At 69.9% G+C, this 51,665-nt stretch carries 71 protein-coding genes and 1 pseudogene (2 of these 72 cut by a window edge); 12 read left to right on the top strand and 60 right to left on the bottom strand.

Annotated features, from left to right (window positions below):
- The 3 genes from ACFVKT_RS31470 to ACFVKT_RS31460 all read right to left on the bottom strand — a co-directional run.
- Positions 1–1,167: the 5' portion of an ABC transporter ATP-binding protein gene (locus ACFVKT_RS31470; protein WP_385737888.1), read on the bottom strand. Its footprint begins 696 nt before the window's first position; 1,167 of the gene's 1,863 nt are visible here — the first part of the coding sequence; its start codon is at positions 1,165–1,167; the stop codon falls past the left edge of the window.
- Between the two features lie 321 nt (positions 1,168–1,488).
- Positions 1,489–1,941 (bottom strand): hypothetical protein, encoded by a 453-nt coding sequence (locus ACFVKT_RS31465; protein WP_385737842.1) that lies wholly within the window; start codon positions 1,939–1,941, stop codon positions 1,489–1,491.
- Positions 1,938–2,582 (bottom strand): ATP-binding protein, encoded by a 645-nt coding sequence (locus tag ACFVKT_RS31460; protein WP_385737840.1) that lies wholly within the window; start codon positions 2,580–2,582, stop codon positions 1,938–1,940. Before ACFVKT_RS31460 ends, ACFVKT_RS31465 begins: the two co-directional genes overlap by 4 nt.
- Positions 2,583–2,785: 203 nt before the next feature.
- On the opposite strand from ACFVKT_RS31460, the gene ACFVKT_RS31455 reads away from it, so the two are divergent.
- From ACFVKT_RS31455 to ACFVKT_RS31445, 3 genes are all read left to right on the top strand, one after another.
- On the top strand, positions 2,786–3,646 hold the full coding sequence (locus ACFVKT_RS31455) for a helix-turn-helix transcriptional regulator (protein WP_385737838.1): 861 nt from the start codon (positions 2,786–2,788) through the stop codon (positions 3,644–3,646).
- Entirely contained in the window at positions 3,647–3,910 is a 264-nt protein-coding gene (locus tag ACFVKT_RS31450; protein ID WP_385737836.1) for a DUF397 domain-containing protein, read from the top strand. It abuts the gene before it with no gap.
- Between the two features lie 137 nt (positions 3,911–4,047).
- Positions 4,048–4,851 (top strand): SAM-dependent methyltransferase, encoded by an 804-nt coding sequence (locus ACFVKT_RS31445; protein WP_385737834.1) that lies wholly within the window; start codon positions 4,048–4,050, stop codon positions 4,849–4,851.
- 127 nt (positions 4,852–4,978) lie between these two features.
- Here ACFVKT_RS31445 and ACFVKT_RS31440 read toward each other — a convergent pair whose 3' ends face one another.
- Positions 4,979–6,394 (bottom strand): PLP-dependent aminotransferase family protein, encoded by a 1,416-nt coding sequence (locus ACFVKT_RS31440; protein ID WP_385737832.1) that lies wholly within the window; start codon positions 6,392–6,394, stop codon positions 4,979–4,981.
- Between the two features lie 47 nt (positions 6,395–6,441).
- On the opposite strand from ACFVKT_RS31440, the gene ACFVKT_RS31435 reads away from it, so the two are divergent.
- Entirely contained in the window at positions 6,442–6,942 is a 501-nt protein-coding gene (locus tag ACFVKT_RS31435) for a carboxymuconolactone decarboxylase family protein (protein WP_385737830.1), read from the top strand.
- 44 nt (positions 6,943–6,986) lie between these two features.
- Here the strand turns inward: ACFVKT_RS31435 and ACFVKT_RS31430 are convergent, their stop codons facing one another.
- From ACFVKT_RS31430 to ACFVKT_RS31420, 3 genes are all read right to left on the bottom strand, one after another.
- A complete protein-coding gene (locus ACFVKT_RS31430) occupies positions 6,987–8,477 on the bottom strand; it encodes a glutamate synthase subunit beta (protein WP_385737828.1) in 1,491 nt (496 codons plus the stop codon).
- 185 nt (positions 8,478–8,662) lie between these two features.
- Positions 8,663–9,142 carry a DUF1772 domain-containing protein gene (locus tag ACFVKT_RS31425; RefSeq protein ID WP_385737826.1) on the bottom strand — a complete coding sequence of 160 codons (480 nt, stop codon included), beginning with the start codon at positions 9,140–9,142 and terminating at the stop codon, positions 8,663–8,665.
- Positions 9,143–9,516: 374 nt separating this feature from the next.
- On the bottom strand, positions 9,517–10,209 hold the full coding sequence (locus tag ACFVKT_RS31420) for a DUF2293 domain-containing protein (protein ID WP_385737824.1): 693 nt from the start codon (positions 10,207–10,209) through the stop codon (positions 9,517–9,519).
- A 503-nt stretch (positions 10,210–10,712) separates the two neighbouring features.
- On the opposite strand from ACFVKT_RS31420, the gene ACFVKT_RS31415 reads away from it, so the two are divergent.
- The 3 genes from ACFVKT_RS31415 (at position 10,713) to ACFVKT_RS31405 (ending at position 12,453) form a co-directional block, all read left to right on the top strand.
- Complete coding sequence (locus ACFVKT_RS31415) at positions 10,713–11,354, top strand: uridine kinase (protein ID WP_385737822.1); 642 nt, start codon at positions 10,713–10,715, stop codon at positions 11,352–11,354.
- Between the two features lie 59 nt (positions 11,355–11,413).
- Positions 11,414–11,809 (top strand): PPOX class F420-dependent oxidoreductase, encoded by a 396-nt coding sequence (locus ACFVKT_RS31410; protein ID WP_385737820.1) that lies wholly within the window; start codon positions 11,414–11,416, stop codon positions 11,807–11,809.
- A 215-nt stretch (positions 11,810–12,024) separates the two neighbouring features.
- The gene (locus ACFVKT_RS31405) at positions 12,025–12,453 is read left to right on the top strand and encodes a CBS domain-containing protein (RefSeq protein ID WP_385737818.1); all 429 of its coding nucleotides are present in this window, start codon (positions 12,025–12,027) and stop codon (positions 12,451–12,453) included.
- A gap of 176 nt (positions 12,454–12,629) precedes the next feature.
- Here ACFVKT_RS31405 and ACFVKT_RS31400 read toward each other — a convergent pair whose 3' ends face one another.
- Complete coding sequence (locus ACFVKT_RS31400) at positions 12,630–13,757, bottom strand: magnesium and cobalt transport protein CorA (protein ID WP_385737816.1); 1,128 nt, start codon at positions 13,755–13,757, stop codon at positions 12,630–12,632.
- A gap of 191 nt (positions 13,758–13,948) precedes the next feature.
- On the opposite strand from ACFVKT_RS31400, the gene ACFVKT_RS31395 reads away from it, so the two are divergent.
- Positions 13,949–14,743 carry a class I SAM-dependent methyltransferase gene (locus ACFVKT_RS31395; RefSeq protein WP_385737814.1) on the top strand — a complete coding sequence of 265 codons (795 nt, stop codon included), beginning with the start codon at positions 13,949–13,951 and terminating at the stop codon, positions 14,741–14,743.
- A 192-nt stretch (positions 14,744–14,935) separates the two neighbouring features.
- Here ACFVKT_RS31395 and ACFVKT_RS31390 read toward each other — a convergent pair whose 3' ends face one another.
- Together ACFVKT_RS31390 and ACFVKT_RS31385 are read right to left on the bottom strand one after the other, a co-directional pair.
- On the bottom strand, positions 14,936–15,883 hold the full coding sequence (locus tag ACFVKT_RS31390; protein WP_385737812.1) for a carbohydrate kinase family protein: 948 nt from the start codon (positions 15,881–15,883) through the stop codon (positions 14,936–14,938).
- Positions 15,880–16,824, bottom strand: a complete 945-nt coding sequence (locus ACFVKT_RS31385; protein WP_385737810.1) for a pseudouridine-5'-phosphate glycosidase — start codon at positions 16,822–16,824, stop codon at positions 15,880–15,882. The genes ACFVKT_RS31390 and ACFVKT_RS31385 overlap by 4 nt, the downstream gene beginning before the upstream one ends.
- Positions 16,825–16,889: 65 nt before the next feature.
- On the opposite strand from ACFVKT_RS31385, the gene ACFVKT_RS31380 reads away from it, so the two are divergent.
- Positions 16,890–17,318, top strand: coding sequence for a VOC family protein (locus ACFVKT_RS31380; RefSeq protein WP_385737808.1), 429 nt, complete (start codon positions 16,890–16,892; stop codon positions 17,316–17,318).
- Positions 17,319–17,383: 65 nt separating this feature from the next.
- Here the strand turns inward: ACFVKT_RS31380 and fdhA are convergent.
- Together fdhA and ACFVKT_RS31370 are read right to left on the bottom strand one after the other, a co-directional pair.
- Positions 17,384–18,514: pseudogene (gene fdhA, locus ACFVKT_RS31375) on the bottom strand (formaldehyde dehydrogenase, glutathione-independent); the annotation flags it as partial.
- Positions 18,515–18,560: 46 nt separating this feature from the next.
- Entirely contained in the window at positions 18,561–18,761 is a 201-nt protein-coding gene (locus ACFVKT_RS31370; RefSeq protein WP_385737806.1) for a hypothetical protein, read from the bottom strand.
- Positions 18,762–18,980: 219 nt separating this feature from the next.
- Here ACFVKT_RS31370 and ACFVKT_RS31365 point away from each other — a divergent pair, with 219 nt between their 5' ends.
- Positions 18,981–19,214, top strand: a complete 234-nt coding sequence (locus ACFVKT_RS31365; protein WP_385737804.1) for a helix-turn-helix domain-containing protein — start codon at positions 18,981–18,983, stop codon at positions 19,212–19,214.
- Between the two features lie 86 nt (positions 19,215–19,300).
- On the opposite strand, the gene ACFVKT_RS31360 is transcribed toward ACFVKT_RS31365, so the two are convergent.
- The 4 genes from ACFVKT_RS31360 to ACFVKT_RS31345 are packed head-to-tail and all read right to left on the bottom strand — an operon-like array spanning position 19,301 to position 20,062.
- Positions 19,301–19,501: a hypothetical protein gene (locus ACFVKT_RS31360; protein ID WP_385737802.1), complete on the bottom strand. Its 201-nt coding sequence runs from the start codon at positions 19,499–19,501 to the stop codon at positions 19,301–19,303.
- Positions 19,498–19,698: a hypothetical protein gene (locus ACFVKT_RS31355; protein WP_385737800.1), complete on the bottom strand. Its 201-nt coding sequence runs from the start codon at positions 19,696–19,698 to the stop codon at positions 19,498–19,500. Before ACFVKT_RS31355 ends, ACFVKT_RS31360 begins: the two co-directional genes overlap by 4 nt.
- The gene (locus ACFVKT_RS31350; protein WP_385737798.1) at positions 19,695–19,823 is read right to left on the bottom strand and encodes a hypothetical protein; all 129 of its coding nucleotides are present in this window, start codon (positions 19,821–19,823) and stop codon (positions 19,695–19,697) included. Before ACFVKT_RS31350 ends, ACFVKT_RS31355 begins: the two co-directional genes overlap by 4 nt.
- Positions 19,820–20,062 (bottom strand): hypothetical protein, encoded by a 243-nt coding sequence (locus ACFVKT_RS31345; protein WP_385737796.1) that lies wholly within the window; start codon positions 20,060–20,062, stop codon positions 19,820–19,822. Before ACFVKT_RS31345 ends, ACFVKT_RS31350 begins: the two co-directional genes overlap by 4 nt.
- Before the next feature lie 96 nt (positions 20,063–20,158).
- Here ACFVKT_RS31345 and ACFVKT_RS31340 point away from each other — a divergent pair, with 96 nt between their 5' ends.
- On the top strand, positions 20,159–20,917 hold the full coding sequence (locus tag ACFVKT_RS31340; RefSeq protein ID WP_385737794.1) for a GntR family transcriptional regulator: 759 nt from the start codon (positions 20,159–20,161) through the stop codon (positions 20,915–20,917).
- A gap of 55 nt (positions 20,918–20,972) precedes the next feature.
- Here the strand turns inward: ACFVKT_RS31340 and ACFVKT_RS31335 are convergent, their stop codons facing one another.
- The 33 genes from ACFVKT_RS31335 to ACFVKT_RS31175 form a co-directional block, all read right to left on the bottom strand.
- Positions 20,973–21,230 carry a hypothetical protein gene (locus tag ACFVKT_RS31335; RefSeq protein ID WP_385737792.1) on the bottom strand — a complete coding sequence of 86 codons (258 nt, stop codon included), beginning with the start codon at positions 21,228–21,230 and terminating at the stop codon, positions 20,973–20,975.
- Positions 21,231–21,482, bottom strand: a complete 252-nt coding sequence (locus ACFVKT_RS31330; protein WP_385737790.1) for a hypothetical protein — start codon at positions 21,480–21,482, stop codon at positions 21,231–21,233.
- Between the two features lie 3 nt (positions 21,483–21,485).
- Positions 21,486–22,301 (bottom strand): N-acetylmuramoyl-L-alanine amidase, encoded by an 816-nt coding sequence (locus tag ACFVKT_RS31325; RefSeq protein WP_385737788.1) that lies wholly within the window; start codon positions 22,299–22,301, stop codon positions 21,486–21,488.
- Between the two features lies 1 nt (position 22,302).
- Positions 22,303–22,527 (bottom strand): hypothetical protein, encoded by a 225-nt coding sequence (locus ACFVKT_RS31320; RefSeq protein WP_385737786.1) that lies wholly within the window; start codon positions 22,525–22,527, stop codon positions 22,303–22,305.
- Between the two features lie 65 nt (positions 22,528–22,592).
- Positions 22,593–23,123, bottom strand: a complete 531-nt coding sequence (locus ACFVKT_RS31315; protein WP_385737784.1) for a hypothetical protein — start codon at positions 23,121–23,123, stop codon at positions 22,593–22,595.
- 12 nt (positions 23,124–23,135) lie between these two features.
- Positions 23,136–26,459, bottom strand: a complete 3,324-nt coding sequence (locus tag ACFVKT_RS31310) for a hypothetical protein (protein WP_385737782.1) — start codon at positions 26,457–26,459, stop codon at positions 23,136–23,138.
- A 10-nt stretch (positions 26,460–26,469) separates the two neighbouring features.
- Positions 26,470–29,661 carry a hypothetical protein gene (locus tag ACFVKT_RS31305; RefSeq protein WP_385737780.1) on the bottom strand — a complete coding sequence of 1,064 codons (3,192 nt, stop codon included), beginning with the start codon at positions 29,659–29,661 and terminating at the stop codon, positions 26,470–26,472.
- Between the two features lie 134 nt (positions 29,662–29,795).
- Complete coding sequence (locus tag ACFVKT_RS31300) at positions 29,796–30,284, bottom strand: hypothetical protein (protein ID WP_385737778.1); 489 nt, start codon at positions 30,282–30,284, stop codon at positions 29,796–29,798.
- Positions 30,281–30,730, bottom strand: a complete 450-nt coding sequence (locus ACFVKT_RS31295) for a phage tail tube protein (RefSeq protein WP_385737776.1) — start codon at positions 30,728–30,730, stop codon at positions 30,281–30,283. The genes ACFVKT_RS31300 and ACFVKT_RS31295 overlap by 4 nt, the downstream gene beginning before the upstream one ends.
- 65 nt (positions 30,731–30,795) lie before the next feature.
- Positions 30,796–31,221, bottom strand: a complete 426-nt coding sequence (locus tag ACFVKT_RS31290; RefSeq protein WP_385737774.1) for a minor capsid protein — start codon at positions 31,219–31,221, stop codon at positions 30,796–30,798.
- A complete protein-coding gene (locus ACFVKT_RS31285) occupies positions 31,214–31,564 on the bottom strand; it encodes a hypothetical protein (protein WP_385737772.1) in 351 nt (116 codons plus the stop codon). The genes ACFVKT_RS31290 and ACFVKT_RS31285 overlap by 8 nt, the downstream gene beginning before the upstream one ends.
- 9 nt (positions 31,565–31,573) lie before the next feature.
- Entirely contained in the window at positions 31,574–31,891 is a 318-nt protein-coding gene (locus ACFVKT_RS31280; RefSeq protein ID WP_385737770.1) for a hypothetical protein, read from the bottom strand.
- The gene (locus tag ACFVKT_RS31275) at positions 31,885–32,304 is read right to left on the bottom strand and encodes a hypothetical protein (RefSeq protein ID WP_385737768.1); all 420 of its coding nucleotides are present in this window, start codon (positions 32,302–32,304) and stop codon (positions 31,885–31,887) included. The genes ACFVKT_RS31280 and ACFVKT_RS31275 overlap by 7 nt, the downstream gene beginning before the upstream one ends.
- A gap of 12 nt (positions 32,305–32,316) precedes the next feature.
- The gene (locus tag ACFVKT_RS31270; protein ID WP_385737766.1) at positions 32,317–32,826 is read right to left on the bottom strand and encodes a hypothetical protein; all 510 of its coding nucleotides are present in this window, start codon (positions 32,824–32,826) and stop codon (positions 32,317–32,319) included.
- A complete protein-coding gene (locus ACFVKT_RS31265; RefSeq protein ID WP_385737764.1) occupies positions 32,826–33,128 on the bottom strand; it encodes a hypothetical protein in 303 nt (100 codons plus the stop codon). The genes ACFVKT_RS31270 and ACFVKT_RS31265 overlap by 1 nt, the downstream gene beginning before the upstream one ends.
- Before the next feature lie 2 nt (positions 33,129–33,130).
- Positions 33,131–34,330: a DUF5309 family protein gene (locus tag ACFVKT_RS31260; protein ID WP_385737762.1), complete on the bottom strand. Its 1,200-nt coding sequence runs from the start codon at positions 34,328–34,330 to the stop codon at positions 33,131–33,133.
- 14 nt (positions 34,331–34,344) lie between these two features.
- A complete protein-coding gene (locus ACFVKT_RS31255) occupies positions 34,345–35,091 on the bottom strand; it encodes a hypothetical protein (protein WP_385737760.1) in 747 nt (248 codons plus the stop codon).
- 60 nt (positions 35,092–35,151) lie between these two features.
- Positions 35,152–36,291: a phage minor capsid protein gene (locus ACFVKT_RS31250; RefSeq protein WP_385737758.1), complete on the bottom strand. Its 1,140-nt coding sequence runs from the start codon at positions 36,289–36,291 to the stop codon at positions 35,152–35,154.
- Positions 36,292–36,294: 3 nt separating this feature from the next.
- Positions 36,295–37,872: a capsid protein gene (locus ACFVKT_RS31245; protein WP_385737756.1), complete on the bottom strand. Its 1,578-nt coding sequence runs from the start codon at positions 37,870–37,872 to the stop codon at positions 36,295–36,297.
- The gene (locus ACFVKT_RS31240) at positions 37,853–38,056 is read right to left on the bottom strand and encodes a hypothetical protein (RefSeq protein ID WP_385737754.1); all 204 of its coding nucleotides are present in this window, start codon (positions 38,054–38,056) and stop codon (positions 37,853–37,855) included. The genes ACFVKT_RS31245 and ACFVKT_RS31240 overlap by 20 nt, the downstream gene beginning before the upstream one ends.
- The gene (locus tag ACFVKT_RS31235; RefSeq protein ID WP_385737752.1) at positions 38,056–39,327 is read right to left on the bottom strand and encodes a PBSX family phage terminase large subunit; all 1,272 of its coding nucleotides are present in this window, start codon (positions 39,325–39,327) and stop codon (positions 38,056–38,058) included. Before ACFVKT_RS31235 ends, ACFVKT_RS31240 begins: the two co-directional genes overlap by 1 nt.
- Positions 39,327–39,854: a helix-turn-helix domain-containing protein gene (locus tag ACFVKT_RS31230; RefSeq protein ID WP_385737750.1), complete on the bottom strand. Its 528-nt coding sequence runs from the start codon at positions 39,852–39,854 to the stop codon at positions 39,327–39,329. The genes ACFVKT_RS31235 and ACFVKT_RS31230 overlap by 1 nt, the downstream gene beginning before the upstream one ends.
- A gap of 67 nt (positions 39,855–39,921) precedes the next feature.
- A complete protein-coding gene (locus tag ACFVKT_RS31225) occupies positions 39,922–40,212 on the bottom strand; it encodes a hypothetical protein (RefSeq protein WP_385737748.1) in 291 nt (96 codons plus the stop codon).
- 274 nt (positions 40,213–40,486) lie between these two features.
- Complete coding sequence (locus ACFVKT_RS31220) at positions 40,487–40,657, bottom strand: hypothetical protein (protein WP_385737746.1); 171 nt, start codon at positions 40,655–40,657, stop codon at positions 40,487–40,489.
- A gap of 64 nt (positions 40,658–40,721) precedes the next feature.
- A complete protein-coding gene (locus tag ACFVKT_RS31215) occupies positions 40,722–40,970 on the bottom strand; it encodes a hypothetical protein (protein WP_385737744.1) in 249 nt (82 codons plus the stop codon).
- Between the two features lie 68 nt (positions 40,971–41,038).
- Positions 41,039–41,701, bottom strand: a complete 663-nt coding sequence (locus tag ACFVKT_RS31210; protein ID WP_385737743.1) for a hypothetical protein — start codon at positions 41,699–41,701, stop codon at positions 41,039–41,041.
- Entirely contained in the window at positions 41,698–42,093 is a 396-nt protein-coding gene (locus ACFVKT_RS31205; RefSeq protein ID WP_385737741.1) for a hypothetical protein, read from the bottom strand. Before ACFVKT_RS31205 ends, ACFVKT_RS31210 begins: the two co-directional genes overlap by 4 nt.
- A 9-nt stretch (positions 42,094–42,102) precedes the next feature.
- Entirely contained in the window at positions 42,103–42,711 is a 609-nt protein-coding gene (locus ACFVKT_RS31200) for a hypothetical protein (RefSeq protein WP_385737739.1), read from the bottom strand.
- On the bottom strand, positions 42,711–43,556 hold the full coding sequence (locus tag ACFVKT_RS31195) for a protein transporter Sec31 (RefSeq protein WP_385737737.1): 846 nt from the start codon (positions 43,554–43,556) through the stop codon (positions 42,711–42,713). Before ACFVKT_RS31195 ends, ACFVKT_RS31200 begins: the two co-directional genes overlap by 1 nt.
- Before the next feature lie 22 nt (positions 43,557–43,578).
- Entirely contained in the window at positions 43,579–43,977 is a 399-nt protein-coding gene (locus ACFVKT_RS31190) for a hypothetical protein (protein ID WP_385737735.1), read from the bottom strand.
- A 76-nt stretch (positions 43,978–44,053) separates the two neighbouring features.
- Positions 44,054–44,230: a hypothetical protein gene (locus tag ACFVKT_RS31185; RefSeq protein WP_385737733.1), complete on the bottom strand. Its 177-nt coding sequence runs from the start codon at positions 44,228–44,230 to the stop codon at positions 44,054–44,056.
- Entirely contained in the window at positions 44,230–44,487 is a 258-nt protein-coding gene (locus ACFVKT_RS31180; RefSeq protein ID WP_385737731.1) for a hypothetical protein, read from the bottom strand. The genes ACFVKT_RS31185 and ACFVKT_RS31180 overlap by 1 nt, the downstream gene beginning before the upstream one ends.
- Entirely contained in the window at positions 44,484–44,660 is a 177-nt protein-coding gene (locus ACFVKT_RS31175) for a hypothetical protein (RefSeq protein ID WP_385737729.1), read from the bottom strand. The genes ACFVKT_RS31180 and ACFVKT_RS31175 overlap by 4 nt, the downstream gene beginning before the upstream one ends.
- A gap of 136 nt (positions 44,661–44,796) precedes the next feature.
- On the opposite strand from ACFVKT_RS31175, the gene ACFVKT_RS31170 reads away from it, so the two are divergent.
- Entirely contained in the window at positions 44,797–45,060 is a 264-nt protein-coding gene (locus ACFVKT_RS31170) for a hypothetical protein (RefSeq protein WP_385737727.1), read from the top strand.
- A 119-nt stretch (positions 45,061–45,179) separates the two neighbouring features.
- Here ACFVKT_RS31170 and ACFVKT_RS31165 read toward each other — a convergent pair whose 3' ends face one another.
- The 11 genes from ACFVKT_RS31165 to ACFVKT_RS31115 all read right to left on the bottom strand — a co-directional run.
- A complete protein-coding gene (locus ACFVKT_RS31165) occupies positions 45,180–45,899 on the bottom strand; it encodes a hypothetical protein (protein WP_385737725.1) in 720 nt (239 codons plus the stop codon).
- A gap of 96 nt (positions 45,900–45,995) precedes the next feature.
- A complete protein-coding gene (locus ACFVKT_RS31160; protein WP_385737723.1) occupies positions 45,996–46,274 on the bottom strand; it encodes a hypothetical protein in 279 nt (92 codons plus the stop codon).
- A gap of 2 nt (positions 46,275–46,276) precedes the next feature.
- Positions 46,277–46,525: a hypothetical protein gene (locus ACFVKT_RS31155; RefSeq protein WP_385737722.1), complete on the bottom strand. Its 249-nt coding sequence runs from the start codon at positions 46,523–46,525 to the stop codon at positions 46,277–46,279.
- Between the two features lie 2 nt (positions 46,526–46,527).
- Positions 46,528–47,292 carry a hypothetical protein gene (locus ACFVKT_RS31150; protein WP_385737720.1) on the bottom strand — a complete coding sequence of 255 codons (765 nt, stop codon included), beginning with the start codon at positions 47,290–47,292 and terminating at the stop codon, positions 46,528–46,530.
- On the bottom strand, positions 47,289–47,633 hold the full coding sequence (locus ACFVKT_RS31145; RefSeq protein WP_385737718.1) for a hypothetical protein: 345 nt from the start codon (positions 47,631–47,633) through the stop codon (positions 47,289–47,291). The genes ACFVKT_RS31150 and ACFVKT_RS31145 overlap by 4 nt, the downstream gene beginning before the upstream one ends.
- The gene (locus ACFVKT_RS31140) at positions 47,633–47,785 is read right to left on the bottom strand and encodes a hypothetical protein (protein WP_385737716.1); all 153 of its coding nucleotides are present in this window, start codon (positions 47,783–47,785) and stop codon (positions 47,633–47,635) included. The genes ACFVKT_RS31145 and ACFVKT_RS31140 overlap by 1 nt, the downstream gene beginning before the upstream one ends.
- Entirely contained in the window at positions 47,782–47,949 is a 168-nt protein-coding gene (locus ACFVKT_RS31135) for a hypothetical protein (protein ID WP_385737714.1), read from the bottom strand. The genes ACFVKT_RS31140 and ACFVKT_RS31135 overlap by 4 nt, the downstream gene beginning before the upstream one ends.
- Positions 47,950–47,958: 9 nt before the next feature.
- On the bottom strand, positions 47,959–48,882 hold the full coding sequence (locus tag ACFVKT_RS31130; protein WP_385737712.1) for a hypothetical protein: 924 nt from the start codon (positions 48,880–48,882) through the stop codon (positions 47,959–47,961).
- A 50-nt stretch (positions 48,883–48,932) separates the two neighbouring features.
- Positions 48,933–50,750, bottom strand: a complete 1,818-nt coding sequence (locus tag ACFVKT_RS31125; protein WP_385737710.1) for an AAA family ATPase — start codon at positions 50,748–50,750, stop codon at positions 48,933–48,935.
- Positions 50,751–50,830: 80 nt separating this feature from the next.
- Positions 50,831–51,646, bottom strand: coding sequence for a DUF2303 family protein (locus ACFVKT_RS31120; RefSeq protein WP_385737708.1), 816 nt, complete (start codon positions 51,644–51,646; stop codon positions 50,831–50,833).
- Positions 51,643–51,665, bottom strand: partial view of a hypothetical protein gene (locus ACFVKT_RS31115; RefSeq protein WP_385737707.1) — the final stretch only. It continues 358 nt past the right edge of the window; the window shows 23 of its 381 coding nt (coding positions 359–381); its start codon lies beyond the right edge, outside the window; the stop codon is at positions 51,643–51,645. The genes ACFVKT_RS31120 and ACFVKT_RS31115 overlap by 4 nt, the downstream gene beginning before the upstream one ends.

Below are 51,665 nucleotides of genomic sequence, written 5' to 3'. Positions count from 1 at the left end.
CGGCACGCTGAGGGTCACGTCCGCCAGTGCGGGCCGGGTCGAGGAGCCCGGATAGGTGAACGTGACGTTCTCGAAGCGTATTTCGCGCGGATCGGCGGGGAGCGCAGTGCCGCCCAGGGGGATCGCGCGTTCGGCGGCCTCGACGTACAGGCGCTGCAGGTCTCCCACGAACAGGCCGTCCTCGTGCAGGGAGTTGATCTCCAGGACGAGCGTGCCGAGGCTCGCGGAGCCGGTGCGGATCGCGATGACCGCCGTACCGGCGACGGAGAGTGCCATCGCGCCGGCGAGCAGCAGTCCGCCGAGGGTCGCGTATGTCGCCACGGTGGCGAGCCCGGTCCAGGCCGCCGCGATCAGGCCGGTACGGGCGGACAGCCGGGCCAGGCGCGCCTGCTCGGCTTCCGCGCTCTCCGACATCGAACGGTAGTGGCGCAGCAGGAACGGCCCGACGCCGTGCACGCGGATCTCCGGAGCCGCGGCGGGCTCGGTGAGCAGGTTGCTGATCAGCCGCCCGGCGCGGATGTGCTGCACCCAGGTGTGGAACGACTGGTAGTGGCGCCGGGCGTTCGTCAGCGCGCTCCACGCGCTCGGCAGCGTCATCGTCACGAGCAGCGGCAGCAGCGCGGGGTGCAGCACGGTCAGGACGCCGGCCGCCGCGCACAGCGAGATCATCGCGTTCACCACCCGGGCGGCGATCGTGATCATGCGGCGGGCGGAGTGGGCGCCGTACTGCGCGGTGTCCAGCAGCTTGTGGAAGGCGTCGTCCTCGATGGCGGCCAGCTCCACGGCCGCCGCCCGCTCCAGATACAGCTCGGTCGCGACCCGCTCGACCTTCGGTTCCAGCCGCCCCGTCGCGTACGTCGACGCGGCCCGCAGCAGCGCGGCGAACAGCATCACGACGGCGACCGTGACCAGCGCCGGGAGCGCGCCGCGCAGCCGGTCCTCGACCGGGCCGCTGGTCAGCAGCCGGCCCAGCACGCTGTTGACGGCCAGCAGACTCACCGCCTGCGTCACGCCGCGGGACAGCTCGGCGGCCAGCACGATCTTGGCGGCGCGGCGGTCAGCCGTCCAGGCGAGCCGGAAACTGGACGCGAGCAGGGACGGCAGCCGCGTCATCATGGCGCGGAAGTTCAGCTCCAGGAAGGCGTCGGCGTGCTGGGACCATCCCATGTCGTAGCGGAGTGGTCCGCCGAAGAGCAGGTGCTCCGAGTCGGAGGGTGCCGGCTTGTCGTCGCCGCGCCGCTTCTTCGCCCGTATCCGCACCGTTGGCCTCCCCCGAGAGTGGACGCACGGTGCATTCCCCGGGAACGGTGCGCTCCACCCGGGGCGGCGACGGAGTTTCACGGCAACTGATGCACTTCGGTCACGTACGGAGTGCGCCGTCGTGACCCTGGCAGGATCCCAGCGGGCTGAGCCGGGCCCCTACGTACAGAGCCGCCGGGCCCCTACGTACAGAGCCGCCGGGCCCCTACGTACAGAGCCGCCGGGCTCCTACGCGCTGATCGGACGCGACCAAACGGGTGTCGCTCCCATCACCCGGCACACCGCCAGATAGAGCGGGATCGGCGGGGTGTACGGAACGGTGCCGGCGGGCTTGTGGATGAGCCCCGGGGTGTCGGGTGCGTCGGGTATGACCGCGCCCGTGGCGTAGTACGCGGGGGCCGGCCAGTCCAGGGCGACATCGGAGTCCGAGGGGACGATCCACCACCAGTTCGCCCGGTCGGCGTAGACACAGCCCACGCGGGGCAGCCGCGGCAGCAGCAGTGGTCCGAACCGGGCGGGCACGGAAACCGCGTCACAGCCCAGCGGCACGCTCATGCCCTGAGGCACCGGGAGACGTCTGGTCGGTCCGGGCACCCGCTGAGCGCGCTTGAGGCGGACCAGGGTGTCCAGGCTGAGAACCGGCGCTCCGGCTCCCGCGGACGACGTACCCCTGGCACTCATTCGGTCCCCGTTCCCCAGGACGCTTCCGTCCCGGTGCCCCGGCCGTCCGCCGGTGGCTTCTTCGCGCTCCATCCCAGGTCGAGCCGGGCCCCGGTGTCCGCGTCGAGGCGGTCGGGCGAACGGCGGTCCCCCGAGTGCTCAAGCTCCGCCCAGACCAGCAGCCCGGGGCCGGTCTCCTGAGCGCCCCAGGCCCTGCACACGGCCTCGACGAGGAGCAATCCCCTCCCGTGCTCCTCCTCGGGCCGCTGTGGCCAGGGGCGCGGCTGACCGGGAGCGCACCCCTCGTCACGTACAGCTATCCGGACCAGGTCTTCGTTGTGATGCAGCTCACAGACGACGCGCTCACCGGCGGTGTGCACGATGGCGTTGGTGACCAGCTCGGATATGACCAGGGTCGCCGTGTCACAGGTGTCCTCGCACACCGCCCAGCCGGACAGCCAGGCGTCGGTCAGCCGTCTGGCCCGGGCCACGGAGCCCGGGTGTGCGGCCAGCTCGAAGCGGAACCGACGCTCGGCGGCACGGAGGCCGGTTCGGTCCTCGGCTGCACCGGGACCAAGCCGGTCCTGGGTGGCGGCGCCGGGACCGAAGCGGTCCTCGGCGGCGTCTGTTCCTAAGGGCACGGACGGAGTCACGCTTGCCACTATCGCCCCGCCGTGAACACTTGGCAAGAGTCACTATGAAAAATGCAGAGTGCCGTGTGACTCCGTGAAGGCGCGTGGCACACTGCTCGCAACAGCACGCCGAGCGGCGCCAGTTGGGATCGTCGAAAAGGACCCCGAACGGCGCCGTCCGGGCTGTCAGGGCACTGTGGACCGGCTGTCAGACTCGTTTATGGAGGTGGGACGTGAGTGAACCGCGGTCCGCGCCGACGGTCGGCCAGGTCGTTCTGGGCCGGCGCCTGCTTGACCTGCGCGAACGTGCGGGCCTCAAGCGCGAGGAGGCCGCGCGGATCCTGCGTGTCGCACCCGCCACGGTCCGCCGCATGGAGATGGCCGAGGTCTCCCTCAAGATCCCCTACCTCCAGCTCCTCCTGAAGTCGTACGGCGTCTCGGACGAGGAGGCCGAGGGCTTCGTCGTGCTGGCCGAGGACGCGAACAAACCCGGCTGGTGGCAGCGGTTCCACGACATCCTGCCGGGCTGGTTCTCGATGTACGTCAGCCTGGAGGGCGCGGCCGCCCTCATCCGGCAGTACGAACCCCATTTCGTGCCCGGAATCATGCAGACCGAGGAGTACGCGCGTGGCGTCCTGAAGTCCGGCGCCATCGGCCAGACCAGACCCGAGGACATCGAGCGGCACGTCGCGCTGCGCATGCAACGCCAGGATCTGCTCACCCGCGCGGACGCCCCCCGGGTCTGGGCCGTGATGGACGAGACGGCCCTGCGCCGCCCCATCGGCGGCCCCGAGGTGATGGGCGCCCAGATCGACAAGCTGATCGAGGTCATGAAGCTGCCCAACGTGACGCTGCAGGTGATCCCGTTCTCCTCGGGACCGCACCCCGGCACGTACGGCCCCTTCGTGCTCTTCCGCTTCGCCGTGCCGGAACTCCCGGACATGGTCTACAGCGAGTACCTGACCGGCGCCGTCTACCTGGACGCGCGCTCCGAGGTGGCCACCCACCTCGAGGTCATGGACCGTATGGCGGCTCAGGCCGCTACTGCACATCGCACGAAGGAGATCCTTCAGGATCTCCGCAAGGAGCTGTGAATGGAACGCATCAGGCCGCGGATACGCAACGCGCGCATCTACAACGGAATGCCCGCCCGTGAACTGGGCAGCGAGGGCTGGCATAAGCCGTGGAGCGGCGGCAACGGTGGCAACTGCCTGGAGGCGATGAAGCTCGCGGACGGGCGCATCGCGGTCCGCCAGTCGGCGGACCCGGACGGGCCCGCACTCATCTATACGCCCGGCGAGATCACCGCGTTCATCCAGGGCGCCAAGGCCGGTGAGGCGGACTTCCTGCTGTCCTGATCCGCTTGCTTCTCTCTGCTCACTTCGCTTACTTCTGCCTCAACTCCCTGATTCCGGCGCCGACTTGACCACCGTCCGGGCGCCGACCTGATCGCTTGCCACGGCACGCACCACGGCATGGACCTACGGAGACCGTCATGACCGGGCAGGGCCCCATCGAGATCGACACGAGCAAACCGCATCCCGCGAGGATGTACGACTGGTTCCTCGGCGGCAAGGACAACTACCCCGTCGACGAGGAGATGGCCCAGCAGCTCCTCGCCGTCGATCCCCGGGTGCCGGTCATGGCGCAGGTCAACCGCGCGTTCATGCACCGCTCCACCCGCTGGCTGGCACAGAGCGGCATCCGGCAGTTCCTGGACATCGGCACGGGCATCCCCACCGAGCCCAACCTCCACCAGATCGCCCAGCGGGTCGCACCGGACGCGCGCGTCGTCTACTGCGACAACGATCCCATCGTGCTGGCCCACGCGGCGGCCCTGCTGCGCGGCACGGAACGGGGCGTCACCGAGTACGTCCAGGCCGATGTGCGGGATCCGGACCGGATTCTCGAACAGGCCCGGAAAGTCCTGGACTTCACCCAGCCGGTGGCCCTCTCGCTCGTCGCACTGCTGCACTTCATCCCCGACGAGGACGGTGCCTACGAACTCGTCGACCGTCTGCTGGCCGAACTCCCCTCCGGCAGCTACCTGATGCTGTCCCACGCCTCGGGCGAGTTCGACAAGGAGAAGGCGTCCCTGGCGGCCGAGATGTACCGCAGGCGCGGCCTGACCATGGCGCTGCGGAACCGCGCGGAGATCGCCCGCTTCTTCGACGGCCTCGAACTGGTCGAGCCCGGCGTGGTGTTGCTCGCCGACTGGAAGCCGGAACTGGGCGTGGTCATCGTGACGGAGGGCGACGAGCCGGTACCGGGGTACGCGGCGGTGGGGCGCAAGCCGTGACTTCGGCCTGAGTCGGCCGCGCCGGATGCGCGGCCTTGGATCCTGCGCCCCGTCTTCATGACCTTCAGATGCGGTCAATTTCTGGCGGGCGACGGCCGATGTCATTCGATCGTGGCCGATGGCAGGGTCACCCCGGCGGCAGCGCCCCGCACAACGCCTCAAGTGCCGCCCCGTAGGCATGCTCGGCAGGCGTCGCGTACCCCACGACGAGGCCGTCCGGCGCCGGCATCACGGCCTCCGGGTGCCGGAACTCGCCCAGCCCGTCGAGCGCCACGCCCTGCCAGACCGCGGCCTTGACGGCCGACTGCTCGGTCCCCGGCGGCAGTCGCAGCACCGCGTGCAGACCGGCCGCGACACCGGTGACCTCGATGTGCGGGGCCCGCTCGGCGAGCGCGGCGACGAGACGGTCACGGCGCCCCCGGTACCGCTGCCGCATGCGCCGCACATGACGGTCGTACGACCCGGAGACGATGAAGTCGGCGAGCGCGAGCTGCTCGGGCACGCCCGCCCACGCCTCCCGCTCACCCTTGACCGCGAGCACGGCGTCGACGTACCGCTCCGGAAGGACCATCCAGCCGAGCCGCAGCGCGGGCGACAGGCTCTTGCTGACCGAGCCGATATGGATGACCCGCTCCGGGTCCAGGCCCTGCACGGCACCGACCGGCTTGCGGTCGTAGCGGAACTCCCCGTCGTAGTCGTCCTCCAGGATCACGCCGCCACGCGCGCCTGCCCAGTCGATCACCGCGGCACGCCGCTCGGGGTGCAGCGGGCCGCCGGTCGGGAACTGGTGCGCGGGCGTGAGCAGTACGGCCCGTTCGCGGCCCAACTCGCCGACCTGGGCGCCGTCTTCGTCCAGGGGTAGCGGCACGGTCCGTATGGACGCGGCGGCCAGCAGCTCGTGGTGGAAGCCGAGGCCGTACGACTCGACGGCGAGTGGGCCCCGTAGAACCGCGGGAAAGAGCAGCCGCAGGGCATGCGCGAAACCGGAGCAGATCACGATCCGGTCCGGCTCCGTGCGCACGCCACGCGCGCGTGCCAGGTACTCGGCGAGCGCGTGCCGCAGTTCGACTCGGCCCGCTGGATCGCCCGGCCCGAAGGCCTCGTTGGGCGCCTGCTGGAGGGCCCGTCGGTAGGACGCGAGCCAGGCGGTACGCGGGAACGACGACGCGTCCGGGGTGCCCTGCCGCAGGTCGTGCCGTGGTCCACGCGCGCGTGGAGGTGCCTTTTTCGGTACGCGCGCGGGGGCGCCCAGCGGTTCGGCACGCGCGGCGACCCGGGTCCCCGACCCCTGCCGGGCGGTCAGCCAGCCTTCGGCGACGAGCTCCGCGTACGCGTCGGCGACCGTGTTGCGCGCGACGCCCAGGTCGGCGGCGAGCGAGCGGTACGGCGGCAGCCGGGTGCCCGGTGCGAGCCTGCCACTGCGTACGGCTTCGCGCAGGGCGCCGATCAGCGCGGCCCGGCGCCCGCCGGACCCGGCCACATCCAGATGCAGGTGCAGGTCAGCACCGATCCGCTCCGCGGAATTGACCCATGTTTCTTCCACAGAAATGCACCCTACAGCGGGTCTTTCGGCCCCGTAGATTCATGGGCATGACGACGAACACGAACACCGCCGGCGCCGCTGGAGCGGCCGTGACCGACACCGCCCGTCTCGACTTCGCGAAGTCCGCCCCGAAGGTCTTCCGGGCGCTGATCGGCTTCGACGCGGCGGCCCGCGACGGGCTCGACCCCGCCCTCGTCGAGCTCATCCAGATCCGTGCCTCGCACATCAATCACTGCGCGTACTGCCTCCACATGCACACCAACGACGCCCGCAAGGCCGGCGAGAGCGAGGACCGGCTGCACATGGTCCCGGTGTGGCGCGAGGCCCGGCACTTCTTCACCGAGAGGGAGCGCGCCGCTCTCGCCCTCACGGAGGCGGTCACCCTGGTCGCCGACGGAGGCGTCCCGGACGACGTCTACGCGCAGGCCGCGGCTGTCTTCGACGACCAGGAACTGGCCCACGTCCTGGCCCTGATCTTCACGATCAACACCTGGAACCGGGTGGCCCTGTCGACGGCGAAGGTGGCGGGCACGGACGAGCGCCGCTGACGGGTGTGACTGATGCGTCCGATGCGTGTGGCCGACGAGTGTCGCTACGCCGACATCGGGCGGTCGTACGGTCCGATCGGCGTCGGCAGTCGCGAGTCGCCGCCCGTCAGCCGGCGGTCGACCGCGGCCGCCACGGCGCGGCCCTCGGCGATGGCCCAGACGATGAGGGACTGGCCGCGGGCCGCGTCCCCGGCGGCGTACACCCCGGGGACGTTCGTCGCGAAGTCCGCGTCGCGGGTGATCGTGCCCCGCGGGTCGAGAGCCAGGCCAAGCTGGTCGATCAGTCCGTCCTGGCGGTCGGGTCCGGAGAAGCCGAGCGCGAGCAGCACCAGGTCGGCGGGAAGCGTCCGCCCGGAACCGTCGACCGGGCGGCGCCCCGCGTCCACCTCGACGAGATGCAGCGAGCGGACGTGCCCTGCCGCGTCCCCGGTGAAGCGGAGCGTGGACGCCGCGAAAAGTCGCGCGTCCGCATGCGCCGAGGGCGCCGTCTCCAGCGCGTCGGCCTCCTCGTGCGCGGCCGAGAGCCGGTAGATCTTCGGGTACGTCGGCCAGGGCTCGGAGTCGTGGTCGCGTTCCGCCTCCGGCAGCGGATAGATGTCGAGCTGGGTCACGGACGCCGCGCCCTCACGCACCGCGGTCCCCAGACAGTCGGCGCCGGTGTCGCCGCCGCCGACGATGACGACGTGCTTGCCGGCGGCGGACAGCGGCGATGTCTCCAGGTCGCCCTCACAGACCCGGTCGGCGAACGGGAGGTACTCCATCGCCTGGTGGATACCCTGCAACTCCCGCCCCGGTACGGGGAGTTCACGCCAGGCCGTCGCGCCCACGGCAAGGATGACGGCGTCGTAGCGCGCCCGTAGCTCCGCCGCTCCGATGTCCCGCCCGACCACCGTCGACGTACGGAACTTCGTTCCCTCCGCGCGCATTTGACCCAGGCGCCGGTCCAGATGCTGCTTCTCCATCTTGAACGCCGGGATCCCGTACCGCATGAGCCCGCCGATCCGGTCGGCCCGCTCGTACACGGCCACGGTGTGCCCGGCCCGCGTCAACTGCTGTGCCGCGGCGAGCCCGGTGGGTCCCGAACCGATGACGGCGACCGTCCGTCCGGAGAGCCGGTCCGGCGGGCGTGGCGGCGTGAGCCCGTCCGCCCAGGCGCGGTCGGCGATGGCGACCTCGACGTTCTTGATGGTGACCGCGGGCTGGTTGATCGCGAGCACACAGCCCGCCTCGCACGGCGCGGGGCACAACCGCCCGGTGAACTCTGGGAAGTTGTTCGTGGCGTGCAGCCGGTCGCTTGCCGCCCGCCAGTCGTCCCGGGAGACGAGGTCGTTCCACTCGGGGATCAGATTGCCCAGCGGACAGGCGTCATGGCAGAAGGGGACCCCGCAGTCCATGCAGCGGTCGGCCTGCCTGCTGATGATCGGCAGCAGTGCTCCGGGGACGTACACCTCGTTCCAGTCCCGCACCCGTTCCTCGACGGGCCGGCGCGGGTACTCCTCGCGCGGTGTCGTCATGAATCCTTTGGGATCGGCCATGGCCGTCCCCCTTGCGTACGCGACGGGCACGGGGCCGCGCCGCCGTCGGACGTCTTCGTCCCACGGCCTCCGGGCGGCACTCCTTTCCGGCCACGATACGTCGCCGGAGCGGGCCGCGCCGCTCAGCCGGCGGCCTCTGCTTCTGCTTCCCCTTCTGCTTCCGCTTCAGCTCCGGTGGCGGCGGCTCAGGCGATGGCGAGGACGTAGGAGATCGACGCGGCGGCCGCCGCGACGGTGCGGATGTGGTTCCACATCGACCACTCGCGCACATACGTGGGCCAGTACGCGGCAGCCTCCGGGCTGCCGGGGGCCATCTTCGCGAGCGCGTTGTTGCGGGGCACGTTCGCGGCGATGGTCACTCCGAAGCACCCGAACAGATACAGCGCGCTGCCCAGCAACAGCTCCACCGTCCCCTCGTCCGGCTGCAGCACGAACGTGACCACCGCGATGGCCGCGCACAGCAGCGCCGACCCGAGGAACGCCAGCATGAACGCGGGGCGCACCGCGAACACATTGATCGACTTCATCGCGGCGACCCCCTGCGCGGGAGGCAACTCGGCGATCGCCCTCATCACGAACGTCGAGAACCCGTAGAACACCCCCGCCACCAGCCCACACCCCAGCACCCCCACCAACGTCAGCACGAAGTACGGCCCATCGATCATGTCCACTCCCACGTCGACCCGAAGTCCGCTGTCACCACAAGTGAAAACCCGCACGGCGACGCCGACCATGGCTGAGGGGCGCGGAAGCATGCGGGAGCGTCCAGGAGAACCCACCTGCCGGTCCGGAGATCCTTCGGCCGGTCCGGCGTGGAGGACGAGGGGTGCCATCTTGGGGCTGAGCCCTGGTTCAGCCCGTCCGGCGTTTGAGGACGAGGTGGTGCCGTCCCGATCCCCACCCACCCGAGGGGGCGGTCTTTCAGCCCGTCCGGCGTTTGAGGACGAGCGCCTTCAGCGCGATACGGGGGTCTGGGGGCGGAGCACCCAGGAACAAGGGACGGGCAGAGGCGGAGGGGGCGAGGAAAACTGTTTCCACCTCACGGTGGCACCGGCCCCGCGCCCCACCCCCGCACGGTGGCCTCCACCACCCCAGCGATCCGCCGCCGAGCCTCATACCGAGGCACCCCGCTCATCAGCAACTGGTCGTACGGCGTGTCCGCATGCCGCACGGCCGCCCGGACCGCCGAAGCCACCGCCGCCTCGGACAGCGCACGCCCCGCCGCACTCCGCCCCACCCGCCCACTCCCACGTACCGACGCGTGCGCGGCGATGTCCCGCGCCCGATCGGCCGGACAACCCGGAAACATCCGCCGGATCTCCCGCGCGAAAGCGTCCGTGAACCGCAGATCCTCATCCTCCCGCCGCCGCGCGTCCCGGGCCCGGCGCCGCCGCCGCGCCTCCGCGTCCGCCAGGCACCGTTCCTCGGCCAGGGCCAGCGCCACCTCCTCGACGAGCACACCCTGCCGCTCGTACCGGCTCCTGCGCCGGTTGAACCGCACCACCACCGCCGACAGCGCACTCCCCTCCCGCGACCGCCGCGTCAGCGCGGTGTCGCCCCGCGGCAGGAACACCAGATGCCCGAGATCCGCGCAGTCCAGACACCGTGGCGCCCCGTCCTCCAGCACCAGCAACGCCAGCGGCCCGGACCGGCACTCGGCACACTGCCGCTTCTTGAGCGGCTGGATGACGAGAAGTCCGCTGCGGTGCGGGGGAGTTGCGATCGGTGCCATACGCGGTTCATTCCCCCGTCCGACCCTGGATCTACGTCACCGGCGAGTTGTCCCCAGCCCGACGCCTCCGTGAGCGAGCCGCAAAGCCAATCAGGGTGAGCCCTAGGTGCGACGACCCCAGCGATGCCCAACTACCTTGCCAGGCAGCGCATTTCACCGCCTGACCTGCACGGTATGCAAGAGATATCGGCTACTTCGACGAAATCGGCGCCAGCTGCGAACGATGCCCGAGCCGTCGCCCACCGAGCCGCACCCGGTCCCAGCCGCCCCGCGTACGACGAGAACCCGCCCCGCGTACGACGAGAACCCGCCCCGCGTACGACGAGAACCCGCCCCGCGTACGACGAGAACCCGCCCCGCGTCGAATACGCCCTCACCACCCACCCCCCTCGGCCGCACCCTCGTCCCCCTCCTCGACGCCGCCTGCACCTGGAGTGCCGCGGACCTTCCGCAACTCCTCGCCGCCCGCGACGCCCACGAGAACGCTTCCGGATCGCGGCATCATGGGCTGTGTGCGACTCCAAGCGATCACCTGGGAAAAGCTCGGCGACCTCCTCGCCGAGCGGCTGCTCGACATGGAACCGGACGACGGCAGCCCCTGGCCGCGCATCGCCTTCGACGGAGCGCCGGCCGCCCGCCCCGGTGAACTCGCGCACCGCGTCTCCGAGGCGCTCCGCATACGAGGCCGGGCCTCCCTCGTGGTCGGCACGGAGGGCTTCCTGCGTCCCTCGTCGGTGCGGCTCGAATACGGCCGCGAGGATGTGGACTCCTACTACGACGGTTGGTTCGACACCGGCGCCCTGTGGCGTGAGGTCTTCGGCCCCCTCGAACCCGGCGGCGACGGCCGAGTCCTGCCCGACCTCTGGGATCCGGCCACCGACCGCGCCACCCGCAGCCCGTACGTCCAACTCCCGCCAGGCTGCCCCCTGTTGCTGCACGGTCCCTTCCTCCTTCGCCACTGGTTCCCCTTCGACCTCAGCATCCACGTGTTCCTCTCGCCGGGCGCACTCCGCCGCCGCACCCCCGAGGCCGAGCACTGGACCCTCCCCGCCTTCGCGCGCTACGAGACCGAGACGGACCCCGGCACCACGGCCGACGTCCTGGTTCGTGCCGACGACCCACGGCATCCGGCGTGGAACGGCTGAGCGCAGGCGGTCACCCAAAACCCTTCTGCATGCACGTGCATATAGTTATGCTGGCGGTCATGACGCTCTCCTTCGGTGAATCGGTCCGCACGCTCCTCGACGCCAAGAACTTCGCCAGCGTCGCCACCCTCGGCCCCGGCGGCGCCCCCCAGAACTCGGTGGTCTGGATCAAACGCGAGGGCGACACCGTGCTGTTCTCCTCCACCGCCGGCCGCCAGAAGGTGCGCAACCTCCAGCGGGACCCCCGGATCAGCCTCTCGGTCTTCGACCTCGCCAACCCCTACACCTCGGTGGAGATCCGCGGCACCGCCGAGATCCTCCCCGACGACGCCAAGAGCCTCCCGTACGAGCTCTCCCACAAGTACCTCGGCATCGACCCTCCGGCGGAGAAGGACGACGAGGTCCGCGTGATCATCCGTGTCGTCCCGCAAAAGATCGTCGGCTTCTCCGCCTGACCCGGAAACGGGGCCCCTGGCTTGCAACCGGGAACCCTGACCCGTAAACGGGAACCCTGGCCTGTAGCCGGCAACGCTGACTCGAAACCAGGAACTCTGACCCGAAAACGGGAACTTCCGGGTGCGTTTCTCCGGGGGCGCGGCGAGAATGTAGGGCGCCGGGACTAGCGGTGCCTTCCGCTCCGCGCCGGCCGTCCGGCACCGGGAGGTACTTCATGACCACCGCCGGAGACATCATGCACCGTGGTGCCCAGTGGATTCCCGCTCACGAGACCCTGGACCGCGCCGCCCAGCTGATGCGCGAGCTCCACGTGGGAGCCCTGCCCATCAGTGACGAGAACGAACGGCTCTGCGGCATCCTCACGGACCGCGACATCGTCATCGGCTGTGTGGCCATGGGCCACGACCCGGCGCGGATCACCGCGGGCGAGATGGCACAGGGCACCCCGCGCTGGATCGACTCGAACGCCGATGTCGGCGAGGTGCTCCAGGAGATGAAGGGGCACCAGATCCGCCGGCTTCCCGTGATCGAGAACAAGCGCCTGGTCGGCATGATCAGCGAGGCCGACCTGGCCCAGCACCTGACGGACGAACAACTCGCCGCCTGGGTCGAGAGCGTCTACGCGAGGAGCGCGACGCGCTGACCTCGACAATCCTCCTGGTCCGGTCGATCCTCCCGGTCCAGTGGATCATCCCGCATCCCGCATCCCGCATCCCGTTGTCCGGCTGTCCGGCTGTCCTGACGGACCGGCAGTCGGACACGTGGACGGACAGCCGCACTTCGGAGAGCGGCGTCCCAGGTCGCGGCGTCCCAGGCCCCTCACAACCAGCCGCTGCGCCGGAACCCCCGATAAAGGACGAGGCAGGCGGTGGCTATCACGCCGAGGACCAGCGGGTAGCCGAACGTCCAGTGCAGTTCCGGCATATGCTCGAAGTTCATGCCGTACACCCCGCAGACCATCGTCGGTACGGCGATGAGGGCCGCCCACGCCGTGATCTTCCGCATGTCTTCGTTCTGCGACACCGTGACCTGCGCCAGGTGCGCCTGGAGGATGGAGTTGAGCAGCTCGTCGAAGGCGGCGATCTGCTCGGTGGCCCGCAGCAGGTGGTCGGAGACATCGCGGAAATAGGCCTGTATCTCCGGGTCGATCACCCGTATCGGGCGGGTGGCGAGCTCCTGGACCGGGCGGGCGAGCGGAACCACGGCCCGCTTCAGTTCCAGGAGTTCACGCTTGAGCTGGTAGATGCGGCCCGCGTCCGCGCGAGCGCCGTTCTCCGCGAAGACGTCGGCCTCGACCTGGTCGATGTCAGCCTGGACCGAGTCCGTGACATTCACGTAGTCGTCGACCACATGGTCCGCGATCGCATGCAGCACCGTGGCCGGGCCCTTGGAGAGCTGGCGGGGATCGGCCTCCAGCTCCTCGCGCAGCGGGCCCAGTGACCCGTGCCTTCCGTGCCGCACCGTGATGACGAAGTCCGCCCCGACGAAGACCATGATCTCGCCGGTGTTCACCACCTCGCTGGTCGCCGTCAGTTCCTTGTGCTCGACGTAGCAGACCGTCTTGAACACGGCGAAGAGCGTCTCGCCGTATGCCTCCAGCTTCGGGCGCTGATGGGCTTCCACCGCGTCTTCGACGGCCAGGGGGTGCAGGTCGAAGAGATCGGCGATGCCCGTGAACTCCTGGTCCGTCGGCTCATGCAGCCCGAGCCAGACGAACCCGTCGTCCTTCTTGCGGACCCGCTCCACGGTTTCGACCAGATCGCGGCCCCCGGGGACCCTGGCGCCGTCTTGGTAAGCCACGCAGTTCACCACTGCCGAGCCCAGCGGGGACCGGGCGGGGTGGCTCAGGTCGACTCGGGTGTGTCGCCGTGCCAGCCGCGCCACCTTGCGGAGGCCGCTGACCTTGTCGAGGCCCGCGACCTTCCGCAGATTCCCTGCCATGGACATTTGGATCTCCTTGCGTGGATCCCCTCGCGCCGCACTTTGCGCCTTGGCGTGTCAGTTTGCCAGGCCGGTTCGACCGCCGGAGAAGCCTGTGGGAACGGAACATTCCGCTCCGGTACATCGACCGCGGGGGAGTGTCGACAACGGGAGCGTCAGCGAATCATGACAAGGCGCTCAAATGGGATGATCTCTCTATGACGCGAACCGACGGGTATCTCCTCGACAACCGGCAGACCGAGGCGGAGCAGCGCTTCGACGCCTCCGCCACTCTCTTCGACCCCACGACGTTCCGGCACCTCGAACGCTTCGGCATCGGCTCCGGCTGGCGCTGCTGGGAGGTCGGCGCGGGCGGCACGTCCGTGGTGTCCTGGCTCGCCAAGAAGGTCGGCCCCACCGGACGGGTCATCGCGACCGACACCGACACGTCGTGGGTGAGATCCGCTGCCCGTCCGCCGATCGAGGTGCGCGTCCACGACGTGGGCGCCGAGGAGCCGCCGGGCGACGGCTTCGACCTCGTGCACGCCAGGCTCGTACTGGTCCATGTGCCGGACCGGGAGCGGGCGTTGCGGTCGATGATCAAGGCCCTGCGACCCGGCGGCCGGCTCCTCGTCGAGGATGCCGACCCCGCGTTGCAACCCCTGCTCTGCCTCGACGAGTACGGCCCCGAGCAACAACTCGCGAACCGGCTGCGCCAAGGCCTGCGCAGCCTGCTCGGGGAGCGCGGCACCGACCTCGGGTACGGCCGCAAACTCCCGCGCCTGCTCCGCCAGGCCGGGTTGCGCGGTGTCGAGGCCGACGCGTACTTCCCCGTCACCTCGCCTGCCTGCGCCGCCCTCGAATCCGCGACGATCCGTCAGATCAGGGAACAGCTCGTCACCGCGGGTCTCGCCACCCACGAGGAGATCGACCGCCACCTGGCCAATGTCGCCTCCGGGTCGATGGACCTGGCGACGGCGCCGATGATCTCGGCCTGGGGGCGCAAGGGGTAGAGGCGGGAGAGGAGTTGGCGCGCAGGCAGTAGGCATGACCAGTAGGCGCGACCAATAGCACGGCTGGTGGCCACGACCGGTGGGCATGACCGGTGGGCATGACCGGTGGACACGGCTGGTGAGCACGGCTGGTAGGTACGACCGATGGGAACGGGCTAGTAGGCGCGACCTGTAGGCCGCCACCGAGCACGGTCACCTGCCCGTCGGCGGCCTCCCCCCGACCCGCTCCACCGCCATCGCCCCCGCCCGGCACCCCCGCCCCGCGGCCTCCTCGGGCTCCGCGCCGGCGAGCAGGGCGGCGAGGAACGCTCCGGTGAAGGCATCGCCCGCGCCCGTGGTGTCGCGGGGTGTGGCGGGCGACGCCGGAACACGGGCGTGGACGGCGCCCGAGCGGGCCACCAGGGCTCCGTCGCCGCCCTGCTTGGCGACGACCAGGGGGACGTGGCGGCTCAACTTGGCCGCCGCGTCCGCCGGATCGGGCAGCCCCGTCAGGAGGAAGGCCTCGTTCCGGCTGGGCAGCATGATGTCGACGCCCTCCGCGAGTGCGAGGAAGCGGTCCACACCCAACTGCGTGAGGAACCCCGCCGACGCCGGGTCCAGGCTCACCGGTACGCCACGCGCGCGTGCCGACTCCAGCACCACCGACACCAGCGCCCGGCCCGACTCGGAGAAGAGCAGATAGCCCGACAGGTGCAGTCGCGCGACCCCGTCGAGCAGCGAGGGAGACCAGTTGCCGGGTTCGAGTTGCGGGGAGGACCCGAGGTCCGTGAGAAACGTGCGCTCGGCCGAAGCGCCCGTGTCCACCAGGCAGATGACCGTCCCCGTGGGCGCCTCCGGATCGACGACGAGGAGCGGGCGTACGCCGGATGCCGTCAGCTCACGCTCGTGCCACGCGGCCGCGTCCGCACCCACCCGGCCGAGCAGCCGTACGTCTGCACAGCCCTCGTGCGCCGCCCAGCAGGCGACGTTGGCGCCTGCCCCGCCCGGCAGCGTCCGGATCACGGCGGCCGTGTCGGTGCCCGCAGCCAGCGGACCCCGGTGCTGGGCGACGACGTCCGTGACCACGTCACCGACGACGAGCAGCGCACCCGTGGCCGCGTTTCCCTCTCGCCCGGCAGCCGCGTGATCCGTCCCGCTCACGCCGCCCCGGCCCAGGCGGCCGCGATGCCCCCCGCGAGGCGTACGTTGCCGCGCACCGCCGCGAGGTTGGCACTCAGCGAGGCGCCGTCCGTGTGCCGCACCAGATAGTCGAGCAGGAACGGAGTCACGGCCTGCCCGGACACACCCTCCGCCTCGCACGCGTGCAGCGCGTCGGCGAGCACGCGCGCGTGGAGCTCGGGATCGAGCTGCTCCGCTTCGGGGACCGGATTCGCGACGATGAGCGCCGACTCGGGACCCTCCAGCGTGTCCTGCGCGCGCATGACATCCGCCACCTGTCCGGGCGACCGCAGTGTCCACTCCACCGGATATCCCGAGTCGGACAGGTAGAAGCCGGGGAACCGCTCCGTGCCGTACCCGGCCACCGCCACGCCCAGTGTCTCCAGGCGCTGCAGTGTCGCGGGCACGTCCAGGATCGACTTGACGCCCGCGCACACCACCGTGATCCGGGTACGCGCCAGCAGACCCAGATCGGCGGACTCGTCCTGGGTCACCGTCCACTCCCGGTGCACCCCGCCGAGCCCGCCCGTCGCGAACACCCGTACGCCCGCGCGGGCGGCCAGCAGCGCCGTCGCGGACACGGTTGTCGCCCCGCTCGCCCCCGATGCCACCGCGAGGGGCAGATCACGGTGCCCCAGCTTGCGGATCCCGTCCTCGTTCGCGACCCGCTCCAACTGCTCCTTGTCCAGTCCCACAAGAGGGTGCCCGTCGAGCACGGCGATCGTCGCGGGTACGGCGCCCTCCCGCCGTACGACATCCTCCAGTTCCAGAGCGACCTGCAGATTGCGCGGGCGCGGCAGCCCGTGCGCGATGATCGTCGACTCCAGGGCCACCACCGGCCGGCGCGCGTCGAGCGCCTCCCGCACCTCTTCGGACACCACGATCACGCGCCTGCCTCCTGTCGGTCGGTCGTCTTTCCTCATCTCTGGCGAGCGGCACACCAGGTCAAACCCTTGCGACCGGCGTCACGCACCCCCAGCCTGAGGGCATGACGGACAACTCGGCACGTCTCGACCATGTCGTCCTCTGGGTGCGCGATCCGGTCGCCTCCGCCGGCTTCTACGAGGAGGCGGTCGGCCTGGAACCCCTGAGGGTCACCGAATTCGCCGCGGGAGAGGTGTCGTTCCCCTCCGTACGCCTCAATGAGGAGACCATTTTCGACCTCGCGCCGCTCGCCATGGCGCCGCACATGACGATGGTCCCCGGAGCTGCCGACAGCGCCGGTCACCCCGTCAGCCACGTGTGCCTGTCCCTCCAGGAGGACGATTTCACGGGGCTGCGCGCACGTCTGGAGGAGCGCTCCGTCCCCGTCTCGGACTTCTCGTACGACTCCTTCGGAGCCCGCGGAATGTCCAAACGCAGCTTCTACTTCCGCGACCCGGACGGAAACGTCTTCGAGGCACGGCACTACGAGTAGCGCACAGGGGTGCCCACGTGGGTGGGCACCCCTGTCAGCCGGCTGGGCGTATGCCTTGCAGCACCTCAGACGGGTCGTACGCCGTCCAGGGCCCCATGTGGATCGAGGACGTACTTGCGGCTGGCGCCCTGGTCGAACTCGGCGTAACCGCGCGGTGCGTCGTCCAGGCTGATCACCGTGGCGTTGACCGCCTTGGCGATGTGCACCCGCTCGTGCAGGATCGCCTGCATCAGCCCCCGGTGGTACCGCATCACCGGGCACTGGCCCGTGGTGAACTGGTGACTCTTCGCCCAGCCCAGGCCGAGCCGTACCTTCAGTGTCCCGGTCCGGGCGTCCTGGTCGACCCCTCCGGGGTCGTCCGTGACGTACAGCCCGGGGATGCCGAGGGCGCCGCCCGCGCGCGTGATGCCCATCAGCGAGTTGAGGACGGTCGCGGGTGCCTCCTGGGCGTTCGGGCCGTGGGCCCTGGCCTCGAAGCCGACGGCGTCGACGGCCGCGTCGACCTCGGGCTCCCCGAGGATCTGCGCGATCTGGTCCTCCACGCTGCCGCGGGACACATCGACGGTCTCGCAGCCGAAACTCCGCGCCTGGGCGAGGCGTTCGGCGTTGAGGTCCCCGACGATGACGACCGCGGCGCCGAGGAGCTGCGCGGAAGCCGCGGCGGCGAGCCCGACCGGGCCCGCCCCGGCGACGTACACCGTCGAACCGACACCGGCGCCCGCGGTGACCGCGCCGTGGAAGCCGGTCGGGAAAATGTCCGACAGCATGGTGAGGTCGAGGAGCTTCTCGCGTGCCTGGTCCCGGTCGGGGAACCGCAGCAGGTTGAAGTCCGCGTACGGGACCATGGCGTACTCGGCCTGTCCGCCGACCCAGCCGCCCATGTCGACATACCCATAAGCGGCGCCCGGCCGGGCCGGGTTGACGTTCAGACAGATGCCGGTTTTCCGCTCCTTGCAGTTACGGCACCGCCCGCAGGCGATGTTGAACGGCACCGACACGATGTCCCCGACCTCGATGAACTCGACGTCCGGGCCGCGTTCCAGTACCTCTCCGGTGATTTCGTGTCCGAGGACCAGCCCCTCGGGCGCGGTCGTACGACCCCGCACCATGTGCTGGTCACTTCCGCAGATGTTGCTGGCGAGCACCTTCAGGATGACCCCGTGCCGACACTTGCGGCCGACGTTCCCGGGAGCGAATGCCATTGAGGGACCTAGGTTACTGGGGTGCGGCGGCGGGGAGCGGCTATGGCTCCGTGATCTCCTCGACGATTTGGAGGGTGTCGTCGAGGCGCGTGAGTAGCCGCGCGATGGTCAGGATGAGGCCTGCGGGGTCCAGTTGCGCGAGGTCTGCGGCGCGGAAGTTCTCGAGGTCGCGGCGCGCGTAGTCGAGGCGCGTCTCCTGCTCCGCGGTGAGCTGGCAGGAGGGTGGATTGTGCTTGCGCATGTGGGGGTCACCTGGTGCTCGGCGTCGCGGCGTGTGCTGTTGAGTAAGTCTTTGTCGAAATGATCGAGTAAGGCGCCGATCTGAACAATGGTCAGATCCTGGCCATCGCTCGAACGCGCGCTCTATATGCGAGGTGGGTTCCGAGCGGCCAGGACTCGCAGGCGGCGATGTACCAACGATGGTACAGACAATGATCACCGCTCCCACCAGCGTGTATGCGTGCCTTCCGACCCCCTGCCCGCTTGGGTACTCGCCCGCCGACAGGCCATCGGAGATAACGTCCGCGCCGCGCGTAAGCGCAAGAAATTTACACAAGAGCAGCTCGGCGAGCGCATCGGACTGGACCGCAAAACGGTCAACCGGATCGAACAGGGCGCCTACTCGACACTCCTCGATCACCTGCTCCTCGTCGCCGACGCCCTCGATGTCCCGCTCGCAGACCTCGTCAAGTGACCCGCCGCAGCCCTCAGCAACAACAGGGGCAGGCTGCGACGGGTCACGACGGCCACCGCTCAACAGACGGAGCCGCCCTCATCCCGCTACCGGTTCGGTCGGCGCGACTGCCGGGAGTGGGGGCTCATGAAGCGGAACGACTCCGGAGCGGTCTGCCGCTCGGGACGCGCACACAGCTCCTGGTGGACGGTGACGGAATCGCCGCCCGCCGACGCGGAATCGTGGACGAAGGACTCGGCGGCCTCGCCGGGGCCGATCGGCTCATCGCAACGCGCGCAGATGCTCATCGGCTGCCACTCCCCGAGCGGGCCGCGCGCCCTGCTGCGGACCAGCGCCGGCGCAGGACACCCGCCCGGGTGCACTCCGTCTTCGGGTTCTCCCGGCACCACGTGCACGTGGTGCAGTGGGTGAGGAGGGTGTCGTACTCGGCGGGCGCGAGAGTTCGAATGGTGAGGGGGTGGCGCATGTAGGGACTGCCGGTCATGTCGCGTCGGCCTCCGTCCGGGGCTGGTCGGGTACCGGCTGGGTGATCCGTACGAGGACGGTTCCGTCGCCGAAGACGTCGGTCCATCCGGCCGGGAATGGTGTGGTGTTGTCCGTGGACGTCATGAGGTCGCCTCGTCTTGGATCTCGGCCCAAATCTCCGGGGTGCCTGAGGTGTCGGTGCTGCCGTAGTAGTCCGCGCTGCGGAGTGCGTCGAAGACAGCCCCCCACGTCGCGGCGTCGTGCGGCGGCGGTGCGGGGGCGTGGACGCGTGTGCCGCGCGAGGTGGTCAGCGCGTGCACCGGTTCGTCGAGGGCGCGCTCCAGCGCGGTCCGTAACGCCGCTGCTCGCAAGCTCAATGGCATGGCACATCCCCGCTCTCGTGCGAGAGAATCACTCTCGTACGAGAGTAGCGAGCGGGCACTACTCTGTCACGTAAGTCACATCGAAAGGAGCCCACGGTGACGACCGAGCCGCCGCTGTATCTGCGAGTCGCCGGGGAACTGCGCGCCCGCATCGAGAACGGCGAGTTCCTCCCCGGGGCGCGCCTCCCTTCCGGAGCGGAGATCTCCCGCCAGTACGGCGGCAGCAACAGCGTCGTCAGCGGCGCCTACAAAGTCCTCGTCGACGAAGGCCTCGTCATCTCCCGCCACGGCGCCGGCCACTACGTCCGCAGCCAGGACACCCCCGAACTCCTCATCCGCCAGCACCGCAAACGGTCCGAGGACAGTCCCTTCGGGCGAGGTGTCGCCGAGCAGGGCGCGGCCGGTACGTGGCGGCACGAGTCGACGACAGAGAAGGCCAGTGAGTCGGTGTCCGTACGCCTGGGCATCACGGAGGGCGCTGCGGTGATGCACACCTCGTACGTGTACCTCGCCGACGATGCTCCGGTGCAGCTCGCCGAGTCGTGGGAGCCGCTCTCGCTCACGGGCGAGTCGCTGATCGTGCTCCCGGAGGTGGGTCCGTACGCCGGGGTCGGTGTCGCCGCGCGTATGCGTGTCCTCGGCATCGATGTGGGTGAGCCGGTCGAGCGGGTGCGTGCCCGTACGGCGACGCGTGCTGAGGCGCAGGCGCTGGGCATGGTCCCGCCCGGTCCGGTGATGGCGATCGAGCGGACGTACTACGACCAGGCCACCGGGAGCCCTGTCGAGACCGCAGATGTCGTGATGCGCGGCGACCGCTGGGTCAGCGTGTACGGCGAGATCCCCTCGGGCACCTGACCCTGGGCATGACGAAAGGCCCCCACCGCCCGAAGGCGATGGGGGCCGCAGTGGTTCAGCGCATCAGGAACTGGGCGACGACCCCGGCACCCGCACCGAGGACCGCAGCGCCGCCAGCGGCACGCCACATGGTGTGCTCCAGGGCGCGGATACGGGACTCGTGGTCGGCGACGTCTTTGCCGACCTCGGTGAGGCCCTGGCCGATGGTGTCGAGCTTGGTCTCTACCCGGGTCACGCCATCGCTCAGGGATCTCAACTCCTGGTACATCTGGCCCGAGCTGATGTACACCCCGGGGTCTTGTGGCGTCGCCACCTATACGCCTCTCGCGAGGGATGCCGAGTTGGTGACGTCCTTCCAGCGGGCGACGAGGCCCTTCAGCAGCGACAGGGCCGCGCCGACCCCTCCGGCGCCCGCGGCGTACCACATGCTGCCGTCGAGGGGCTGGGTCACGACGATGCCCGCGATGCCCGCCTGGAGGAACGTCGTGAGGACGCGCTCCAGGAGGTCGCGGCCGTACGTCGCCGCGGTCTTGACGACCGTCTCGGTCGAGGGGAAGTCAGACATGGGTTACTCCTTCACGTCGAAGCCGCGGCGGGTGCCGAGCTTGGTGAGACTGCTCTTGCCGGGCAGGCCGTCGGCAGCGCTGCCGGTGAAGCCGCAGCGGCGCTGCCATGCCGCGTACGCGGTCTTCGTCGCGGTCCCGAAGTGGCCGTCCGCGAGGCTCTTCGCGAGGAGCCCCTCAGCGACGAGCGCGGTCTCCACGGTCTTCGTCCCCGTGTACGAGACGGGCGCGCCGGCCTTCGGTGGGTCGGCCTTCGCCGCGGCGAGGAGCTTCGAGAGGTCGACACTCGGCCGTACCGGTCCGGTGACCGTGCCAGCGCCCGGGCGGGGTGCGCCCTTCTGCACCCACGCGTACAGGTTGTCGCCGGGGCAGGCGGTGGCGTGGCCGTCGCGGTGGCCCTTGATCTCGGTCCCGGCGCCGTTCTTGCGGAGCAGGTCGATGCCGTCGCGGATCGCGTTAAGCAGTTCGCCGGTGGTCTCGGTCACGCCGGAGCTGCCGATGAGGCCGAGGACCGCATAGTGCGCCTGGTTCAGCGCCTGGTTGCCGTTGGCCCCGGTGCGGCGGCCGATGCCGCGGCCCTCAAGGAGGTAGCCGTGGATGCAGGCCGCGTAGTTGTAGGCGACGTCGCTGTAGTTCTCCTGCTGGTTGGCCAGGTGCGCGGCGCGGATGTCCTGCCACAACTCGATGCACAGGCTGTGGTCCTTGACGAGCTTCGTGGACACGGCCGCACCGGTGTAGTGGACCTTCACACCCTTCGTCTTGGCCTGAAGCGGGGCCGCGGACACGGGCCAGCCCAGAGCCTTACGCGTGACGAGCTGCATATCAGCTGCCCTCCTCCAGAACGAGGTCCACGGCAGCCCGTACGGCCGCGTCCTTGGACTCCAGCAGCTTGCGGAGCGCGACTTCGACCTCCAGAGCGTCGAGGCCGGCCTCCTCGACAAGCGACCACGCCAGCGCGTGGAACCTGGACGACACGCCCTGTAGCGCGGGCGGCAGGTGGCTGAACTCGAAGTACCGGAGGATGGGGCTGGGTTGGGGCGTTGCCATGAGTGCCTCCAGGGCATGAGGAAAGCCCCGGCCAGACGGCACAGGGCAGACAGAGTCGAAAGGGGCTACGCGTGGCCAGTGAAAGTGATGCTCATATGCGGCCGGGCGCTGGCCGTCGACGTATTCAGGGCGGCCCCGGAGTTCTGGCCCGGGGCCAGTTCGATGTAGTCCCCCACGCCGAGGAGTACCGGGATCGACCGGGCGTTGACCGCAGCAACGCCCGCTCCTGACGTTGCCTGTGAGCGTGCGCCGTGCCCTCCGGGAACGAGAGCGCCGGACTCGAACCAGCACGCCGCCCTCAGGCCAGTCGCGTTGAACGCGTAGGAGATCCCGCCGTTCAGGTGGTACCAGCCAGCGAGCTGGCAGGTGTAGCGCGTCGGGCTGCCTGCCGCCCATCCACCCAGGTCATCCAGGGTGATCGATTCCCAGATCATGGCGTTCGACAACACCGGATTGCCGTCCGTGCTGTTCGGCACAGACTGAGCGGTGTCCCTGGTCGCGAGGAAAACCACGCGCCCGACCAGGGCCGCGCTGTTGAGCCGGTCGGCGGTCATGACCATGCCCGGGTTCCAGCCGGGGAACGGGATGAAGGCCACGGGTCCTCCCTCCTACAGTGCGGCGCGAGCCGGATAGGCCAGGCTCAGGGGGGCGCCGATCGCGTGGGCCTTGGTGATGTTGTTGGCGCCCCGCGCGGCGGTGAACAACTGGGGAGTGGTGAGCCGGACGGCGTCGTACCTGATCTGCGGGTTGACGTTCGTGTTGGCTGCCGCGGAGATCGAGCGGACCCCCAGCAGGCTCGCCGTGGTGATGCTCGTGTCGGTCACCGACGCGTGCCACCACCCCGGCTCCGGGGTCCCCGTCGGCCAGGCCCTGGCCTGGAGCAGGCTCCCCACCGCCTTGAAGCGAACCCGCCAGTAGGTGCCGAGGACGTAGGCGGTGGGCAGCGTGACCGTGGTCAGCTGCGTCTCGACGGCCGCAACCCTCTTGCGGATGGTCAGGATCAGCGCGTTGGCCGTCGTGAACTCCAAGCGGGCCATGTACAAGTTGTCGCTGTCGAGGTAGCGGCCGGTCGGGCCTCCCATCAAACTGCCGCCGGTGGCGACCGCGGAGGTGGTGAGGTCCGCGTACATGTCGAAATCGACGAAGGGCGCCGTGACGAACGTCCGCCTGGACAGGTTGACCGTGGACAGGGTGTGCGAGCCGTAGCCGGAGCCCACCGCGAAGTCGCCGGCCACTCCGCCGCCCGTGGACCAGACTTGGCCCGAGTCCGCGGTCCCCCACCCGTTGGCGACGGTGCGGCCGAGCGCGTCCGACAGCCACGGGGCGATCGCGGTGACGGTCATCTCCTCGCCGCCGACGTTGACGTCGAACGCGGTCTCCCACACCCACACCGACCCGTCGGTGAACACGGGGAACGTGGTCGCCGAGGAGGTAACGGCGGCGGCGAGTTCGCTGCCGTCGGTGTCGACGATCCCCAGGGCGGTGTCGTCGGTGACGCCGACCGTCCACGGCCGGCCGGGGGTGCAGTTGAAGACGATGTCCCACGCGAACTCGTCGAAGGTCTCCTCGTAGCCCTGGACGATGAGTTCCACGTCGCCCGGGGCCACCCAGAGGGGCGGGTTCCGGATGACGATCTTGTCGCCGACGTCGACGGCGAGGATCTGGTCCGCCAGTCCCGGAGCCTGGTGCACCATCACGTGGACCTGCGGATAGCGGCGGCCCTCGTAGGTGCCGAGGTGCAGGCGCCAGTAGGCGATGGGCTCGGTCTGGTCGTCGGAGTGCAGGTTCAGCGGGATCGACGTGTCGTAGCCCGTCCCCACCCCGTTCGGCGGGGCCTGGATGGACAGGGCGCCTTCCTCGAGGAACGCCCGCCCCGACGATCCGTTGATCCGTTCCACGGTGACGTCGTTGACCGTCGCGTCGTCGTCCCCCGTCGGCCTCAACGGCGGTGCGAGGCCGGGCGCGTTGTAGTCCAGCACCAGAGCCGGGGTCTGGTTGTACATGCTGGCCCGGGGCCGGTAGCGCAGTGCGGGCCGGTCGCGGTCCTCGTACAGGATCCCGCCGTCGGCGTCCGCCGCCTCCTGGAGAAGGTCCAGCACCGCTTCGGGACGCTGGGGCCCCACCAGGGTCTGGTCGGCGACCACACCGCAGACGGTGACCGGGACGCTTTCCTCCGCGACGAGACGGTTCATGCGCGCGCCGGCGGTCTCCCCGGTGAACGCGATGTCGGCCGAGTTGTAGATCGTGGTGTTGGCGGTGGCGAACACGCTGATGTGGCCAAGGGCCATGCCCTCCAGGTCGCTATGGACGCCACTTGGGTTGCTGGAGAACCCGCTGATACGGCCGACGCTGCCCGCGTAAGTGGCGTTGACCGTGCCGCCCGAGCCGCCGATGGGGATCCAGGCCACGGTGACGTCGACATTGGAACCGTTCTGGACGGCGTAAATCTGCCAGCGTGTCCACGTGTTGAAGACCTGGTTGAGAGGTCCCACCAGCCACGACGTGACCACGTTGTCGTCCGCGTCGTAGCCGTAGACCTCCGAGCCGTTGGTCTTCAGCATCAGCCGCCATTTTTTGACCGTGCCGGTGCTGTTCCACAGGAGGACCGTGCGGGCGGTGGCCGGCCCACTGTTCGGCACGTTGAAGATGAACTCGGCGTGCCACTGAGTGGCGGGAGGGCCGAAGCCGCTGGGGACCGTCCCCGAGTACAGGGCACCCGCGCGGACGACAGGCAGCGGACGGGACCCGGCTAGAGAGTCCGCAGCCGCGAGATCCATGCCACTGGTGACGATCGGCCGCACCCGCAGGATCGGTGAGGCGAACTGAGTTGAGTTGGCGCCGTCCTCCATGGGCCAGTAGGCAAGCGGGCCCCCGGAGGGGATCCGGCGGCGCAGCGTGCTGTCGAGGGCGTGGTCACCGCGGCGCAGGCGACGCAGGATGCCCGCGGTGGTGGCGTCCACCCACGCGTGCTTGCCGGAGGGGTGCCACTCGGTGGGGTAGGCGGCCAGTTCATGGGACAGCCGGGTGCGCCGGTTGGTGATGGACGCCGTGCCGTTCACTGTCCACGTGCGGCCCACGCCGTCGACGAACGAGGTGACCCCGACCGCCTGCGCGGTGAAATCAGGGTTGGCGACGACCGTGCCGCCGATGCCGGAGCGGATCTCGGCCTTGTGTACGCGGCCGACGGGACGGGTGAAAACGAGATCGGTGGCGTCACCGATCTTGACCACGGTCGCGCTGTTGAAGATCGACGTGACGCCAGCCTGCACGACCGCGGCGCCGAGCTGCTTCCACGGTCCCGCGGTCCCGGACAGTGCTGTGTAGAAAGTGATCGTCCTGCCCGACGCGCCGTTGTCGACGTCCAACGTCGCCCGGATGGCCATCCGCCCCGACGCAGGCAGCGGCAGGTCCACCGTGGAACTCGCGGCCAGCGTCGCTGTACCGTCCGCCGACCACTCGAAGTACAGGCGGTTGGAGCGCGTGCCCAGCACCCAGGACTTCGCGCCGGCCGAGAATCCGAACTTGGCGATCATCTCGACCGTGTCCAAGCCGTCCGTCGCGTCCGTCCAGTTGAGGAAGGACGCATCCAGCCGGACGTCGATGTCGCCCACGATGTCGAGGGCGGCGTTGTCCGGCGTGCTGGCATGGTCGCCGACCGAGCCCAGAACCTCCAGTGCGGGGGAGCCTGCGCGGATGGAGACCCGGAACGGCGAGTTGCGCCCGAACTGGCCGTAGTAGGGGCCAAGGGGGTTGTCCGGGCTGTACTGGCCGTTCGTGTTGTCGAGCAGCGGCCTGCACGTGGACGGGTCCGTCAGTGAGTCCTGGTCCTGGCGCCCGCGCGTGTGCGAGAGGAGCTGCCTCTTCAGGATGTTGCCGGTGGCGTCCACCCATGCGCCGCCGATCTGCAACTCTCCGCGCAGGTCAAGCCGCACTGTGCACCTCCTACTTGCTGACGCGGCCGAAGGTGGCCTGCACTGATCCGCCGCCATCCGCCGCGACGATGCCGCGGATCAGGCGCTTCATCGGCTCCGGGCCGTCGACCACGATCCGTACGGTCGTGACACCGCCACCCGCACCCGCGCCGGCCGTCGCACCCACGCCACTGAGGGCCATGCCGGGCACCTCGCCCGTCAGTCCCTGCAACTGGGAGCGCAGGGAGGGCATTTGGTCGGTGATGCCGCGTTGGAATCCGGCGATGACCATGCGGCCTGCCGGGGTGAGGATCTTCCGGTCGACGTCCTCCGGCCCCTTCCACGAGGTCAGGTTGGAGGTGAGGTCGCCGAGGGTGGATTGCACGCTGCCGAACTTGGACTTGATGCCGTCGATGAAGCCGTTGATGAGGCTCCGGCCGGCGGCCGCGAGGACACCACCGAGGTTGCTGAGCGCCGAGCGGGCCCGCCCGGGGAGGCCCCGGATGGTGCTGACGGCGCTGGACAGTCCGCGGCTGACGGCGCTGCCCATGGACCGCATCGCCGAGGACGCAACGCCCGCGATGCGGGGGCCGAGGCTGGACAGTGCGGACACCGCCCGGCCAGGGAGTGCGGCGAACCAGCGGACGATGGCGTTGACCATGTCGGGCACGATCGAATTGCCGACGAGGACGTTGTAGAGCCACTCGAACAGGTCGACCGTGCCGGTGACCAGCCAGCGCACCGCAGCGATCGCGGGCCGAAACGCGGCCTGCATGCCCTGAAGGAACTTGATCAAGCCGGAGAGGGCCGGGATCACGACAGCGGTGATCACGCCCGTGGCGAGCCGGAGCAGCAGGACGGAGAGCTGCACAAGCGGCGGGATCAGCGGCAGGACCGCGGGCAGTGCCTGCGCGAGCAGGGTGGTCGCGAACAGCATGACCTGCGGGATAAGCGGAGCCAGCTCGGCGAAGATCTCCCCGAGGGACATGCCCAGTTGCAGCAGGGCCGGAGCCAGACCCACAACCAGCTGAGTCAGCTGCGGCAGCAGCGCAATGAACTGGTCGGCGAACTGGGTGACGATCTCCACGCCGACGTCCAGCAGCCCGCCAAGGACGGGCACCAGGGCGCCGCCGAGCGTGCTCGCGAGCACCGCCAGCGGCGGGGCCAGCTTCACGAAGATCTCGCCGATTTTCGCGATCACCGGAGCGAGGGGCTTGAGTGCGGTGACCAGCAGGTCCGAGATGACGGGCAGGAACGGCAGGAAAGCTGTGACGACCGACCCGACAGCCGTAGCCAGCTCGGCAAGGATCGGCCCCAGTGCCTCGATGACAGGCGACAGTGCCTTGCCCAGGGCCTTGATCAGAGCCTGTACCGGTGGGGCCAGCGCGGTGAGGATCGGGGCCAGCAGGCTGAGGGCCTGGCCGAGGAGCGGCGCCGCGGTCTGCGCGAGCAGGGCCACCGTCTCGAACAACGCCGTCAGGCCGTCCTGCACGGCCGGGCTCGCGAAGGTGTCCGCGAGCTGCCCGGTGATCTCCTTCAGGACCCCGATCAGGCTCCCGCCGGAACTCTGCGCCGCGTCGAAGACGGACCCCAGGATGGACCCGACGTTCCCGGCAATGTCTGCCAGGTCGCCGATCAAGTCGACGGCGCGCTCGATCGCGTCCTGAAGCGCGCCGCTCTCGAACGCCTCGCCGAGCCGCTCGCCGACCCCCGTAGCCGCTTTGCCCGCCGCCGCGGTGAGCCGCTCGAAGCTCGGCCCGGCCGCCGCCGCGAGCTGCCCGAAAGCCGTCACCACAACGCCCGGGACGCCGGACAGATTGTGAAGCCCGGCGCTCGCCGAGGCCATCGCCTTGCCCAAGGTGCCGGAGGTGGCCAGCTCCCGAGCCGACGACATCGCACCCTGCGCCATGTCGTTGAGCGCGTCCGCGGAGTCGACCAGACCCCGCCGCAGGACAGGCAGCACGCTGCGAGCCGTACGCGTCAGATCTGCGGCCAGCCCCTGGAACAGGTGCTGCTGGACGTCCAATTTCAGGGCGTCCCACGCGGGCTTCAGCGCCAGGACCGCGTACACGAACGCCCGCGCCGCCGGAGCCAGTTTGGCCATGGCCTCCGCGAACGGGTCGACCCCGCCGCCACCGCCCCCGCCGCCACCCGCCATGGCCTCGTTCAGGGCCTGCTGAGCGCGGCGGACCTGCTCGATCCCGTCCGCCGCAGTCCTGGCCGCTTCCTTACGGGCGTCAGCCAAGTCGCGCTCGCGGTCGGCGACCTCGCGCTGCGTGTCCGCGATGCGCTCCTGCGCGTCCCGCACCGCATCCGTGCCGTCCACGCCGGCCTTGTTGGCCTTCGCGGTCTCCTCGCGCAGCCGCTTCGTTTCGAGCCGCTGTTCCTTCAGCCGCTGCACCGCGCGGTCGTACGCCAGCTGCGCGCGCTCGATCTCGTCGGGGCTGCCGTCGTTCTTCGCCTCGTTGAGGGCCTTCTGCGCGTCCTCGACGTCGAGGATCGCGTCCCGCTGGTCAAGCTCCGCGTCGGCGAGGCTGTTGTTGAGGTCTTCCAGGTCGCGGGCGCCCTGCTTGCGGGCGTCGTTGAGGGCGAGCTGCGCCGCCTTCGCTTCCTTCTGCGCATCGGCGAGACCGCGTTCGGCGTCCTCTACCTGCCGTGCGGCCTGCTCGTTGGCCTCCGCTGCCTGCTTGACCGCGTCCTTGAGTGCCTGCTGCGCCGCCGCCGCAGCGTTCGCACCCGACGCCGCCCCGCCGGCGGCCGCCCCGGCGCCCTTGAATGCGGCCCCGAGCGCTGCCCCAATGCCCGATGTGCCGATCTTGAATGCGGCGGTGGCCTGCGCCAGCGAAAGGATCGCCGTCGCCCCCACAGCCGCGGCCGGAGCGATGTTGGCCAAGGCCCCCGCCGCAGCAGCAGCGACAGGAGCAACGGCGCCGACCCGCAGCGCCATGAGCCCGGCCTGGCCCGCCACCCGTCCCAGCACCCCGGCCATGGAGCCGATGCGGCCGAGGGAGACCGTGAGCCGACGCCCCTCGTTGGAACTGCGGCGAAGGCCCAGCGCCATCTGTTCGCCCGCGGTGGCGAACCGGCCGTTGAGGGTGCGCAGGCGGCCCTCGGTGTCGCGCTGGAATCCGCGCATCCGCAGCTCGGCGTCGTTCAGGCCGCGCCGCATCCCGGAGTCGTCCGCGCGGACGAAACCGACCAGCTCGCCGATGGTGAGGGCCACGACAAGCACCCCCGCCCGTTGTTCAGTTGTGGTGGATCACCTGTGCAGGGCGGCCCGGATCTGCTCGTCGTCGTCGATGATCGACACCTCGTCGCCTGCCATTCGCCGCCACATCGACTCCGGCGACAGGCCCGCTACGAGCGCGTAGAAGCGGCGGCGGGTGAGGTGCGCGATCTCTTGCGGGCCGAGGTGGTACTCGCGCTGGAAGTCGCTTTCGAGCGCCCACCAGTAGCGTTGGATTGCGATCGTCGTGCGGCTCGGTTCGGTGGCGCTTTTCCCGCGCCCTCACCCTTTTTGACGATCTCGTATGCCTCGGCGAACGACATCTCTTGGCCGCTTGCGTGGGCGATGCCCCATGTCAGGATCGTCTGGAATTCCTGAAGGCCCATTCCCGCTTCGCGCCACTGCTCCATACAGTCGGTGCCGAAGAGCAGCGAGATCAGCTCGGCTACGTCTTCTTCGCGTTCGGAGTCCTGGAGTTCGTTGATGCGCCGCTCCAGGATCAGCGGCACATCGGTGGGCACCTGCACTTCGACGCCGCGGATGACCTCCGTGCGGCCTGTGGAGACCTCTGCCCAGAAGTCATCCCACGACTGCTCCTTGGCGGCCGTGCGGGCGGTCACGGCTTGGCCACCGAGGTGTTCGCGCCAGAGCGGGTGAACGTCGCGCTCCAGCTGACCTTGTCGTTGTTGCCGCCACCCTGGTCCCCGAGGGTGACGTGCGCCGTCCACACCTCCCACGTGCTGTCGAGCTTGTGGGAGAACCGCACGCGGCCGAGGGAGTCCTCCCCGAGACGCTCCGACAGAGCTTCCACCTTGGCCTGGCCGGGAGCCTGGACACCGGTGACGTGGTCACGCTTGCGGAGGCCCTCGATCGTGAGGGTCTTGGCGATCTGCATCTTCTGCGATTCGGCCTGGCCGTTGGAGGTGTACACCGTGGTGTCGGTGGTCTCCTGCTCATGCGACTTGCTGAAGGTGTTGATTTCCTCGATCGCGATCCACGTTCCGGGCGACAGGAAGTCCTCCACCTGGAATTCCACATCGCGCGCGTTGTACTTCTGCTGTGTCATCTCTTCCTCCGGGCATGGCTAAATGCCCGCAGCAGAAATGCAGCGGGCTGAAAGGGAATTCGCTATCAGGTGCGGTGCTCAGTTACCGAGCGGTGCTCCATACGGAAATTCGCGACGTGCTCATGGCGGCCGTTCTCGTCGGTTCCGATGGACGCCGGCGCGTTCTGGAGGGCGACGGACAGGATCAGCTCGGTGCCGTCCGGGAGCGTGAGCGGGCCAAGTCCGTGCAGCTCGCTGCGGATCGCCGCGCACCGCTGCCGGGAGACCCGGGGGTCGCTCGTGCCGCGCACGCGGACCTGTACGCGGGGCTCGTCGTAGGCGAGTTTGGAGTCCGGCTCCCGGCCGTCGTCGTAGATGGTCAGGGCGACAGCCTCGTCGGTCTTGTCGGGCAGTGCCTCGAGGAAGCAGTCCCCGCCCGACGTTGCCGTCTGGTACGAGACCAGGCCCTTGCTTTCGAGATGACGGGCGATGCCGTCGAGGAGGTCAGCCACGCAGCCACCTCCGCAGCGGCACCGCCATCAGTTGCAGCACGACGCCCCGTTCACTGTTCATGGGGTCCTCGAGGTACTTCGCCTTGCGCCCTGGGAGATGCCTCCAGGTCAGCTCCTCGTGCTGCCTGCGGGCGTACACCGTGTCGTAGGAGATCGAGCCGTCCAGGCCGTCGACGTCGACCTTCCCGGACCTCTGCAGAGTGTCCTCATCGAGGGGCACCTGCGCCTGGGAGACTGCTAGGACATGCTCCAGGCCCCGCCGCAGCCCGTCCGAGGCAAGACGCCGGCCCCGGGTAGTCCACTGGCGTTGGCCGTCGAAGTTGAAACGCGTGTACTGCGGCACCAGTACCTCCTACGCGAGTTGGACTTCGAGGTGATCCGGCGTGGGCAGCCCGCCGCCGTTGTGCGGGACTTCGGCGATGACCGTCGTTGTCCGCTCGTCGGGCAGCGTGACCTTCGACTCCGGCGGCGCAGTGACCTCGTCGAGGCGGCAGTAGAACGTCGACGAGGACACGACCTCTCGGCCCTCCTTGTCGCGCACCCGCCGGTTCTGCTGCTCCAGGAAGCAGCGCACGGTGACCGGAGCCCCGTACAGCGGTCCGACCGCGCTGTCCCCCTCGTACGGCTCCACGACCACCTCGTGGCGCAGCAGGTAGGCGGGGATCAGCACGAGACCACCTCACCGAGACCGAAGATGTCCGGCGTCAGATCCGGCGTACGGAGAGCCTCCAGCACTGTGTCGGCGACCGTACGGCCACCCACAGCCGCGGTACTGCCCGATGACGAGCCGGGCCCCGACAGCGACACGGAGCCGATCTTCACCGAGCCCCACTGCGCCGCCGTACCCAGCTCGTCACCGGTCTCCGCCCACCACTGCACCTGCGCACACACCGCAGCCGCGAACGCCTCCGCCACAGCGGCGTTCGACGGATAGCCGTCCTCGTCGACCTCGTACCAGCACAGCCGGAACACACTGGACTCCACAAACCGACTCGCACGCGCGAGCCGAGCTGCGATGTCCGCCGGCGGGGTCTGCCCGGTGTAGCTCTGGTAGTCCGCCGAAACGGCGTAGATCCTCGCCACCGAGCACCCCCTCTACGTAGCCGCGCCGAGGATCAGCACGTCGTACGTCACCGACGTGCCCGCCGCGCTGTTGGTGACCGTGAGCAGGTCCCCAGTGGCCGGAGTGACCACCGCGCCCGCAGCGCTCGGGGCCACCCACAGGAACATCCCGCCAGGCTGCACCGCGACGCCGTCTCCAGCAGCGAGGAACAGCCCGGGGACGCCATTGGCGGCGGGCTGGGTGAAGTTGACGTTGTTCGTGTTCGCCGCGGCCGCCACGACCAGCACGGCCTTGATCCGTGCGAACGTGAGGGTGGCCCCGAACTTGTCGGCGAGAGTCGCCGCCAAGTCGAGGTTCTCGGTGGCGGACGCGGCGAGAGTGCGCTGGTCGTGGAAGAGCAGGTTCACCGCTCCCGCGCCCGCGCCATCCGCCAGGCTGAGGGACTTGAGGTAGGAGACCGCGTCCTGCGGGACGCTCAGGTCGTCCGGCTTCGTCTGGGTGGTGAGCAGCTTGACTTCCACCCGAGTCTGGGTCAGCGCCATCAGCTACCGCCTCCGTCCGCGTACCGCGCCGCGAGGTCGTCGCGCGTGGCCTTCTCCGCCTCGTCCTCGTCCAGACCTTCCTGGACGGCGTAGGCCTTCCAGTCCGCCTTGGACGCCGACTTCGCCGGCCGCTCCAAGACGACGGGCGCGGCCTCCGGCTCAGGGGCGGGCGCGTTGACCACATGCCAGCCGCCCTCACCACGGGAGACCAGCTCGTCGAGCCGCTGCTCTTCCTCGCTGCCGGGCTCCGGCTGCACGCGCTCCGCTACGTAGTCGCCCGCTCCGCGCTGATAGATCGCCATGATCAGATCACCAGGCCCGTCTGAACAGCGTGCGCGCGCTCCAGCCCGTACTTCAGGCCGACCTCGCCGTACAGCTGCCGCTCGTCACTCGCGCCGGTCTTGGCCAGCGGCTCGTCGAAGAACACGCCCTTGTCGGGGATGTTCAGGAAGACAGGCATCAGCTGCTCCAGCGACACCGCGGCGATGACGTCCTGCGGCATGTGCCGGTCCATCATCACGTTGAGCGTGCCGAAGTCCGTGACGAGGGTGGTCATGTTGACACCACCGACGTTGCGGGAGGTCTCTCGGTACTGCCCGTAGGCCGCGGCGAACGCCTTGGTGATGGCCCGCTTCTGGATGCTGTTGGACAGCAGAGTCGCGGTCTCCTGCTCGCTGATGCCGCCGTTGTCGTAGGCGAGCTGAAGCATGTCGTTGACGTGGTCGGTGGTCAGCGCGGTCGCCCACGGCTTGGTGAACGCGATACCGGTGGCCGTGCCCAGCGTGATGGGCGAACCGCCGTTCGTGGTGCTGACCTTGAAGGTGTTCGCGTCGATGGCGTCGACGAAGTACACGCGCCCGGGGATGATGCCAGTCGCTGCGCCGATGGCCGTGAACACGATCTTGTTGCCGTCGGACATGCCGTGCGCGGTCGAGGTGATCGTGTCCGTCGCCGAGGTCGCACCGGTCACCGAAGTGCCCCTGGCGATTCGGTTCGTGGTGATCGCCTGGAGCAGTCCACGAGTCTGCCGAGCAGTGGCGTTGCTCGTCGGGTTGACGAACGCGCCGTTGATGAACGAGAAGTTCACGTCCAGCGCGATGCTCTTGAGGGCCTGCGCCGTCTGCCAGTCCAGCTCGTTCGTGACCGGGTTCGACCCGTCCACGCCGTTGAACGGCGCGGCCTGCGGCGTAGCCAACTGGCCGATCGCCGCCTGCTTGGTGTACGAGACGGACACCTTCTCCTGGTGGATCTGGCACACGTTCCGCACGTTGCCGCGCGCGCGGTTCTCGGCCGTCGGGGCCGTCGCACCTTCCGTCTTGGTGCGCTGCGCCGGGTCACGCAGGTCGTAGGTCTGCCACTCGAACTCGGTACCGGTGGTCATGCCACCGCCGGTGAGGCCGCCGATGGCCGACAGCAGCGGGGTGTCGTCGGGCGTGATCGCGAAGAGCTCGCCCGCGTAGTTGGGCAGGTTGAAAGTCGTTCCCATCCCGGTGATGCCGGCCATGGTCCCTCCTCAGGTCATTGGGTCTGTGCGGCCTTGAGCCGCTTGAGTCGGATTGCTTCGGGGAAGTTCCGGGCCTTGGTGGCTTCCTCGATCGCCTTGTCGAGGGAGGCGGTCTGGTCGCCGGAGCCGCCTGCACCGCCGAGGTCAGCGCCGGAGCGTCCGGCGCCCTTCGGGGCGAGCTTGGAGAACTTGGTGACGGCGGCCTTGATGGCCTTGTTGTCGACCTGACCGTCCTCGCCGATGAACTTGGCGACGTCGATGTACTCGGCGAACTCCGAGAGGTCGACGCCGGCGCGCGCGGCAGCTACTTCGAGGCGGGCCTGAGCGATCTGGGGGGTGGCCTCAGCGAGGGCGGCCGTGCGGCCTTCGTCCTTCGCTGCCTTGACGGCCTTCTCCTGCTCGCTCATGTTCGCGGCCCTGAGCTTCTCCAGCTCGATCGCCGCGTTGGCGTTGGCCTTGGCGCGCCTCTCCCACTCGCGGGAGTGTGCTTTCCAATCCGTGGCGTCGCCTTCGCCGGATCCTGCTCCGGACGCTCCGGCTCCCTGTGCGCCCTGGCCGGAGCCTTGGCTGTCGGAGCCTCCTGCGCCCTGGTCTCCTGCGCCTGCGCCGCCTTCACCGCCGCTGTTCGCGCCGGATCCGGAGCCGCCTTCGCCCTCGCCGTTGCCACCCGCGATGGCGTAGATCGGCGAGCCGTTGCGGCGGAAGCCGAGCACCTCCATCGAGTGGTGTGTGGCGAGCGGGTGCTTGAAAGGGTGCTGCATGGTGATCTCCCGTGCGGGATGTCCGGCGGTCGCCGTGCGGCGGATGCCGGGGGTCTGTGGTCAGCGCGCTCCGTTGATCTGCTCGCGCGCTGGTTTGCGGCGCAGGTCCTCGTGCGCCGCTACGTGCTCGCGCGCGGCCTTCTGCCAGGCACGGACCTTCGCTCCGGCCTTGCGGCGGGCGGCGTCGTCCATGGCAGCGGCCTGCGTGCGCTTCCACGCGCGGATGTGGCGCTCGATCTGACGCTGGCGCTGGGTGTCCTCGTACGTCGTGCCGGGGGTCGCGTGGTGCGGCGGCCGGGTGGTCACGCCGGGCAGGTACGCGGCCAGGGAGTGCCGGCAGTTGGGGTGGAACAGGCCGGCCGCGCGGGCCTCGACGAGCGATCCGGCGACGTGCACGGCCACCGTGCGCGTGGGAGCGAACAGCCCGCTGGGCTGGATCGTGTGCTCGGCGCGGATCGTGTGCGGCCCCGACTCCTGCCCCAGGGTGAGGACTTCGCCCTCCCACCGTGCGCACAGCGGACACTCCAGCGGGGCATCGGAGACGATGACCAGGCCCACCTGGATCTCGGCGAGAGCGTCGATATGCCCCTCGATCGCCGCACGGGCGGTGACCGACCGTACGGCCATCTCTGCGTACGCGGCCAACTCCCAGTTGCGGCCTGCCGAGTCGGTGAACCCGGACACGCCGCGCCGCGCGAACTGGTCCAACGCCCGCTGGCTGGCCTGGCGTCGGGTCACGGTGCCGAGGAGCGGACCGGACGACACGCGGGTCACTACCGACCGGTAGGTGTCGACGACGGCACGGGTGATCCGCTGGTACAGCGGCCGGGTATCAGCGGCGTACGACGCGGCCAGACGGTCCACCGACGGGGCGTTCGGCAGGATCCGGCGGGCCTGTAGCTCCCTGCCGATGTCCAAAGCCCCCAGCTCCGCGACAGCAGCCTGCCTGCCACGCCCGTACGCCTCCGTGAGCGCCCGCGCGACCGCCCCGTTCGCGTCGGTCTGAAGCGCCGAGGCGACCTCCTCGACAGCCGCGCGTAGGTCGCCGACCGAGCGCAGCTTGATCTCCGCCCACAGAGGTGAGTCGATACCCTCCTCCAGAGCCTTGCGCAGCCGCTCGATGATGGACAACTCGGCGTCCGCGTACAGCGTGGTGATCGCGGCGGCGAGATCCTCGGCCATCGCGGGGGAAACCGGCATGGGCTACCCCTCCGACTGGCCTCCGGGAGGCGGGAAACCGGAGCCCGGCCCCTCGGCGCCCGTCAGGACCGGATCCGCGAGCGCCGATTCCGACTGAATCAGGGCCACTTCGGCCTCAATCTGGTCCTTGTTCCAGTCCGGATGGACCATGGCCACAAGGGTTTCCTTCGAGGCGGCCTCCGCACGGGCCAGCAGCTCGGCCGTGGTCGCCAGCTCGATCGGGCCTTCGGTGACGCCGTCCTGGAGTTCCACCTTCGGAGGCTCCAAGTCCAGCCCGGCCATGCGGAAGCGGAAGCCGGACAGGACCGCGAGCCAGGCCGAGGTGATGGCGGCAAGCTCGGGCCCCCAGTACTTGCCCTTGCGGCCGGCGGTGCTGAGGGAGCGCCGGTTGCGGGCCTTGACCTCGGTCGCGGTGACGGCCTGCCCGTCGGACTCGCCGAAGCTGCCTGCGGAGTAGCCAGCCTGCCGTACGGCCTGCTCCAACAGTGCCTGGGCGGTGTCGCGGTGCTCCTGGACGCGGATCTCGAACTGGACGACCGTGAGGGGGTTCGGGTCGCCTGGCCGCGCGAGCATGGTGAGGCCGGTGTAGATCCGGCGGTCCTCGTTGAACGTGGTGCCCTGGCCGGGGCCGAGGCTGTCCAGCATCGACGAGGGGACGACGATGCGGCCCTTGCCGTTCACGATGTCCCGCATCCACGACGAGTACGTCTCGTCGAGGGCGTCCATGAGGCCTTCGATGCCCTGGAAGTCGGACTGGCCCCAGTAGGCGGCGGTGGGGATGTGCCTCCAGGCGCGCGCGGGGCGGACGTTGGGCACGTACGTGGCGGTGAGGTGGTCGGGCGCGCCGGTGTCGAGGCCTCCGTCGGCGTCCACCATGGCGGCGAGTGGAGCGGTGGCGGGGTTGTCGGCGAGTGGCCGTACGGCGCCGAGGCTGCCCGCGGAGCCTTCGTAGAGGCCGTGGTAGATCCGGCCCTTCTCGTGCCGCTCCAGGTGCCGGAACACGCGCCGGTCGTTGACGTCGCCGGAGTCGAGGACGGTCCAGAAGGTGACCGCGCGCAGGCGCCCGTACGCGAACTCCGGTACCGCCCGGTCTGCGGCCACCGTGTCGATCCACGGCCGATCGGATACGTCCTCATCCCACACCACACGCAGGTAGACCCCGCCGAGCGCGGCGCACACCTCGCCGGCCTCCAGCAGCGTCGCCTGGAGGCTCGTCTCCATCAGCGCGTCGAGCACAGTCTGTGTCGCGTCGCTGGCGTCCTCGGCGGCGAGCAGCTTGGGTGCCTCCGAGAACAGCAACTCCGAGGAGGTGCGGGCGATGTCGCCCGCGAGCGGTACGTGCAGCTTCTCGCGCTTCTGGCCCGGCTCGGTGGGGTTGCCCCAGAACCAGCGGGCCAGCCTGCCGACGACGCCGCCGCGGTGCTGCGCGGGCCTGTCGACGGTGTCGCGGTAGCCGCGGCCGAGGTAGCGCTCCTCGAGGCGGTCGGGCTCGCTGGAGTACCAGGCGTCGCAGTCGGCGAGCGCGGATTGGATCCGCTCGTCGATGGGCGGCCAGGGGGTGTCAGCCGTCGGCAGAGGCATCCTCGGTCACCTCCTGCTCCGTGGCTTCCATCGTGTCGGCGGTCGCTCGTAGCGCGGCAGCGATGTCGGAGGCGGTCATGGTCACGGTGCCGTCCCCCTCGATGGCGAGGACGACTTGACCGACCTCTGTCTCGGTTCCGCTACCGATACGGAGGTAGATGGGGATGCCGTACGTTCCAGGCATCAGGCAGCCACCTCCAGGAGTGTCGGGATGTGCGGCCGCCACAGGGCCTCGGTCGTACGCACGCCGTACCGGAGCGCGTCGCAGGAGTGGTCGTCTTGCTTGATCGGCGCGTCCTCGCCTTTCTCGGCTTTCTCGTCGTCCCAGGAGTAGCCGGGGATTTCCTCGATCAGGCCCTTCGCCGACTCGTGGATGAACAGCCGGTTCGCAGCGATCAGCGACCCGACCGTACGGATCCCGTCCAAGACCGTGTTGTCGGCCGGCGTGACCCCGGAGACGCCGTCGCGGTGCAGCTGCTCGATGTACGAGGCCGCGGACGGGTCGACGACCGTCCACTCCGGCTGCACGCCGATCACGTTGGACTGCGGGTGAGGCACTGAGGCGAGCCAGCGCCGGCGTGCCTGCGAGTACTCCGCGTCCGTCTTCTTGCGCCGCTCCGCGCGGGAGTCCCACCGGTATTCGGAGGCGACGTACAGGTTGCGGTCGACGCCGAGGCCGATCAGGAGGTCGGCGTACGGGTTGGTGGTGCCGTAGTCGATCGCGTCGCACAGCCAGCGCGCCATGTGGGGCAGTTCGGTGACGACGTGGCGTTCGGCGTCGAACATTTCGTAGATCGCACCCTCGGACTGCACCCAGTGTCCGAGGATGAACCGCCGGTACCAGAGCCCGATGTACTCGCGCTTGAGGGAGGCGACGTACTTCGGGTCAAGCGCCGGGTTGTCGTCGAGGGTGAACTGCCACGAGCGGAGGTCGAGTTCGTCAGCCCGGTTGATGAACTCCTTGCGGAGCCAGTGCCCGGGGTTGTCCGGGTTGGTGGTGGCCATGAGGCGGGCGCCAGGTACGGACAGGCGGCCGAGGAGTTGGTTCCAGAAGCCGCGCGGGATGAGCGTGGCCTCATCGACGTAAGCCAGGCAGCAGGTCATGCCTCGCAGGCGGCCCTCTGCGCGGGAGTCCGCAGCGCCGACGAGGTGGACGGTGCGGCCGAGGATGACGGCTGTGCTTGCCCCGCGGGTGTGCTTGACCATGCGGGCGATCGGGCCGAACAGGGCTTCGTCCTGGAGGGGGTCGAAGACGTTCCGCTCGATGGTCTGGAGTGATCTGCCGACGATGACGATCAGTCCCGATGAGGGGGCTGCGGCGACGCCGATGAGGAACGCGATCAGCGACGCGAACGTCTTGCCGCTCCTGATGGCGCCGTGCCAGATGTTGATGCGTGCGGTCGCGTCGGCGATCGAACGGATCTGCTTCCGGGACAGCGGCAGCGAGTCGAGCATCAGCCCTCCTCGCGGTCGTCCCCCTGCGCGTCCGCGAGCTTCCGGATCCCGTCGGCGAGGCTGCCAAGGATCGAGCGGGCAGTGTCTGTCTCGGGGTCGCCGTCGAGCGCTTCGAGGCGGGCAGCTGCGGTGGTGGCGGTACTGACGCCGGTGATGAGGGCCTTGCGGTCCTGTGCTGGCAGTCGGTTCGCTTCGTAGCGGACGGGTGCGCCCATGGACACCTCGACGAGGTCGTATGTGTCGTCCTTGAGGTACAGGAGATCGTCCTCGACGACGTCGTACAGTCCGGCGATGATCGCTGCGCGGCGGGCCTTGCCGTCGATGACCCGGGCCTGGGTGGCGACGGCGGTCATGGTGCGGTCGAAGGTGACCGGGGGGTCCAGGGCTTCAGCGATGGTGCTGATCGTGCGCGGCGAGCGTTTCAGTTCGCGCGCGATGGCGTTCCGGCCGAGTCCTTCGCCAGCTAGGCGCCGTACGGCCTGGCGGTCCTCGTCGGTGACCGGTCGTTTGTCCTTGTTGACGGACACGGGTCACCTCCGGGCGTGCGAAGGCCCGGCCACGCGAGTGCGAGGGCCGGGCCGTTTCGAGGGTGGGCTACTGCTGGGGTGGCCACTGCCCCGGGGGCTGCTGGCCGTAGGGCGCCTGTCCGCCGGGCGGGGGCCCGTACTGCGGAGGCTGCTGCCCGTACTGGGGTGGTGGGTAACCGTACGGCGGCGGCTGCTGGAGCGGTGGCGCGTACGTTGTCGTCACGGTCTTGCGTCCCATCGCTGCGGCGATCGGCCAACCGGTGATGGCCCACAGTCCGCACGAGATGATCGTCAGGAAGACGTGAAGTCCGTGGTTCGCGCCGCGTTTCTGGACGTGGCGCTGTGGCTGCTGATGCATGCCCTCTCCCCCCTGGAGTGGACGGCCAGCGTCGCATGGGGGGCGGGTGCGTGGTGGGGAAATGGTGAAGGCCCACACTGTGGTGGGCCTGTTGTGTCCTGGCACGCCGGACGTGGGGCCAGGATGCGGCATGATCAGCCGAAACGTCAAGTGCGGTTGAGGTATGCGAAGGCCCCGCCGTCGGGGGGACGTACGGCGGGGCCCTAGTCGCGGGCCCCAAGGGCCTTCCCCCGGAGGGTCGGCGTGCGCGTCCTGCCGGGCTCCAGTGTGGCAGCTACAGCGCCGAGTTGAACGTGTTCGGCCGCACCGTACGCCGACCGGGGATGTCCGCCACACGGCCGGCGGCGCGCACCGCAGCACGACCGCGGGGGTCGATGGCGGCTAGCGGCGTATGCCGGCGGACAACCGGCGTGGCGGTCAGCCCGTGGCCTGTGGTGCTGATCATGAACTGATTCCTATCGATCGTGCCGTGTGCGGGCCAGTGTGGCAGGCACAGCAGGCTTACGGGCTCAGCGACCCCAGCAGTCCGCCAGGATCAGCGCAAGCAGAAACAACAGCGCCCACAACGAGTGCGCGGGCAGTAGCCCGTCGCCGCGGGCCTCCGCGTGGACGCGGCGCACACCGTCCCCGGCGGCCGGCCGGAGGCCGCCGTGCGTCGTGCGGCGGTGCTCGACGAGTTCGTCTTCGGCGTCCGCGCGGCGCTCGTGCTGCTCCGGGGACACCGCATCGCAGGCCTCACACCAGTACTCGTGTGGCATCGGGTTCCTCCGCAACAGGGGGTAGACGGCGCGTCTCCCGGGCGGGAGACGGGTGGTAGACGGGCAGGTCAGACGGGCGGAGACGGGGCGGGAGACGGGGACGTCTCCGGGAGCGGGGAGAGGGCTTCGAGGTCGGCCCGGAGCACCCCGCGGGTGGGTGTTCCGGCCACCTTCACCTTGGGCTGGACCGGGACCCCGAGGGCCTCCAAATGCACGCGCAACTCGGCCACCGTCCTGCCCTCCCACTGGCCGTGCTTCTGGAGGTGGGCGAGGACGGTCCGCAGGTGGACCCCGTGGGCCTCTCCGATGAGGTCGAGGAGGAGGCCCCGTACGGTCTCCAACTCGCCCCCAGGAAGGGGCGCGGCGGCGGGCTTCGACGGGCGCATGGCGCGGCGCTCGATGGTGGTGATCAGCCGGTCGAGGTGCTCGCGCGGGACGAAGAACAGGACAGCCATCACCCAGAACGCGGCGACGCCGACCGTGATCCACCCGCCGTAGAAGCCGCACGCCCACGCCGAACCTGCGTAGAGCAGCCACGCCAGACCGGGGCGGCCGCGGGCGGTGAGCCACCGTCCGGGCCCGCTGATTCCCGCCCAGACCGCGCCTACAGCACCGCGCGGGGCGTCGGGCTCCTCATCGTCCGTGGGCTCGGGCTCGATGGCCTCGTCATCCACGCCATCGGCTTCCGCCTCCGGCTCGGCACCACCTTTGCGCAGGCTGAAGTAGCTCACTGGAGGCTCACCCGCGCGTTCTCGATGGCATCGCTGATGTTGATCCAGGTACCGCCCGCGTCCGCGGTGACGTAGAAGAACACCAGGCCGACCACGGCGACCTGCTTGGTCGTCAGCTTCGCCCACAGCAGGAAGATCAGGAAGCAGAGCGCGAGGCCCGGCATGGTCATGCCCTTGACGAACCCGTTGAGGAAGCCGATGACGGTGCCTGCTGCGTCGGGGACGACCTGGAACATGCCGCCGGCCGCTTTGTAGGCGCTGGCGGCGAGCATCGAAACGAACAGGGTGGTCCACCAGCCGAGCGGCTTGAGCTTGCCGTTGCCGGGGATGCCGAAAATCATCAGGCAGGTGAGGGCTGCGGCCAGGCTGACGGTGCCCAGATCGCCGAACATGTGGAGTCCTTAGGGCTGGTAGCCGGTGCCGTAGAGCAGCACACCGACGACGGTGGATGAGGCGGGGACGGCGGCGAGCCAGGCTGCGAGCCACCAGCGGCGGCGGGTGGCGTGGTGCAGCAGGAGTGTGGTGGCGCCGACGGCGTACCAGAAGATCGCCTGAAGGCTGACCAGGCTGGTCGCCGCGATCCACGCGGTGACGTAGGTGGCGTAGTCGACGAGGCCTGTCGACCAGCCGAGATACGCGGCGGTCGCGTGGTAGGCCAGCCACTTCAGCCGGTACGGGACTGCACCCCACGCGTCGAGGAGCGACTGACGGGGCGACGGCAGCTCGGTGTCCCACGCGCTGCGTGGGGTGTCCGGGCCTGTCTGCTTCCGCCTGCGCCTCTTCCGTTTCCGGGCCTTGGCCGCGGGCTTCGGCTTGTCGGACGCTGCGGCAGCCTCCGGCTCCTCCTCGGGCTCAGCGGGCGCCGGCGCGAGGTCGGTGTCGATGACGTCGTCCAGCCAGTCCCGCGGACGGGCAGTCGGCTTCGGTGGGATCGCGTCGGGTCCTACCTCGCGGGTGCGGAGGATGCTGCGGATGCGGAGCTCGTCGGCGCCTGCCTTCGGCATGGTCATCACGCGCCCCGGAGGTAGCGCTCGACGGTGGCGAGCTTCGCGTTCGGGTCAGCGACCTGGTGGACGTAGCGCAGGACTGCGTCCGGATCGCGGATTCCGGAATCCTTCGCGGTCTGGACTGCGCTCTTCACGTTCATGCGCCCTGCGAGGGTGGGCAGCGGATTGGCGGATCCGGACTGCGGATCCGGTCCGGACTCATCCGGATCCGCGGATCCGCGATCCGGATCGCCGGTCAGTCCGCGCTGCTCGGCGTCGACTGTGGCCTGCCCGCGCTGGAGTTCGCGCCGGATCGGGATCATGGCGAGTTGGCCGTCGACCGCGGCGCGCCGCTTTGCCACCCACTGCTGAGTGCGCGGGTCGAGCGGGCGGGCGTGCACGCGCATGGCGATCATCCAGCCGCCCTTGGCGAGCGCGGATACCGCGGCTCCGACTGCGCCGATGACGAGCTGCCCGGAGACGTAGCCGTGCGCGAAGACCGCACCCATCGACACAGCAAGCGCCCAATGCCCTGCCTTGCGGGGCAGCTTGGCGCGCTCGGGGTCGTAGCGGAGCAGCCACTCGGCGCCCATGCACAGGATCCACGTCGCGTCGAAGGCGACGCCGGCGGCGTAGGCGACGACAGCGATGGTCGAGATGGCGAGGAGCGCGCCGACGGATGTGGTGGTCCAGACGAGGGAGGCGGTGACGAGGACGACGGCGCCGATGGTGACTGCAGCGCGGACGCGTTGGTCCCAGTCGGCAGGTGGTGCTGGTACTTCGATGATCTCGGTGTCGAGGACCATTTCGGTTTCGCCGTCGACGGTGTGTGGGACGAGGCGGGTCCGCTCGATGCGGCGGGTTTTCACGGTGGTCTCCCGGGCGGCGCGGTCAGTTGGCGGTGAGGCAGAGGGCGTACGCCCCGGTGTGGTGGACGTGGTCGGTTTCGGGCACGTCGCGGCACTCGTCGGGGCCGGGGTGGTGGATGGAGCCGACGATGCGGAGCGCGCCCGCGCGGGTGCAGGGGATGCGGTAACCGGTGTGGGTGACGCAGGCGCCGAGCGGCCACACGGAGGCGGTGGTGGGCTTCGGGGCCGGCGTTTTGGTGGGCGTGGGCTGGACGGGCTCGGGCGTCGCCTTGGGCTGTGCGGGCGCGCTGGGTGCCGGGTCGGTCCAGGTGGTGCCGTCGAGCATGGTGTGGGTGACCGCGGCGGCGGTGCCTGCGGGGATGCCGGCGGTGAGGGTGAGGATGGCGAGGACGCGACCGAGGCGGCGGAAGAGCTGGTGCATCAGCTGAGGTCTCCGTGGGATGAGACCGGGCCCGAGCGGGGGGAATGGTCGCTCGGGCCCGGCCGATCGGGGTTGGTCAGATGAGGGCGACGCCGAGCGCGGCGGCCAGGGCGAGGACGCAGAGGAGGAAGAGCGCGCCGCATCCGGTGTTCGGGGCGTTGTCGTAGCTGGCCCGGTCCTGGAGTTCCTTCTGCGAGCGGCCTTGGTTGCTGTGGCTGGGTCGGCGCCACTCGCCGCCGAAGGTGTCGCCCATCAGCGCTGCCCCCTGGCTTCCTGCTGCGCCATGACCTGACGGACGTCGGCCGCGTACTCGCCCTGCGTCAGGCCGTAGGTGAGCGGGACCGAGGCGAGGAGGTACTCCTGCTCCCGGGTGCTGCCCGTGTGCTGGTCGGCGAGGCCGATGAGGGTTTCCTCCGTCATCGGCGTGTCGGGGCTGGCGGTGAGGTCGTCGGCGATCCGGAGGGCCTGGGCGCGCATGGTGGCGTCCTCGGCGGGGGTGACCTGGCTCATGCGCTGACCTGCTGACGCGGGAGCGGGTTCGTCTTGAGGTACTTGGTGAGGGCGCGGCCGGCCTTCGCCTGCGCGGGGTGCCGGAGGAAGGCGCAGAGGTGGCACTCGCGGGCGGTACACGCGTCGGGGCTGTGCCGGGGGGTGGGTTGATCGGTACCGTGTTCCACAGTCATTTCTCCTGGTAGCTCAGGGGATCTGGCTGGCCCTGGCAGGAGTTCGCAGCTCCCGCCAGGGCCGTACTCGTTGTTGCCGACTTCAAAGTACCGACCTTGTTGCCACATGGCAACAAGGTCAGACAGGATGGTGCCCATGGCCGAGGCCGAAGGAGGGCCGGACATGGTGTCTTTCCGCGAGCTAGCACGCAGGCTCGTTGCCGACGGAATCGTCGAACGCATCACCCATCAGCGCGTGTCGAAGATTTCCCAGGACGATCCGCAGTTCCCGCCTGTCGTCCAGATCGGGAGCTCGAAAGCTGTGGACTACCGGCTGGCTGCGCCGTACTTCCGGACGCGGGTCACGCGGCCGGGGTGGCGCACGGACCTGAAGGGCAAGCCTCCGGTGGCCGAGGAGTAGCCGCACGCGGTCTTCCGCCCTGCTGCCCGCGCGCGTACCGTCGACGTTGCATCACAGAGGGGGGCACCCTCGAAGGCCCGCCGCACCCTATGGGGACGGCGGGCCTCGTGCTGCCACAACTAGGCGGCGATCACGCCCTCTGCCCAGATCCGCCCGCAGCTCGTGCAGTGCGCGACCGGGGATGCGCCGGCCCCGCCGTGCATCTCCAGCTGGCCGTCGCAGTCGGGGCAGCGCTTGGCGAGGGGTGCGCGCTGTACCGCGATGTCCAACGCGCGCTCCACACGCTCGGCCGCGCCCGCGGCGACAGCGCCGATGTGGGCCCGCTGCTCCTCGGCGAGCGGCCGGAACGGGCCGTGCTGGTCGGTGATGCGGCAGTACAGCCACAGCGCGGCCTCCTGCGCGGTCCTCGTGCCGGTCCACTTCCAGCGGCGCAGATCGTGGGCGTCCTTCATGGCGAGGAGTTCGCGACGGGCGCGGTCGGCGGCCGGATACGACGCGGGTAGGAGCCCCATGGGGGAGCGCTGGACGGCGGCCGCGGTGATGTCGGCGCATTCGACGAGGGCGGCCTGCACGGTGCGCATGGTGTCGAGGAGCGGGATGCGGAGGGGGGCGGCGGAGTGTCCGGGCTGGGAGGGGTCGCGCTCCAGGGTGCGGAGGGCGAGGGCGCGGTGGCGTTCGGCTTCCTGTTCCTCGTCGTCGAGGCGGTCGAGGGCGGTGAGGTAGTCGGTCATGCGTCCGGCGGGGGGCCAGGTTCGGGTGGCGCGGGTGCCGAGGGCGTCGTGGAGGTCGTTCCAGTGGCGGAGGACGGTGATGAGGTGTGTGGCGGTGGTGGTGGTCATCGCTGCTCCTGGGGCGTGCGGGGCGGTACGGTGTCCAGCACCTGAGGGGCGTGCGCTGTGGTCTGGGGAGATCGGGCGCGCGCCCCTTCGTCATGCTCAGGCTCGGGGCAGGCCGGGGCAGAACACGGCGCTCTCGCCAGGGCCGTACGGCCACGTGTGCGCGTCGTGCCCCTGCTGGAAGGTGCACGACCGCTCGGCTGTGGTCGGGAGGATGGCGACGCTGATCCGGTGTGCGAGCCCGCGCTTGGTGCGCTCGCTGGGGTCGGTGCGTGGTCCGTTGAGGATGGGGTCGACGAGGGCGCTGACGCGGGCGAGGGCTTCGCCGCGCTGCGCGTAGGCGTCGAGGAGTGCATCGAAGCTCTGCTGGGTGGGCATGGTCAGCGCCTCCTCTGTGCGGGTCGGTCGGCGGCCTGGATGGGCTTGTACTCCTCGTCGAGGTAGCCCGCGTCCTGGAGTGCCTTCGCGATCTGGGTGAACTGCTGTGCAGCGGCAGCGACGACAGGGACGAAGGCCTCGGCGACCTGTCGGAGTCCGGCGGTGACGGCCGCCACGGACCGGAGCATCTGTTCGCGTTGCTCGGCTGTGAGTTCGGGGATGCGTACGGGTTCGGTGGCGCGCTCGTGCATGGTCACTTCTCCTTGGGCTCGTCGAGGGCGGCGAGGACGGCCTTGCGTACGTCGTCGGGGCACACGTGGTCGTGGCCGTCCGAGTGAGGCTCGGCGAGCCAGGGCTGTTCGAGGAGCGCGAGCAGGCGGACGAGGGCTTCGTCAGCGGGCCCGGGTGTGCGTACGGCGTCGCGCATCTCGCCCCACGGCAGAGTGCGGATCCGCTGGTACTTCTCCTCGGTGGTGTGGCCGTCCCATTGCGCGCGGGGGTCGGCGACGTCGACGCGTTCGACGTGGGTCAGGAGTTCGAGGTCTCGCGGTGCGATGTGCCAGGACATCTGTCGGCCAGCCACGGTGAGGAAGAGCAGGTGCCAGCGGTTTTCGTCGTCGATGTCGAGGGCGGGGGCGAGGACTGCGTTCGGGCCGTGGAGGGTGGCGAGCCAGGCGAGGAGTTGGGCGCGTTCGCGGTACGCGCCGTCCCGCTCGGCCTCGGCGCGGAGCATCGCCTCGCGGACGTCGGCCACGTCCTCGATGACGCCCCGGATCGGGCCACGATCACTCCGGCCCACCGCTGCGGAGTGCATCTCGGCGATGGTCCCGCACGCCTTGAGATAGTCCTCCTTGAAGCGCTTCGCCTCAGCCTCCCAGTGCTCGGCAGCGCGCGACGCCCCATCGGCCACAGCGACGAACGGTGTGAGCCGGGCGATCTCGGAGCGGGCGTGTCGGAGTTCGATGAGGGCCATGGGCAGGCTGGTCGGCTCGTTGTCGGAGGCGATCTGGTCGGTCATGTGGTCTGGTCCTTTCGGGTGCACTGTGTGGGGTCGTGGTCGCGGCCGGCGGTTGCGGCCCATGCGTCGCAGCACCATCCGGCCATCGCGACGGCGACGACCATGTCGGTGGCAGGCGTCGCGGGCGGTCGGCTGGCGCGTTCGAGGCGTACGAGCGCGGCGCGCAACTCGTCGCGGTGGTAGGCGTGGTGGGCGATCGCTGTGCTGAGGAGGATCGCGCCGGCGGCGAAGAACGCGGTGTAGTGCGGTGCGCCGTTCTCAGCGCTGACCATGGCGCAGCGCACGAGGCCGCAGGCGACGAGGGCGTAGAGGCAGGCGAGGGTGTGTGTGAGGCGGCGCATCAGGGCCTCCTGGTGCGGGTGCGGGCGTAGTGGGCGGCTCGTACGGGTCCGCGGGCCCATGTGGGGCCTGTGCGGTGGCGGATGGCGGGTGCGGCGAGGGGTGTGCCGGTCGCGAGGATGATGAGGGCGACGAAGGCGAGGACTTGGATCACGACGCCTCCCCGCAATCGTGGTCGTCGGGGGCGAAGGGCTGCCCGTCCTGGTCATGCACGACGAGCCCGTCCTCCTCCGTGTACCAGCCGTCGCCGGTCGCACCGCAGGCGCCGCATTCCCAGGTGCCTGCGAGGCTGATGCCGGTGAATCCTCCGCCGCTCATGACCATGTCTCATCGCTCCTTGCCGGGCTGGGACACGGCGGCGGGCCACTCGCCGAGTTCCATCTGCTTGACCCGGGCCTGCCGCAGGATGTTCAGCGTTCGCTCCCGGTTCCCCCACGCGCGGTGCTGCGTCTGCGCCCGCCGGACCTGGCTGTCGATCGCTTCGACGCTGGCGTGCTCAAAGAACTCGGGCCGCAGGCGGTCGATGCGCGCTGGGTCTTCGGCCTGCGTCTCGGGCTGCTGCGCCTCGGCTCCGTCAAGGATCCGCAGCAGGTGCAGGCCTGCGACACGGGTCGGCTCGGTCATCAATTCGCGGGCCCACGCCGTGGCAGTCGCGTGGACCTGCTCCAGCTTCATCTCGGCCTGGCCGAGCGCGGCTTCGTGCCCGCACTCGATAGGATCCGGGCACGACGGGCGGTCCGTGGGCTGCTGTGTCTCGTCGGCCACACGGCGCAGTTCCTCGTCGGCGGCCTCGACAGTCGGGCACGGCCACGGCACGAGGTACTGGTAGCCATCGCCGCCGTCGTAGCTGCACGTCCGGCACTGCATGCTGTCGGGGAAGCCGCTGCCGTCCGGCTTGGGCAGGTGCAGGGCGCGCACGCGGTCGAGGGCCGCCCGGTCGGTGGGTGCAGGCACCGGGACAACGGCGGCGGCGCGCGCCACAGCAGCGGCGAACGCAGCGATGGTGCGCGGGTCATCGAGCACGAGCTGCGGCATGTTCTCGTCGTTGTGGGCGCAGCGCTGCCAGATGGTGACTGCGATGACCTCCATCAGCGGATCGCCGTCCACCCAGACCGCGCTGTCGATGTACGGCTTGGCGGCGGCCTGGAGCGCGAGGCGGGCCTTGAAGTCGTCGACGGCCTTCCGGTCGCCGGGGGTGAGTTGCAAGTTCGGGTTGTTGCCGCAGCGGGGGCCGGCTGTCTGGTCGGTCATGATCGTTTCCCTATATGTGCGTGGGTTGGCGGAACCGGATGACGGCGCGGTCATGCGGCGCCGTGTTCGTCGTCTGTCGTGGGGTGTTGGGGTCTGTCGGGGTGGCTGCCGGTTTCGGGGTCGCAGCTGAGGTGTGTGTCGTATCCGCGTTCGAGTCGGTAGCCGTTGAGGGGCTTTCGGCAGACGGTGCAGAGGGGTTCTTGGGGTTCGTGGTGTTCCTGCGTTCCCTCCCCCGTCCCTCCTCTGGAGGGAGGGACGGGGGGAACGGGGGGCGTTCCTGGTGTTCCCCCGGTGTTACCGGGGAACGTTTGACCTGCACCGTTATGCTCCTGTGATGCGTTCCGGGGAACGTTCCCCGGGAACGTCTCCGGGAACGGGTCGGGGGAACGCTCCGGGGGAACGTTGCCGTGATCCGTTTTGGCCCGGTTTTGGCGGGCCTTGACGATGCGGCTGACCTTCTCGGAGCCGGCCGCGATCTGGAGGTCGGCGAGCTTCGACTTCACGACCCGGTTTCCGGCGTCGAGGGGCACGCCGGCGCGGTCCAGGGCGGCGGTGATGTACTCGTCGGTTCCGGGGATGGTGGCCATGCCGGAGAGCGGTTCGTTCTCGTACGTCATCAGGACGTGGCGGGTGCCGCCGAGGGCCCAGTTGTCGCCGTCGCGGCGGGCCTGGCGGAGGATGACGAAGCTGTCGGGGCCGATGCCGGTGCGGGTGTGGGTGCGGCGCAGGGTGAGGGTGCCGCCGCCCTGGTAGCCCAGCTCCCACACGTGGTCGACGTCCTGTGTCTTGGCGGAGGAGCCTCGGCCGCCGCGGTCCTTGTCCTTGCCGAAGTGGTCGAGGCGTACGGACGCGATGCGGTCGCGCTTCAGGGGGAGGAGGGTGTGGCGGTAGAGGGAGAGCCAGGTGTCGGCGTCGTTCTCGGGTCCGCCGATGAAGCGGGACACGGTGTCGATGACGACGAGTTGGGCGCCGGTGGCTTTGACGAGGGCGATGAGGTCGGCGCCTCCGCCTGCGGTGTCGAGGGGGCGGATGGGCGGGAACGAGGCGTACTTGAGCTGGCCCATGGCGCGCGGTCCGGCGCCGAAGGAGAGGAAGCGTTCCTGGACCTGCTCCTGCCCGTTCTCGGCGTCGAGGTAGAGGATGCGGACGGGCTCCTGCGGGTGGTCGCCGAGGAAGCCCTGGCCGGTGGCCATGCGCCACATCCACTCCTGGGTGAACAGGCTTTTGCCGGCCTTGCCGTCGCCGACGAGGGTGATCTGCTGGCCGGGGCCCATGAGCTTGCCGGGCAGGAGCTGGATGGCGCCGAAGTCGGTGGTGAAGAAGTCGTCCCAGTTGAGGAGTGAGGCGACGAGGTGGGCGGGGCCGCGGCCGGTGTTCTCGCGGAGGGCTTCGACTTGCTGGAAGTCGGCTACGAGCGCGGCGAGTTCGTCGCCTTCGGCCTTGCGGTCGATGGCGGCTTTCAGCGCTGTGGAGTGGGCGTCGTAGCGGCGCTGGCGTGCGGTTTCGGCGATGCGCTCGGCGAAGGCGGCGGCCATGAGGGGGCTGATGGTCTGGCTGCCGAGCCGGTAGATCAGGTTGCCGCCCTCGACGCGGTTGAGGTCGCCCTGCTTCTCGATCTCGGCGCGGATGAGGGCGGGGTGGCACTCCTGCCCGGTGGCGTAGATGCCTGCGGCGGTGTCCCAGATGAGGCGGAGTGAGCGGTTGTAGATGTCCTCGCGGGTGATGAGGAGGGCGCACTCGTCGTAGGCCTGGCGGGAGTGCATGACGATGCCGACGACGTACTCTTCGGCCTCGGCGTCGTGGGGGGATGTGCGGTTGAGGCCGTCGTCGTCCGCCGTGTCGCGCGGGATGTGGCGGACGTTGTCCACGTGCGGGTCTCCTCGGTGGTGCGTGGTGGTGGGGAGGGGTGCCGCGGGCGGGGGCTGGTGGCTCCCGCCCGCGGGGCGGGTCAGGCTGGGGAGCCGTTCAGGATCGGCGTGTCCAGGCCCTCGGCGATGTCGGTGAGGACGTCCGCGAAGGCGGCTTTCACACGCTCTTCGGGCTGTTCGAGCTTGTAGCCGAGGAGGAGGACGCCGCGGTCGATGCGGTACTTGAAGCGGGCCGTCATCCGGTAGGCGTCGGCGCCTTCGAAGGGCGGGACGACGATGGTGAAGGTCTCCGGGATCGCGATCTCGCCCTTGCCGCCGGCGGTGGCCTTGGTGTCCTCGGTGTAGATCAGCTTCCGCTCGCCGGACTGGAGTCGGCTGCTCGACTGGAATTCGGCCTTGGTGCTGGCCTTGATCGACTGGGCGATTTCCAGCATGGTCGCGGAGTCGGGGGTCTCCAGGTACGGGAGTTGGTCCTCGAGGAAGTTGGCGAACGGGTCCTGGTCGAGGAGCTTCCCGTCCTTGCTCAGCCAGTCCTGCCAGGCCTTGGTGCGGCGGAGGCCGAGGATGAGGCGGTGGTCGCCGAAGTCGGCTTCCTCGGCGGAGTGGGCGTTGAGGACGGCGGTGACGGTGAGGGTTTCGACGTCGGAGTAGACCTCGGTGGCGTCGTCCTTGTGCTTGCCGTAGTAGACGAGGAAGGAAGCGGCGTCGCGGACGGTGGTGGTGCCGGTCTTGCGGTCGAGCTGGCCGGTGTACTGGGGGCCGCTGAGGTCGAATTCCTGGATGCCGCCGTTCGCCGTGGCGACGAGGTACACCTGGCCGACCTCGACTTCCTTGGGGGCGAGTGCCTGCTGGGCGAGTGAGGCGACGGCCTGGACGCTGGTTTCGGTGTCAGTCACTTCTGGATGTCCTTGATCT

The organism is Streptomyces sp. NPDC127595, assembly GCF_042671685.1.
Taxonomy (GTDB): Bacteria; Actinomycetota; Actinomycetes; order Streptomycetales; family Streptomycetaceae; genus Streptomyces.
The sequence above is the reverse complement of the archived record's forward strand: the minus strand, read 5'-3'. Positions and strand labels throughout refer to the sequence as shown.

What these genes read in the sequence shown, in the direction of transcription:
- ACFVKT_RS31465 (WP_385737842.1), bottom strand. Translation starts at nt 1,941, where the DNA reads ATGAGTGCCAGGGGTACGTCGTCCGCGGGAGCCGGAGCGCCGGTTCTC.
- ACFVKT_RS31450 (WP_385737836.1), top strand. Translation starts at nt 3,647, where the DNA reads ATGGAACGCATCAGGCCGCGGATACGCAACGCGCGCATCTACAACGGA.
- ACFVKT_RS31445 (WP_385737834.1), top strand. Translation starts at nt 4,048, where the DNA reads ATGACCGGGCAGGGCCCCATCGAGATCGACACGAGCAAACCGCATCCC.
- ACFVKT_RS31435 (WP_385737830.1), top strand. Translation starts at nt 6,442, where the DNA reads ATGACGACGAACACGAACACCGCCGGCGCCGCTGGAGCGGCCGTGACC.
- ACFVKT_RS31430 (WP_385737828.1), bottom strand. Translation starts at nt 8,477, where the DNA reads ATGGCCGATCCCAAAGGATTCATGACGACACCGCGCGAGGAGTACCCG.
- ACFVKT_RS31425 (WP_385737826.1), bottom strand. Translation starts at nt 9,142, where the DNA reads ATGATCGATGGGCCGTACTTCGTGCTGACGTTGGTGGGGGTGCTGGGG.
- ACFVKT_RS31420 (WP_385737824.1), bottom strand. Translation starts at nt 10,209, where the DNA reads ATGGCACCGATCGCAACTCCCCCGCACCGCAGCGGACTTCTCGTCATC.
- ACFVKT_RS31415 (WP_385737822.1), top strand. Translation starts at nt 10,713, where the DNA reads ATGGGCTGTGTGCGACTCCAAGCGATCACCTGGGAAAAGCTCGGCGAC.
- ACFVKT_RS31410 (WP_385737820.1), top strand. Translation starts at nt 11,414, where the DNA reads ATGACGCTCTCCTTCGGTGAATCGGTCCGCACGCTCCTCGACGCCAAG.
- ACFVKT_RS31405 (WP_385737818.1), top strand. Translation starts at nt 12,025, where the DNA reads ATGACCACCGCCGGAGACATCATGCACCGTGGTGCCCAGTGGATTCCC.
- ACFVKT_RS31400 (WP_385737816.1), bottom strand. Translation starts at nt 13,757, where the DNA reads ATGTCCATGGCAGGGAATCTGCGGAAGGTCGCGGGCCTCGACAAGGTC.
- ACFVKT_RS31395 (WP_385737814.1), top strand. Translation starts at nt 13,949, where the DNA reads ATGACGCGAACCGACGGGTATCTCCTCGACAACCGGCAGACCGAGGCG.
- ACFVKT_RS31385 (WP_385737810.1), bottom strand. Translation starts at nt 16,824, where the DNA reads ATGAGGAAAGACGACCGACCGACAGGAGGCAGGCGCGTGATCGTGGTG.
- ACFVKT_RS31380 (WP_385737808.1), top strand. Translation starts at nt 16,890, where the DNA reads ATGACGGACAACTCGGCACGTCTCGACCATGTCGTCCTCTGGGTGCGC.
- ACFVKT_RS31370 (WP_385737806.1), bottom strand. Translation starts at nt 18,761, where the DNA reads ATGCGCAAGCACAATCCACCCTCCTGCCAGCTCACCGCGGAGCAGGAG.
- ACFVKT_RS31360 (WP_385737802.1), bottom strand. Translation starts at nt 19,501, where the DNA reads ATGAGCATCTGCGCGCGTTGCGATGAGCCGATCGGCCCCGGCGAGGCC.
- ACFVKT_RS31355 (WP_385737800.1), bottom strand. Translation starts at nt 19,698, where the DNA reads ATGACCGGCAGTCCCTACATGCGCCACCCCCTCACCATTCGAACTCTC.
- ACFVKT_RS31350 (WP_385737798.1), bottom strand. Translation starts at nt 19,823, where the DNA reads ATGACGTCCACGGACAACACCACACCATTCCCGGCCGGATGGACCGAC.
- ACFVKT_RS31345 (WP_385737796.1), bottom strand. Translation starts at nt 20,062, where the DNA reads ATGCCATTGAGCTTGCGAGCAGCGGCGTTACGGACCGCGCTGGAGCGC.
- ACFVKT_RS31330 (WP_385737790.1), bottom strand. Translation starts at nt 21,482, where the DNA reads ATGTCTGACTTCCCCTCGACCGAGACGGTCGTCAAGACCGCGGCGACG.
- ACFVKT_RS31325 (WP_385737788.1), bottom strand. Translation starts at nt 22,301, where the DNA reads ATGCAGCTCGTCACGCGTAAGGCTCTGGGCTGGCCCGTGTCCGCGGCC.
- ACFVKT_RS31320 (WP_385737786.1), bottom strand. Translation starts at nt 22,527, where the DNA reads ATGGCAACGCCCCAACCCAGCCCCATCCTCCGGTACTTCGAGTTCAGC.
- ACFVKT_RS31295 (WP_385737776.1), bottom strand. Translation starts at nt 30,730, where the DNA reads ATGACACAGCAGAAGTACAACGCGCGCGATGTGGAATTCCAGGTGGAG.
- ACFVKT_RS31270 (WP_385737766.1), bottom strand. Translation starts at nt 32,826, where the DNA reads ATGGCGCTGACCCAGACTCGGGTGGAAGTCAAGCTGCTCACCACCCAG.
- ACFVKT_RS31265 (WP_385737764.1), bottom strand. Translation starts at nt 33,128, where the DNA reads ATGGCGATCTATCAGCGCGGAGCGGGCGACTACGTAGCGGAGCGCGTG.
- ACFVKT_RS31260 (WP_385737762.1), bottom strand. Translation starts at nt 34,330, where the DNA reads ATGGCCGGCATCACCGGGATGGGAACGACTTTCAACCTGCCCAACTAC.
- ACFVKT_RS31255 (WP_385737760.1), bottom strand. Translation starts at nt 35,091, where the DNA reads ATGCAGCACCCTTTCAAGCACCCGCTCGCCACACACCACTCGATGGAG.
- ACFVKT_RS31250 (WP_385737758.1), bottom strand. Translation starts at nt 36,291, where the DNA reads ATGCCGGTTTCCCCCGCGATGGCCGAGGATCTCGCCGCCGCGATCACC.
- ACFVKT_RS31245 (WP_385737756.1), bottom strand. Translation starts at nt 37,872, where the DNA reads ATGCCTCTGCCGACGGCTGACACCCCCTGGCCGCCCATCGACGAGCGG.
- ACFVKT_RS31240 (WP_385737754.1), bottom strand. Translation starts at nt 38,056, where the DNA reads ATGCCTGGAACGTACGGCATCCCCATCTACCTCCGTATCGGTAGCGGA.
- ACFVKT_RS31235 (WP_385737752.1), bottom strand. Translation starts at nt 39,327, where the DNA reads ATGCTCGACTCGCTGCCGCTGTCCCGGAAGCAGATCCGTTCGATCGCC.
- ACFVKT_RS31225 (WP_385737748.1), bottom strand. Translation starts at nt 40,212, where the DNA reads ATGCATCAGCAGCCACAGCGCCACGTCCAGAAACGCGGCGCGAACCAC.
- ACFVKT_RS31220 (WP_385737746.1), bottom strand. Translation starts at nt 40,657, where the DNA reads ATGATCAGCACCACAGGCCACGGGCTGACCGCCACGCCGGTTGTCCGC.
- ACFVKT_RS31215 (WP_385737744.1), bottom strand. Translation starts at nt 40,970, where the DNA reads ATGCCACACGAGTACTGGTGTGAGGCCTGCGATGCGGTGTCCCCGGAG.
- ACFVKT_RS31205 (WP_385737741.1), bottom strand. Translation starts at nt 42,093, where the DNA reads ATGTTCGGCGATCTGGGCACCGTCAGCCTGGCCGCAGCCCTCACCTGC.
- ACFVKT_RS31200 (WP_385737739.1), bottom strand. Translation starts at nt 42,711, where the DNA reads ATGACCATGCCGAAGGCAGGCGCCGACGAGCTCCGCATCCGCAGCATC.
- ACFVKT_RS31190 (WP_385737735.1), bottom strand. Translation starts at nt 43,977, where the DNA reads ATGCACCAGCTCTTCCGCCGCCTCGGTCGCGTCCTCGCCATCCTCACC.
- ACFVKT_RS31185 (WP_385737733.1), bottom strand. Translation starts at nt 44,230, where the DNA reads ATGGGCGACACCTTCGGCGGCGAGTGGCGCCGACCCAGCCACAGCAAC.
- ACFVKT_RS31180 (WP_385737731.1), bottom strand. Translation starts at nt 44,487, where the DNA reads ATGAGCCAGGTCACCCCCGCCGAGGACGCCACCATGCGCGCCCAGGCC.
- ACFVKT_RS31175 (WP_385737729.1), bottom strand. Translation starts at nt 44,660, where the DNA reads ATGACTGTGGAACACGGTACCGATCAACCCACCCCCCGGCACAGCCCC.
- ACFVKT_RS31170 (WP_385737727.1), top strand. Translation starts at nt 44,797, where the DNA reads ATGGCCGAGGCCGAAGGAGGGCCGGACATGGTGTCTTTCCGCGAGCTA.
- ACFVKT_RS31165 (WP_385737725.1), bottom strand. Translation starts at nt 45,899, where the DNA reads ATGACCACCACCACCGCCACACACCTCATCACCGTCCTCCGCCACTGG.
- ACFVKT_RS31160 (WP_385737723.1), bottom strand. Translation starts at nt 46,274, where the DNA reads ATGCCCACCCAGCAGAGCTTCGATGCACTCCTCGACGCCTACGCGCAG.
- ACFVKT_RS31155 (WP_385737722.1), bottom strand. Translation starts at nt 46,525, where the DNA reads ATGCACGAGCGCGCCACCGAACCCGTACGCATCCCCGAACTCACAGCC.
- ACFVKT_RS31150 (WP_385737720.1), bottom strand. Translation starts at nt 47,292, where the DNA reads ATGACCGACCAGATCGCCTCCGACAACGAGCCGACCAGCCTGCCCATG.
- ACFVKT_RS31145 (WP_385737718.1), bottom strand. Translation starts at nt 47,633, where the DNA reads ATGCGCCGCCTCACACACACCCTCGCCTGCCTCTACGCCCTCGTCGCC.
- ACFVKT_RS31135 (WP_385737714.1), bottom strand. Translation starts at nt 47,949, where the DNA reads ATGAGCGGCGGAGGATTCACCGGCATCAGCCTCGCAGGCACCTGGGAA.
- ACFVKT_RS31130 (WP_385737712.1), bottom strand. Translation starts at nt 48,882, where the DNA reads ATGACCGACCAGACAGCCGGCCCCCGCTGCGGCAACAACCCGAACTTG.